Source organism: Occallatibacter gabretensis (assembly GCF_001449115.1).
Classification (GTDB): domain Bacteria; phylum Acidobacteriota; class Terriglobia; order Terriglobales; family Acidobacteriaceae; genus Telmatobacter; species Telmatobacter gabretensis.
Genome location: NZ_LAIJ01000012.1, coordinates 230,687 through 288,217, shown reverse-complemented (window position 1 = coordinate 288,217; position 57,531 = coordinate 230,687). Strand labels below are relative to the sequence as shown.

54 protein-coding genes, 1 other RNA gene and 1 pseudogene (2 of these 56 only partly in view) are annotated in these 57,531 nt (G+C 57.1%); 35 read left to right on the top strand and 21 right to left on the bottom strand.

Annotated features, from left to right (window positions below):
• From VO84_RS20400 to pheA, 5 genes are all read left to right on the top strand, one after another.
• Positions 1-702, top strand: the 3' portion of a protein-coding gene (locus VO84_RS20400) for a M24 family metallopeptidase (RefSeq protein ID WP_058189622.1). The gene continues 27 nt to the left of window position 1, outside the view; only the last 702 of its 729 coding nucleotides appear in the window; the start codon falls outside the window, past its left edge; it ends in the stop codon at positions 700-702.
• 166 nt (positions 703-868) lie between these two features.
• Positions 869-1,195, top strand: coding sequence for a GIY-YIG nuclease family protein (locus tag VO84_RS20395; RefSeq protein WP_058189621.1), 327 nt, complete (start codon positions 869-871; stop codon positions 1,193-1,195).
• Positions 1,196-1,362: 167 nt separating this feature from the next.
• The gene (locus VO84_RS20390; RefSeq protein ID WP_058189620.1) at positions 1,363-1,806 is read left to right on the top strand and encodes a hypothetical protein; all 444 of its coding nucleotides are present in this window, start codon (positions 1,363-1,365) and stop codon (positions 1,804-1,806) included.
• A 94-nt stretch (positions 1,807-1,900) separates the two neighbouring features.
• Entirely contained in the window at positions 1,901-2,767 is an 867-nt protein-coding gene (locus VO84_RS20385; RefSeq protein ID WP_058189619.1) for a UbiA-like polyprenyltransferase, read from the top strand.
• Between the two features lie 4 nt (positions 2,768-2,771).
• Positions 2,772-3,755: a prephenate dehydratase gene (pheA, locus tag VO84_RS20380; protein WP_231738117.1), complete on the top strand. Its 984-nt coding sequence runs from the start codon at positions 2,772-2,774 to the stop codon at positions 3,753-3,755.
• Positions 3,756-3,907: 152 nt separating this feature from the next.
• On the opposite strand, the gene VO84_RS20375 is transcribed toward pheA, so the two are convergent.
• Positions 3,908-4,525, bottom strand: coding sequence for an outer membrane beta-barrel protein (locus VO84_RS20375; RefSeq protein ID WP_058189618.1), 618 nt, complete (start codon positions 4,523-4,525; stop codon positions 3,908-3,910).
• Positions 4,526-4,727: 202 nt separating this feature from the next.
• The gene (locus VO84_RS20370; protein ID WP_058189617.1) at positions 4,728-5,651 is read right to left on the bottom strand and encodes a LysR family transcriptional regulator; all 924 of its coding nucleotides are present in this window, start codon (positions 5,649-5,651) and stop codon (positions 4,728-4,730) included.
• A 128-nt stretch (positions 5,652-5,779) separates the two neighbouring features.
• On the opposite strand from VO84_RS20370, the gene VO84_RS20365 reads away from it, so the two are divergent.
• The 13 genes and pseudogenes from VO84_RS20365 to VO84_RS20305 all read left to right on the top strand — a co-directional run bounded on the left by VO84_RS20365 (position 5,780) and on the right by VO84_RS20305 (position 19,354).
• Positions 5,780-6,967, top strand: a complete 1,188-nt coding sequence (locus VO84_RS20365; protein ID WP_058189616.1) for a 2-isopropylmalate synthase — start codon at positions 5,780-5,782, stop codon at positions 6,965-6,967.
• A gap of 84 nt (positions 6,968-7,051) precedes the next feature.
• Positions 7,052-8,098 (top strand): annotated as a pseudogene (leuB, locus tag VO84_RS20360) (3-isopropylmalate dehydrogenase).
• Between the two features lie 89 nt (positions 8,099-8,187).
• Positions 8,188-8,955 (top strand): class I SAM-dependent methyltransferase, encoded by a 768-nt coding sequence (locus tag VO84_RS20355; protein ID WP_058189915.1) that lies wholly within the window; start codon positions 8,188-8,190, stop codon positions 8,953-8,955.
• 11 nt (positions 8,956-8,966) lie between these two features.
• Positions 8,967-10,400, top strand: coding sequence for a 3-isopropylmalate dehydratase large subunit (gene leuC, locus VO84_RS20350; protein WP_058189615.1), 1,434 nt, complete (start codon positions 8,967-8,969; stop codon positions 10,398-10,400).
• Position 10,401: 1 nt separating this feature from the next.
• Positions 10,402-11,013 (top strand): 3-isopropylmalate dehydratase small subunit, encoded by a 612-nt coding sequence (gene leuD / locus VO84_RS20345; protein WP_058189614.1) that lies wholly within the window; start codon positions 10,402-10,404, stop codon positions 11,011-11,013.
• Between the two features lie 24 nt (positions 11,014-11,037).
• Positions 11,038-11,535 carry a hypothetical protein gene (locus tag VO84_RS20340; protein WP_157440029.1) on the top strand — a complete coding sequence of 166 codons (498 nt, stop codon included), beginning with the start codon at positions 11,038-11,040 and terminating at the stop codon, positions 11,533-11,535.
• Positions 11,532-13,205 (top strand): dihydroxy-acid dehydratase, encoded by a 1,674-nt coding sequence (gene ilvD, locus VO84_RS20335; protein ID WP_058189612.1) that lies wholly within the window; start codon positions 11,532-11,534, stop codon positions 13,203-13,205. Before VO84_RS20340 ends, ilvD begins: the two co-directional genes overlap by 4 nt.
• A 44-nt stretch (positions 13,206-13,249) precedes the next feature.
• Positions 13,250-15,019: a biosynthetic-type acetolactate synthase large subunit gene (ilvB, locus tag VO84_RS20330; protein WP_058189611.1), complete on the top strand. Its 1,770-nt coding sequence runs from the start codon at positions 13,250-13,252 to the stop codon at positions 15,017-15,019.
• 56 nt (positions 15,020-15,075) lie between these two features.
• A complete protein-coding gene (locus VO84_RS20325) occupies positions 15,076-15,447 on the top strand; it encodes a four helix bundle protein (protein ID WP_082662232.1) in 372 nt (123 codons plus the stop codon).
• A 52-nt stretch (positions 15,448-15,499) separates the two neighbouring features.
• On the top strand, positions 15,500-16,060 hold the full coding sequence (gene ilvN, locus VO84_RS20320) for an acetolactate synthase small subunit (protein ID WP_058189609.1): 561 nt from the start codon (positions 15,500-15,502) through the stop codon (positions 16,058-16,060).
• Positions 16,061-16,123: 63 nt separating this feature from the next.
• Positions 16,124-17,146, top strand: a complete 1,023-nt coding sequence (gene ilvC, locus VO84_RS20315) for a ketol-acid reductoisomerase (RefSeq protein ID WP_058189608.1) — start codon at positions 16,124-16,126, stop codon at positions 17,144-17,146.
• A gap of 236 nt (positions 17,147-17,382) precedes the next feature.
• A complete protein-coding gene (locus VO84_RS20310; RefSeq protein ID WP_058189607.1) occupies positions 17,383-18,825 on the top strand; it encodes a sensor histidine kinase in 1,443 nt (480 codons plus the stop codon).
• 130 nt (positions 18,826-18,955) lie between these two features.
• Entirely contained in the window at positions 18,956-19,354 is a 399-nt protein-coding gene (locus VO84_RS20305; RefSeq protein ID WP_058189606.1) for a VOC family protein, read from the top strand.
• 4 nt (positions 19,355-19,358) lie between these two features.
• Here the strand turns inward: VO84_RS20305 and VO84_RS20300 are convergent, their stop codons facing one another.
• From VO84_RS20300 to dprA, 9 genes are all read right to left on the bottom strand, one after another.
• Entirely contained in the window at positions 19,359-19,823 is a 465-nt protein-coding gene (locus VO84_RS20300) for a DUF3574 domain-containing protein (protein ID WP_058189605.1), read from the bottom strand.
• A gap of 11 nt (positions 19,824-19,834) precedes the next feature.
• Positions 19,835-20,119: a DUF427 domain-containing protein gene (locus VO84_RS20295; RefSeq protein ID WP_058189604.1), complete on the bottom strand. Its 285-nt coding sequence runs from the start codon at positions 20,117-20,119 to the stop codon at positions 19,835-19,837.
• Positions 20,120-20,237: 118 nt separating this feature from the next.
• Positions 20,238-20,558, bottom strand: coding sequence for a hypothetical protein (locus VO84_RS20290; protein ID WP_058189603.1), 321 nt, complete (start codon positions 20,556-20,558; stop codon positions 20,238-20,240).
• Positions 20,559-20,657: 99 nt separating this feature from the next.
• Entirely contained in the window at positions 20,658-21,146 is a 489-nt protein-coding gene (locus VO84_RS20285) for a DUF4760 domain-containing protein (protein ID WP_058189602.1), read from the bottom strand.
• 50 nt (positions 21,147-21,196) lie between these two features.
• Complete coding sequence (locus tag VO84_RS20280) at positions 21,197-22,699, bottom strand: class I SAM-dependent methyltransferase (protein ID WP_058189601.1); 1,503 nt, start codon at positions 22,697-22,699, stop codon at positions 21,197-21,199.
• Between the two features lie 46 nt (positions 22,700-22,745).
• Positions 22,746-22,931 carry a hypothetical protein gene (locus VO84_RS20275; RefSeq protein ID WP_058189600.1) on the bottom strand — a complete coding sequence of 62 codons (186 nt, stop codon included), beginning with the start codon at positions 22,929-22,931 and terminating at the stop codon, positions 22,746-22,748.
• Between the two features lie 422 nt (positions 22,932-23,353).
• Complete coding sequence (locus VO84_RS22675) at positions 23,354-23,506, bottom strand: hypothetical protein (RefSeq protein WP_157440028.1); 153 nt, start codon at positions 23,504-23,506, stop codon at positions 23,354-23,356.
• Positions 23,507-23,524: 18 nt separating this feature from the next.
• Positions 23,525-26,413, bottom strand: a complete 2,889-nt coding sequence (gene topA, locus VO84_RS20265; RefSeq protein ID WP_058189598.1) for a type I DNA topoisomerase — start codon at positions 26,411-26,413, stop codon at positions 23,525-23,527.
• Positions 26,414-26,719: 306 nt separating this feature from the next.
• The gene (gene dprA, locus VO84_RS20260; RefSeq protein ID WP_231738115.1) at positions 26,720-27,910 is read right to left on the bottom strand and encodes a DNA-processing protein DprA; all 1,191 of its coding nucleotides are present in this window, start codon (positions 27,908-27,910) and stop codon (positions 26,720-26,722) included.
• A gap of 152 nt (positions 27,911-28,062) precedes the next feature.
• Here dprA and VO84_RS20255 point away from each other — a divergent pair, with 152 nt between their 5' ends.
• The gene (locus VO84_RS20255; protein ID WP_231738113.1) at positions 28,063-28,929 is read left to right on the top strand and encodes a menaquinone biosynthetic enzyme MqnA/MqnD family protein; all 867 of its coding nucleotides are present in this window, start codon (positions 28,063-28,065) and stop codon (positions 28,927-28,929) included.
• A gap of 67 nt (positions 28,930-28,996) precedes the next feature.
• Here the strand turns inward: VO84_RS20255 and VO84_RS20250 are convergent, their stop codons facing one another.
• Both VO84_RS20250 and ffs read right to left on the bottom strand, forming a co-directional pair.
• The gene (locus tag VO84_RS20250; RefSeq protein WP_058189596.1) at positions 28,997-30,013 is read right to left on the bottom strand and encodes a beta-ketoacyl-ACP synthase III; all 1,017 of its coding nucleotides are present in this window, start codon (positions 30,011-30,013) and stop codon (positions 28,997-28,999) included.
• Between the two features lie 72 nt (positions 30,014-30,085).
• Positions 30,086-30,183, bottom strand: an RNA gene (gene ffs, locus VO84_RS22295) — signal recognition particle sRNA small type.
• A 215-nt stretch (positions 30,184-30,398) separates the two neighbouring features.
• On the opposite strand from ffs, the gene rimO reads away from it, so the two are divergent.
• Both rimO and VO84_RS20240 read left to right on the top strand, forming a co-directional pair.
• On the top strand, positions 30,399-31,874 hold the full coding sequence (gene rimO / locus VO84_RS20245) for a 30S ribosomal protein S12 methylthiotransferase RimO (RefSeq protein ID WP_408033319.1): 1,476 nt from the start codon (positions 30,399-30,401) through the stop codon (positions 31,872-31,874).
• 384 nt (positions 31,875-32,258) lie between these two features.
• Positions 32,259-33,128: a DUF535 family protein gene (locus VO84_RS20240; RefSeq protein ID WP_058189595.1), complete on the top strand. Its 870-nt coding sequence runs from the start codon at positions 32,259-32,261 to the stop codon at positions 33,126-33,128.
• A 21-nt stretch (positions 33,129-33,149) separates the two neighbouring features.
• On the opposite strand, the gene VO84_RS20235 is transcribed toward VO84_RS20240, so the two are convergent.
• On the bottom strand, positions 33,150-34,799 hold the full coding sequence (locus tag VO84_RS20235; protein ID WP_082662230.1) for a PA14 domain-containing protein: 1,650 nt from the start codon (positions 34,797-34,799) through the stop codon (positions 33,150-33,152).
• Positions 34,800-34,847: 48 nt separating this feature from the next.
• Between VO84_RS20235 and VO84_RS20230 the strand changes: the two genes are divergently transcribed.
• The 5 genes from VO84_RS20230 (at position 34,848) to VO84_RS20210 (ending at position 38,446) form a co-directional block, all read left to right on the top strand.
• A complete protein-coding gene (locus tag VO84_RS20230; protein ID WP_058189593.1) occupies positions 34,848-35,078 on the top strand; it encodes a DNA gyrase inhibitor YacG in 231 nt (76 codons plus the stop codon).
• Positions 35,068-35,481 (top strand): hypothetical protein, encoded by a 414-nt coding sequence (locus VO84_RS20225; RefSeq protein ID WP_157440027.1) that lies wholly within the window; start codon positions 35,068-35,070, stop codon positions 35,479-35,481. Before VO84_RS20230 ends, VO84_RS20225 begins: the two co-directional genes overlap by 11 nt.
• The gene (locus VO84_RS20220) at positions 35,465-35,977 is read left to right on the top strand and encodes a phosphatidylglycerophosphatase A family protein (protein ID WP_058189591.1); all 513 of its coding nucleotides are present in this window, start codon (positions 35,465-35,467) and stop codon (positions 35,975-35,977) included. The genes VO84_RS20225 and VO84_RS20220 overlap by 17 nt, the downstream gene beginning before the upstream one ends.
• A 17-nt stretch (positions 35,978-35,994) precedes the next feature.
• Positions 35,995-37,050, top strand: a complete 1,056-nt coding sequence (locus tag VO84_RS20215) for an SMP-30/gluconolactonase/LRE family protein (protein ID WP_058189590.1) — start codon at positions 35,995-35,997, stop codon at positions 37,048-37,050.
• Between the two features lie 127 nt (positions 37,051-37,177).
• The gene (locus tag VO84_RS20210) at positions 37,178-38,446 is read left to right on the top strand and encodes a competence/damage-inducible protein A (RefSeq protein ID WP_058189589.1); all 1,269 of its coding nucleotides are present in this window, start codon (positions 37,178-37,180) and stop codon (positions 38,444-38,446) included.
• 43 nt (positions 38,447-38,489) lie between these two features.
• Here VO84_RS20210 and VO84_RS20205 read toward each other — a convergent pair whose 3' ends face one another.
• A complete protein-coding gene (locus VO84_RS20205; protein ID WP_058189588.1) occupies positions 38,490-39,974 on the bottom strand; it encodes a serine hydrolase in 1,485 nt (494 codons plus the stop codon).
• 21 nt (positions 39,975-39,995) lie between these two features.
• A complete protein-coding gene (locus VO84_RS20200) occupies positions 39,996-40,895 on the bottom strand; it encodes a polysaccharide deacetylase family protein (protein WP_082662228.1) in 900 nt (299 codons plus the stop codon).
• 199 nt (positions 40,896-41,094) lie between these two features.
• On the opposite strand from VO84_RS20200, the gene VO84_RS20195 reads away from it, so the two are divergent.
• The 4 genes from VO84_RS20195 to VO84_RS20180 all read left to right on the top strand — a co-directional run bounded on the left by VO84_RS20195 (position 41,095) and on the right by VO84_RS20180 (position 45,401).
• A complete protein-coding gene (locus VO84_RS20195) occupies positions 41,095-41,817 on the top strand; it encodes a hypothetical protein (RefSeq protein WP_058189587.1) in 723 nt (240 codons plus the stop codon).
• Between the two features lie 56 nt (positions 41,818-41,873).
• Positions 41,874-42,506: a glycerol-3-phosphate 1-O-acyltransferase PlsY gene (gene plsY, locus VO84_RS20190; protein WP_058189586.1), complete on the top strand. Its 633-nt coding sequence runs from the start codon at positions 41,874-41,876 to the stop codon at positions 42,504-42,506.
• 9 nt (positions 42,507-42,515) lie between these two features.
• Entirely contained in the window at positions 42,516-43,562 is a 1,047-nt protein-coding gene (locus tag VO84_RS20185) for an NAD(P)H-dependent glycerol-3-phosphate dehydrogenase (RefSeq protein ID WP_058189585.1), read from the top strand.
• 240 nt (positions 43,563-43,802) lie between these two features.
• Positions 43,803-45,401 carry a hypothetical protein gene (locus VO84_RS20180; RefSeq protein ID WP_058189584.1) on the top strand — a complete coding sequence of 533 codons (1,599 nt, stop codon included), beginning with the start codon at positions 43,803-43,805 and terminating at the stop codon, positions 45,399-45,401.
• A gap of 291 nt (positions 45,402-45,692) precedes the next feature.
• Here the strand turns inward: VO84_RS20180 and VO84_RS20175 are convergent, their stop codons facing one another.
• The gene (locus VO84_RS20175) at positions 45,693-46,574 is read right to left on the bottom strand and encodes an alpha/beta fold hydrolase (RefSeq protein WP_197414139.1); all 882 of its coding nucleotides are present in this window, start codon (positions 46,572-46,574) and stop codon (positions 45,693-45,695) included.
• Between the two features lie 420 nt (positions 46,575-46,994).
• Between VO84_RS20175 and VO84_RS20170 the strand changes: the two genes are divergently transcribed.
• Positions 46,995-48,515, top strand: coding sequence for a GGDEF domain-containing protein (locus VO84_RS20170; RefSeq protein ID WP_058189582.1), 1,521 nt, complete (start codon positions 46,995-46,997; stop codon positions 48,513-48,515).
• 496 nt (positions 48,516-49,011) lie between these two features.
• Here VO84_RS20170 and VO84_RS20165 read toward each other — a convergent pair whose 3' ends face one another.
• The gene (locus VO84_RS20165) at positions 49,012-50,268 is read right to left on the bottom strand and encodes a magnesium transporter MgtE N-terminal domain-containing protein (protein ID WP_058189581.1); all 1,257 of its coding nucleotides are present in this window, start codon (positions 50,266-50,268) and stop codon (positions 49,012-49,014) included.
• Between the two features lie 165 nt (positions 50,269-50,433).
• On the opposite strand from VO84_RS20165, the gene VO84_RS20160 reads away from it, so the two are divergent.
• Positions 50,434-50,874: an ATP-binding protein gene (locus VO84_RS20160; protein ID WP_231738109.1), complete on the top strand. Its 441-nt coding sequence runs from the start codon at positions 50,434-50,436 to the stop codon at positions 50,872-50,874.
• Between the two features lie 89 nt (positions 50,875-50,963).
• A complete protein-coding gene (locus VO84_RS20155; RefSeq protein ID WP_058189580.1) occupies positions 50,964-51,308 on the top strand; it encodes an STAS domain-containing protein in 345 nt (114 codons plus the stop codon).
• A gap of 73 nt (positions 51,309-51,381) precedes the next feature.
• On the opposite strand, the gene VO84_RS20150 is transcribed toward VO84_RS20155, so the two are convergent.
• Together VO84_RS20150 and VO84_RS20145 are read right to left on the bottom strand one after the other, a co-directional pair.
• A complete protein-coding gene (locus tag VO84_RS20150; RefSeq protein WP_058189579.1) occupies positions 51,382-51,963 on the bottom strand; it encodes a LemA family protein in 582 nt (193 codons plus the stop codon).
• 124 nt (positions 51,964-52,087) lie between these two features.
• Positions 52,088-52,954 (bottom strand): TPM domain-containing protein, encoded by an 867-nt coding sequence (locus VO84_RS20145; protein ID WP_058189578.1) that lies wholly within the window; start codon positions 52,952-52,954, stop codon positions 52,088-52,090.
• An 80-nt stretch (positions 52,955-53,034) separates the two neighbouring features.
• Here VO84_RS20145 and VO84_RS20140 point away from each other — a divergent pair, with 80 nt between their 5' ends.
• Complete coding sequence (locus VO84_RS20140) at positions 53,035-55,119, top strand: S9 family peptidase (RefSeq protein WP_058189577.1); 2,085 nt, start codon at positions 53,035-53,037, stop codon at positions 55,117-55,119.
• A gap of 172 nt (positions 55,120-55,291) precedes the next feature.
• On the opposite strand, the gene VO84_RS20135 is transcribed toward VO84_RS20140, so the two are convergent.
• Positions 55,292-56,488 carry a 2-isopropylmalate synthase gene (locus VO84_RS20135; protein WP_058189576.1) on the bottom strand — a complete coding sequence of 399 codons (1,197 nt, stop codon included), beginning with the start codon at positions 56,486-56,488 and terminating at the stop codon, positions 55,292-55,294.
• A 457-nt stretch (positions 56,489-56,945) separates the two neighbouring features.
• Here VO84_RS20135 and VO84_RS20130 point away from each other — a divergent pair, with 457 nt between their 5' ends.
• Positions 56,946-57,531, top strand: partial view of a non-ribosomal peptide synthetase gene (locus tag VO84_RS20130; protein WP_058189575.1) — the start only. Its footprint extends 5,378 nt past the window's final position; 586 of the gene's 5,964 nt are visible here — the first part of the coding sequence; its start codon is at positions 56,946-56,948; the stop codon falls past the right edge of the window.

The following is a 57,531-nucleotide window of genomic DNA, read 5'->3' as shown; positions in this document are numbered from 1 at the left end:
GTTGAGCTTCTGGGCTCTACCGAAGAGCAGCGAATTGCCGAGCTTCGCTCAGCACAAGACAAAGCAGTCCAGCTCTTCCATCAAGTCGAAGCGCGCGGCCTCATTCGCGCCGGCATTACGGAAGGCCAGCTCAACCAGGAGATCTACGACCTGGCGAAAGAGCTCTTCGGCATCTCGACCTACTGGCACAAACGCATCGTCCGCGCCGGAGCCAACACCCTTCAGCCTTACGATGAGAACCCGCCCGACCAAACTCTTCGCGAAGATGAGATTCTCTTCCTCGATCTCGGCCCTGTCTTCGAAGAATATGAAGCAGACTTCGGGCGCACCTTCGTCATCGGCTCCGATCCCGCAAAGCTGAAGATGCGCGACGACGTGGCCCAAGCATTTGCCGATGGAAAGCGCTACTTCCACGAGCATCCGGAGATCACGTCAGATGAGTTTTTTGCCTATGCCGCATCTCTTGCCGAAAAGTACGGCTGGGAGTGGGGCGGACCCATCGCCGGACACCTCATCGGCCACTTTCCCCACGAGCGAATTCCTCAGGACAAGGTCACGCTCTACGTCCACCCCAAGAGCAACCTGCTCATGCGCTCCAAGAACGAAAAGGGCCAAAATCGCCACTGGATTTTAGAAATCCACTTCGTAGACCGCGAACGACAGATCGGCGGCTTTTTTGAAGAGCTGCTGACGGTGGATTGAGCGGTTCGCGCGAGACAGCAGGAAGGACCTCGCCATCTAACATTGTCATCCTGAGCGGAGCCGTTTTCTTCAGGCGAAGTGAAGGATCTGCGGTTGCTTTTGTTATTGCAGACCTATCCAAAAACCTGATTGCCGAAGTCAATCTTGCCGCCTACCATGAAGTGCAATGCTCGAACGTACATACTTCACTTACATTATGGCCAGCCGCAGCCATACGCTCTATATTGGCATGACCAATAATCTGCGCCATCGAGTCTTCCAGCACAAATGGCGCGAGCAGGATGGATTCACTGCACGCTACAACTGTGACCGCCTGGTCTGGTTCCAATCCTTCAGCGATGTATCGCTAGCTATCCAGCGCGAAAAAGAATTGAAAGGTTGGCGTCGAGAAAAGAAAATTGCCCTTATCGAGCAAACCAACCCCACTTGGCAGGACCTGAGCCGTGAGTGGTACGAAATAGAGCCTGTGGACCTCAAACGAGCTCTTGGCTAAATGGATGTCCGCGAAGAGCAACCACAGATCCTTCACTTCGCCTGAAGAAAACGGCTCCATTCAGGATGACAACAGGCAGTCGAGCCGAAGAATGAAAGGCAGTTGCATCAGGAGAAAACCTTCAATCCCATCCTGCTTCCTCTCTGCTTTAAACTAAGTAGCTGACCATGCAGAAACTCTGGAACAAGACGCGCAGTACGCTCGAAATGATCAAGTGGGGACGCTCGATCTTCGGACTCACTCTCATCTCCTGCGCTTCATTGCTGGTTTGCGCCCAAAGCAGCCAGAAGACTAAGACCGACGCAACGCACCCGCTCACAGTGCACGTCTCCGCATCTCGCATTCAATACAATTGCCCCATTGCGTCCGGCGGCTGCAGCTCTAGCGACCTCTACGCGGAAGTCACTGTGAATGGAAAGAAACTGGAACTGATGGGTCCGACGCAGATTGTGCGCAAAGTTCCGGCGAGTGTGCTGCTCCCAGGAGACTATCCGGCCAGGATAGTGAGTGACACCCACGCTGCCGGTGGATCGCTGGGCCGCCAGGAATACGAACTGGTTCTCGCAGACGGCACGCTCTGGCGCGCCCAGGTGACTGGCATCACAGAGTAGTCTCCTGCAGCCACCAAATTGCATTTAGTAGGGCCGTTGGAGAACAGGTTTCTTCGTCATCCACCCTGCTCTCACGTAAACTACGTAGTTGGCCATGCAGAAGCTCTGGGACAAAACGCGCACTACGCTCGAAATGATCAAGTGGGAGCACTCGATCTTTGCGCTTCCCTTTGCGCTGACAGCAACTCTGCTGGCTGCACGCGGGCTGCCGAGCTTGCGCACACTGCTTTTGATTCTGCTCGCCATGGTCTCAGCGCGATCCTGCGCGATGGCCTTTAATCGCTGGGCTGACGCAGACCTGGACGGAGCAAATCCGCGCACGAAGATGCGGGCCATTCCCGCCGGGCTGTTGTCACGGCAGTTTGTGCTGGGATTTACGCTGCTGGCCGCGCTGATCTTCATCCTGGCCGCCGCGGCGCTGAATCGGCTCACGCTGTACCTGGCTCCGGTGGCGCTGGCGGTGCTGCTGGGCTATAGCTACATGAAACGCGTGACACGCTGGTCGCACCTGGTGTTGGGCCTCGCGCTGGGCATTGCGCCCTCGGCGGCGTGGATTGCCGTGCGCGGATCGCTGGACCCGCGAATCATTGTGCTGACCGCAGCAGTGATGCTCTGGGTGGGCGGATTCGACGTACTCTATGCCTGCCAGGACTTCGAGCACGATCGGCAGGCGGGGCTGCACAGCATTCCGCAGGCGATGGGCGTGAATGCAGCCTTTTGGACGGCGCGGCTGATGCATGCCACGATGCTGGGCTTACTGGTATGGTTCGGGCGGCTCTTTCAGTTTCATACTGCGGGATGGATTGGCGTGGCTGCCGTGGGATTGCTGCTGGGCTATGAGCATGCCATCGTCTCACCACGCGATATGCGACGGTTGAATGCCGCTTTCTTTACAATGAATGGCGTTATCGCTATGGTTTTTCTGGCCTTTGTGGCCACCGATCTGCTGCTGTGGAGCTGATGGAATGCCGTACGGAAAGACTCCTGCCGAAGATCGCGAAGGTAACGCAAACTGCGGTGACAATGAATCTGCGCTGAAGCTGTGGTATGGTGCGAGAAAGCAGTCCACGCAATCTGGCCCCCTTCGGCCAGGCCCGAACGAAAACTCAGGAGAGACACAGGCAGGCATGCAAATCGCCATCCAGGGAGAACCCGGCTCTTTCAGTCACGAGGCTGCACTGAAGCTCGTGTCCGATGCTGTGATTGTGCCCTTTGCGCTTTCCGCTGAGGTATTTGCGGCACTCAGCAGGGGCGACGTGGAAGCAGCCGTAGTGCCGATTGAAAACAGCATTGCGGGATCAGTCTCAGAGCACTTTGACCTGCTTCTGGCGCATGATGTGCAGGTGGAGCGCGAGACGCTGTTGCTGATTCGGCACAACCTGATTGGCATCTCCGGGTCGGCGTTAGATCACATTGACCGCGTTTTTTCGCATCCAGTGGCGCTGGCGCAGTGCCGGCGCTTTCTGGCGGCGCATCCCCGAATGGAATCGTTTGCGTTTTATGACACGGCAGGCAGCGTGAAGCAGCTTGTGCACTTACGCGATCGGCATGCGGCGGCCATTGCCAGCGAGGCCGCAGCCTACTACTACGGCGCGCAGATTCTGGTGGCGAATATTGAGGACAATCCGGAGAATTACACGCGCTTCTTCCTGGTGCGGCGCGCCTCGAAGGTGGTGTGTCCGCCGGATGCGAACAAGATCAGCCTGGCTTTCTCAGTCGAAAATCGCCCCGGATCGCTGGTGTCCGCGCTCAATGAGCTGGCCAGCCTGAGCACAAATCTGACCAAGATTGAGTCGCGGCCCGTGCAGGGCAAGCCGTGGGAGTACATCTTTTACGTGGATTGCCAGATACTGCACCCCGAAGAGGGCGAACGCGCGATTAAGGCGCTCAAGCCGCACTGCGCCATGGTGAAGTCTCTGGGATGCTACAAGGAAGCGGAAAAGCCGTAAAGAAAAGGGACGTAGGGAATAGGGACATAGAAACCAGGCGCTGCAACGTTGCCGTGCAAAATACGCAATTTCTAAAACTGTGGCGCAATTCGCAAACGCGGATTGCGCCACAGTTTTTCTAGTCCCTAGTTACTACGTCCCTGCTCCCGCACTTAGAAGTGGTACGCGACGCCGATGGTGGGCACGTAAATGTTGAACCACTTGTTGGTGGTGGTGTTCTCAGTGGCGTTGCCGCCCAGGCCGAAGGTGGGCACCTTGGTGACGTAAGCACGATATTCGGCGCGAATGTCGAAGCTGGGGCTGATCTCATACGCAACGCCGCCGCCGTAGAGCACGCCAATTCCGGTCTGCTGCTTGGCATCCACGTCCGTGCCGAGGTTACGAATGGGAATGAAGATGAGGGCAGTCGGACCGGCTTCAAGAAATGGATTGAACTTCTTGAAAGTGAAGCTGCGGACAAAGGCCCCGGAGATCTCCATGGTCCGAGTCTGGATCGGAACCCGAAGCTTGTTGCTGATCAGGTAGGTGTATTGGTTCTGGTAAGTGACGCCGTAGTTGGCTTCAATAGCACTGTTCGGTGTAAGCATGAACCGATAGCTGGCAAGAACGCCATAAGCCGTGGTGGAGTGAACCTGAACGTCAGTAGAGCTGGCAACAAACGGCGGAATGAGACCGATGCCACTAATGCTGACATCCTGCCGGCTCTCCTGAGCGCGACCCGCGGCCGCAAAACCGGCCAGCAGGAAAAGTACGAGTACGATCTTCTTCATTCGAACCTGATCCTCATGACTGCCCAACCATCCCGGCTGGCAACAAACTTTTTAGGAAATTTTTCGGCCCGGCACACACTCCAGACCCGCTCTCAGCATTGTAAATGGCCGGGGCGGACCGGGAAGCAAAACCAGACATGCTCACGCGTCTTGAGCTTTAGACGCGGCAACAACAAATCGGTAGGCCGCCGGAAATGCGGATTCAACCGGCCTTTTCCACGTGGTAATAAAAGGGCGGTCCCTGCTGGCGGGCAAGATCGCGCACCGTGCGCAGAAAGGCATGCGCAGCGTGGGAGAGCGTGCCGTGGCGGCGATGCGTCAGACGCAGGATCCGCTTGATGTCGAGCTCGGCAACCGGAATCGCGGCCAGCTCGCCGGTTTCAAGCTCATGCGCAACGGTGAGATGCGGAACCAGCGCAACGCCATTGCCCATGGCGACAAAACGCTTGATGGCCTCGATTGTGGGAAGCTCGATGCCCATGTTCAGCGGTGTGCGATAGCGCTGAAATGCCTCAATGACCCGGCGGCGCAGCGGCGACATGACGTTATGCGCAATGAAAGTTTCCTTGCCCAGGTCTGCAATGGAGACATTTTGCGCCTTTGCAAGCGGGTGGCTGGGGCTGGCCACGAGCACGAGGCTGTCGCTGTAGACGGCAATGGTGCGGAACTGCGCCGGATCGGGCCGGAAGGAGACCATGCCGAGCTCGAAGGTATGCAGGTTCAGCTCATCAGGAATGTGAGAGGCCAGCATACGATGCACCGTCACGCTGATCTGCGGGTGGGCGCGGCGAAAGGCGTCCATGGCCGGCAGTAGATACGCGCAGGTGTATTCATTGGCGGCCAGCTGCAGGCGGCCGCGTTCCAGGTTTTTGAGCTCATCCAGCGCACTGGTCGCTTCGCGGCGCAGAGCCATCAGGCGCAGGGCGTAGTCGCGTAGCAGGGCCCCGGCAGCTGTGAGTGAACCGTCACGGGCTGCGCGGTCAAAGAGAACTTCGCCCACGGCGTCTTCAAGCTTGCGGATCACCTGGCTGATGGCAGGCTGCGTACGGTGCATTCGTATGGCGGCCCGGGAAAAACTGCGCTCTTCCGCAACGGCGAGAAAGGTTTCAAGCTGGCCCAGATCCATTGCATCTCCTTCGCAATTAGAATAAGCAATAATAATAGACTCTCTAAGAATAATAACTTTGCGTTATACGCGCCCTCTGCGAGAAACTGTTACCAGTCGGAAGAAGGAATTCCGCAACAGGCAGCGCTATGACCCAGAATCACATAGTTTTTTTCGACACCACATTACGCGACGGCGAGCAATCTCCCGGCTGCAGCATGACAACGCAGGAAAAGCTGACCATGGCTCATGCCCTTGAAGATCTGGGCGTTGACGTTCTCGAGGCCGGCTTTGCAGTGGCTTCTGAAGGCGACTTTGCAGCAATCTCGACCATCGCCCAGGCCATTCGCAAGCCGAAGATCGCTTCCCTTGCCCGCGCCAAGCAGGAAGACATTGAGCTGGCAGGGCGTTCGGTGGAACATGCCGACAGGCCGCGCATTCACGTCTTCCTCGCCTCAAGCGATCTGCACCTCGAATACAAGCTGAAGATCAGCCGGCAGGAGGCGCTGGATCGCACTGCGGAGTCCATCCGCTTGGCACGCTCATTTGTGGAGGATGTGGAGTTCTCGCCGGAAGATGCCACGCGCTCGGATCGCAATTTTCTTGTGGAGATGGTGCGCGTGGCAATCGAAGCTGGCGCAACCACAATTAACATGCCGGACACCGTGGGCTACACCACGCCCGACGAATACGCCAGAATGTTCCGCGAAGTACGCGAGCGGATTCCCGCCGTCGACGCCGAGAACATCATTCTCTCCGCCCACTGCCATGACGACCTGGGCCTTGCTGTCGCCAACTCCCTTGCGGCTATTCAGGCAGGCGCGCGACAGGTAGAGTGCGCCATCAACGGCATCGGCGAGCGAGCGGGCAATGCGGCTCTTGAAGAGCTTGCCGCTGCCCTCTACGTTCGCAAGGATTATTACGGCGTGGATACGAGCATCAAGCTCGAAAAGCTCTACCCAACCAGCGAAGTGCTGGGCCAGATCATCACCTTTAAGCCCTCCCCAAACAAGGCAATCGTCGGTACGAATGCCTTCGCACACGAGTCAGGAATTCACCAGCATGGAATGCTGGCAAACCCGCTCTGCTACGAGATCATGACGCCTGCCTCAGTCGGTGTAGCGAAGACGAATCTCGTGCTAGGCAAGCACTCAGGCCGCGCGGCTCTTCGCGATCGCCTCGAAAAGCTCGGCTTTACACTCGACCGCGATGAGCTGCAGCAGACTTACTACCGCTTCGTAGCCCTGGCCGACCGCAAGAAGAACATCTACGACCAGGATCTGATCAAGATTCTGCCGGATGCAATTCGCGAACGACGCGGAGAGCCGGTGGTATAGCTCGATCGGCTTCTCATTGGCAAATTGGCAAAAAAGTGGCATATCCGCCAACAAAAGTACCTACATCAAGAGAAAAGAAAACACATGAAGCTGAAGATTCTAGTTACGGCGGGCGACGGTATTGGCCCGGAGGTTACAAAGGAAGCAGTTGCAGTGCTGAAAGACGTGGCCGCGGCTGGTGGACATGATTTTTCCTTCGATGAAAAGCGCATCGGCGGCGTAGCCATTGAGCAGGACGGCACTCCGCTGCCCGAGGAAACACTCAATGCCGCGCTTGCCAGCGATGCCGTGCTGCTTGGCGCAGTTGGAGCAAACAAATTCAATTCCCTGCCTCCGGAAAAGCGGCCGGAAGTAGGTCTCTTGAAGATCCGCACAGAGCTGGGTGGCTTTGCGAATCTGCGGCCCGCTTTCGCGTTCAAAGAGCTGGCGGAGAACAGTCCACTGCGGCCGGAAATTGTCGATGGAGCCGACATTCTCTTTGTCCGCGAACTGCTCGGAGGCCTCTACTTCGGCACACCACGCGAGTGGAACCGCATGACCCGCGAGAGCTGGAACACGATGCGCTATTCGTACGATGAAGTGGCGCGCGTTGCCCGCGTAGCTTTCAAGCTGGCGCAGGGCCGCCGCAAGAAACTGACCAGCGTGGACAAGGCGAATGTGCTGGAAGTTTCGCAACTGTGGCGCGCGACTGTGACGGAGATTGCAGAAGAGTTTCCCGACGTCGAACTCGAACATCAACTTGTCGATTCAATGGCGATGCACCTGATGAACCAGCCGCGCAATTAATCCGCAGTCATCACTGGATCGCTCGGCATGTTGCCTTCGGCCACCATTGGCGGCAAGGTCAACCTGTACGAGCCGGTCCACGGCTCCGCCCCGGACATTGCCGGCAAGGGGCTCGCGAATCCTCTGGGCGCAATTCTGACCGGCGCACTGATTCTGCGCTACTCGGCTGGCCTGGAAGCAGAGGCTGCCACGATTGAGTCCACAGTTCGCAAGGTGTTGGAGCAAGGCTTCCGCACGCCGGATTTGGTGCGCGCGAACTCTCAAGGCTTTACGGTGCTCTCCACAACAGAGATGGGCGCCAAGGTACGCGAAACGCTTGCAAAGCAATTTTCCACGGTTAGCTAGGCACGAGAAGGCTGCAAACTTTTTATTGCATCTCCGGAGATCCGGAAGACGGGGTTTGACACGTGTTGCATACGAACTTAGCCACGACTATGAATTCAGCGGCGCACAATGAGTTGATTCTGGATCAATTCAACCGTCAGGCCGCGACCTTTGCAGAGCGCCATGCGCACACCGATCCGCTTGATCTGTTGCTGCGGACAGCAGGCGTGACGGCAAGTGACACCGTGCTCGATCTTGGTTGCGGTCCCGGAATTGTGGCATGCGCTTTTGCTGCTAAAGCGGCACACGTGACTGGTTTCGATCTTGCTCCGGCAATGCTGGAAAAAGCCAAGACTCGGCAAGTGGAGCTTTCCCTTGCAAATATGACATGGCTCTGCGGCGATGTTTCCGCGCTCCCATTTGCAGACAACAGTTTCTCCATGGTGGTGACCCGCTACACGTTTCACCATTTTCTTTCGCCTGCCGCTGTGCTCGCTGAAATGGTTCGCGTATGCCGCCCCGGAGGCCGCATCGTGGTGGCTGATGTTACGCCCGCAGTGGAACAACTCATTGCATACGACCACTTTGAAACACTGCGTGACCCATCGCACGCGCATGCACTCTCACCGGATGGCTTGAAGGGTCTGTTTACATCGGCAAAGCTGCACGGCATCCAGACGGCTCACTACGGACTGGAGATGGACTTCGAAGATCTGATGTCCGGATCGTTTCCGAACCCGCAAGATGTGCCGACAATCTGGCAGTTGCTGCGCGATGACCTGAGCAACGACAGTACCGGCCTTGGCGCGCAACTGAAAGATGGCAAGTACATCATTACGTTTCCAACAACCATTGTTGCGGCAAACAAAGCTGCATAAGAAGGAACACTATGAGCAACACGCCAAAAACATTGTTTGAGAAGGTATGGGAGCAGCACGTCGTTGTCGAGCCGAAGGGCGAGCCAACGATTCTCTACATCGACCTACAGCTTGTGCATGAAGTCACTTCGCCGCAGGCATTTGAAGGGCTGCGGCTCGCGGGCCGTCCGGTTCGCCGCCCGGACCGCACGATTGCCACGATAGACCACAATGTGCCGACCACGATTGAAGGCCGACTGCACATCTTGGATCAGATTGCCGCGAAGCAGATTGCCACGCTACGCCAGAACTGCGCGGACTTCGGCGTGGAGCTGTACGACGTGGACTCGCCCAACCAGGGCATTGTGCACGTCATTGGACCGGAGCTGGGCATTACCAAGCCGGGCATGACGATTGTCTGCGGCGACTCGCATACCTCGACACACGGCGCATTTGGCGCGCTGGCGTTCGGCATCGGCACCAGTGAGGTGGAGCATGTGATGGCCACGCAGACGCTGCCGCAGTCGAAGCCGAAGACCTTCCGCATCGCTGTCGAAGGCGAGCTGCCGTTAGGCGTAACGGCGAAGGACATTATTCTCGCCATCATCGGCAAGATCGGTACTGACGGCGCAACGGGCTACGTGATCGAATACGCAGGCTCTGCCATTCGCTCGCTCTCGATCGAAGGCCGCATGACGGTCTGCAACATGAGCATTGAGGCAGGCGCGCGCGCAGGCATGATCGCTCCCGATGAGAAGACCTTTGCGTATCTCAAAGGCAGACGCTTTGCTCCGCAGGGCGCAGCCTGGGACAAAGCTGTTGAAGAGTGGAACAAGCTGCCTACGGATGAAGGCGCTAAGTTCGACCGCGAAATGGTCATTGATGCGGCACAGTTGGTTCCGTACGTGAGCTGGGGAACCAACCCAGGTATGGTCGCGCCGGTGACAGCAACCATTCCCGACCCCGCAAAAACAGACAATGAGCTTGATCGCAAATCTCTTGAGCGCGCGCTTGAGTACATGGACATTCATGCAGGCACGCCGCTGACCGAGATTGCAATTGACCGCGTCTTTATTGGCTCCTGCACCAACGGGCGCATTGAAGATCTGCGCGCCGCTGCAAAGATTGTCGCAGGGCACAAGGTCTCATCGCATGTGAGTGCAATGGTGGTGCCAGGCTCGCAACTTGTAAAAGAACAGGCCGAGCAGGAAGGCCTCGACACCATCTTCAAGGATGCGGGCTTTGACTGGCGCGAGCCTGGTTGCTCGATGTGCCTGGGCATGAACCCGGACATTCTTTCGCCGGGCGAGCGCTGCGCTTCCACCAGCAACCGCAACTTTGAAGGACGTCAGGGACGCGGCGGACGCACACACCTGGTTTCGCCGGAGATGGCCGCGGCAGCCGCAATTGCCGGGCACTTTGTCGACATTCGTACCTGGGAAGTGAACGAGGAGGTAACCGCCTAGTATGCAACCTTTCAAGACACTCACCTCACTTGCAGCTCCGCTCGACCGCACCAACGTCGATACGGATCAGATTATTCCCAAGCAGTTTTTGAAGCGCATTGAGCGCACCGGCTACGGAGATTTTCTCTTCTTTGACTGGCGGCAAACGCCCGATGGCAAGCCTGTCGCGGATTTCGTTCTCAATGACCCGCGTTATGCAGGCGCACACATCCTCATCGCCGGCAAAAACTTCGGTTGCGGATCGAGCCGTGAGCACGCCGCGTGGGCGCTCAGCGATTTCGGCTTCCGCTGCGTGATTGCGCCAACTTTTGCGGACATCTTCTTCTCGAATGCGGGCAAGAACGGAATCCTGCTGGTGAAGCTGGGCGAAGAAGAAGTGGGGATTCTGTTGAGCAACGCACAGACAATTCCCGGATACAAGCTCACGGTTTCTCTTGAAGACCAGACGCTGACCGACGGACAGGGATTCTCGGCGAAGTTTGAAGTGGATCCTTTCCGCAAGTTTTGCCTACTGGAAGGACTCGACGACATTGGGCTCACACTGCGTCACGCGACAGAGCTTGATACGTATGAAGCGCAGCACGATGAAGCTGTGTGGCTGAAAGCAAAGTAGAAGGACTGAGGCTGCTTGAACAACATGAATAAATTGGAAGAACTGCGCCAAAGCTTTCGTCCCGAACGCATCACGACTCTGTTCGTGGGTGAGTCGGCGCCGAATAGTGGCAGGTTCTTCTATAGCGGCGATAGCAGCCTCTTCCGCGCAATGAAGAAAGCTTTTGGCAACCATGAGAGCTTTCTTCAGGATTTTCAACACAGGGGTTTCTATCTCGATGACTTGGTGCTGACGCCGGTCAACAAGCTGCAGAATAGCGAGCGTTCCAGGTTACGGAAAGAAGCTATTCCGCAGTTCGCAAAACGGTTGATTGATTACAGGCCGACAGCAATCGTGATTGTCATGCGGGGAATCCAGTCCGTAGTTCGAGATGCCATGCGCATCGCTAGCGTAATGTATGAACCGTTTTGCGTACCGCATCCAGCATTTGGAAACTCCATTCGCTTTCACATTGCAATGACAGAGATCATCGAAAGCCTGCCCGTTACAGACGGCTCGAAATCAAAAGGATTGAACAGATGACCATCGAAGGTAAGCGCCAGAGCATTCCGTTAACTGAAGGGCCAAGCCGAGCAGCAGCGCGGTCCTATCTGCGCGGCGCGGGATTCAAGAAGGACGATCTGCATAAGCCGATCATCGGCATTGCGAATACATGGACGGAGATTGGCACCTGCAATGTGCATCTGCGCGAGGTGGCCGAAGCACTGAAGGAAGGCATTCGCGAAGCGGGCGGCACGCCAATGGAGTTCAACACCATCACCATCTCCGATGGCATTACGATGGGCACACAGGGGATGAAGGCCTCGCTGGTTTCGCGCGAGGTCATCGCGGACTCCATCGAGCTTGTTGCACGCGGGAATTTGTTTGACGGCCTCGTCGGCATCGGCGGCTGCGATAAGAATATGCCGGGCATCATCATGGCTCTGTGTCGGCTCGACATCCCGGGCATGATGCTCTACGGCGGCTCCATCATGCCGGGCAAGCTGAACGGTATCGACATCACAATTCAAAATGTCTTTGAAGGTATCGGCTCACACGCCGCGGGACGCATCGACGATGCAGCCCTTGAGGCGCTAGAAGCCAGTGCCTGCCCCGGCGCAGGCGCGTGTGGCGGACAGTTCACCGCGAACACGATGGCTATGTCCGGCGAAATTCTCGGCATCTCGCCAATTCAGCTCTCCGGTGTACCGGCGACGGACAGCGACAAGTATTCTGCGACGCGCGAGGCCGGTCGCATCCTGATGGATGCTGTGCGCTCGAACCTCAAGCCCTCGCAGATCATCACGCGCAAGTCGCTTGAAAATACGATTGCCAGCGTGGCAGCGAGCGGCGGCTCGACAAATGCTGTGCTGCATCTGCTGGCGATTGCCAAGGAGATGGACATCGAGTTATCTATCGATGATTTCGATGCCATCAGCAAGCGCACGCCATTCATTTGCGATCTCACGCCAGCGGGCAAATACGTTGCGAAGGATTACCAGGCTGCGGGCGGATCACGTCTGCTGGCGAAGCGCCTCATTGAGGCAGGCCATGCCGATGGATCAACGCTGACCATCAGCGGCAAGACGCTGGCGGAAGAAGCGGCGCAGGCTGTCGAGACCCCAGGGCAAGTTGTCATTCACACCTTCGACGAGCCGATCAAGCCAACAGGCGGCCTTGTGATTCTCAAGGGCAATCTCGCGCCTGAGGGCTCTGTCATGAAGATCGCAGCGGCAAACCGCGTGGAGCACCGCGGACCTGCGCGGGTCTTCGATTGCGAGGACGATTGCTTTGCAGCGGTGCAGTCGGGCAAGATCAAGCCAAATGATGTTCTCGTCATTCGCTATGAAGGCCCCAAGGGCGGGCCCGGCATGCGCGAGATGCTGCAAGTGACTGCTGCCATCAGCGGCATTCCTGAACTCAGCTCGACGGTTGCGCTGCTCACCGATGGACGCTTCAGCGGAGCAACACGCGGCTTTACAGCAGGGCACGTTGCACCGGAGGCATTTGTCGGCGGCCCAATTGCCGCAGTTCGCGAGGGCGACACAATTTACTTCGACATTGCGAACCGCAAGCTGACACTCGAAGTTAGCGATGAAGAGATTGCAGCGCGGTTGAAGGGCTTTACGCCTCCGGCGCTGCGCTGGCCCAAGGGCGTGTTTCGCAAATATGTGGATCGCGTCACCTCGGCATCGGTGGGAGCAACAACTTAGTACCAGATTCGTAGTACCAGTTTCAATCTTGCAAAGGAGAGCCAATGGACACGCATACCAATTCGTCTTCTGCAACAACGCCAACCATGTTGACCGGATCTGAAATTATCTGGGCCACGCTTGTAGGCGAAGGTGTCGTAGAAGTCTTTGGCTATCCCGGCGGAGCAATTCTGCCTGCCTATGACGCGCTGCGCAAGTTTCCCATCCGGCACATCCTGGTGCGGCATGAGCAGGGCGCGGCGCACATGGCCGATGGCTACGCACGCGCTTCCGGCAAGGTGGGTGTGGCCATTGCGACGAGCGGCCCCGGCGCAACGAATCTCGTAACCGGCATTGCCACAGCGATGCTCGATTCGATTCCGATGGTGTGCATCACGGGCAACGTTTCAAGCAAGGTGCTGGGCACTGATGCTTTTCAGGAAGTCGACATCACAGGCGTCACACTGCCCATCACCAAGCACAGCTTCCTTGTCACGCGTCCGGAAGAGATTGCTCCAGCGTTGCGGCATGCCTTCCAGATTGCGCAGTCTGGCCGTCCAGGTCCCGTGCTGGTGGACATTACAAAGGATGCGCAGCAGGCAACGGCGTTATTTGATTTTGAAGCGGCAAAGCCAAAGCCATACCGTCCGCACCCAATGCTGAAAGTTGAAACGAATGAGCTTGCGAAGGCCGCAGAATTGATTCGCAATGCAAAGAAGCCGGTGATTCTCGCGGGCCACGGCATTCAGCAGTCCGGAGCTATGGAGCAGGTGCGCGCACTGTCAGAACGGGCGCAGATTCCTGTGGCCATGACGCTGCTCGGCATCGGCGGCTTCCCTGCCTCGCATCCGCTGAACATGGGCATGATGGGCATGCACGGCGAATCGTGGGTGAATGACGCGATTCAAAATGCCGACCTGCTGATTGCTTGCGGCATGCGCTTTGACGATCGCGTCATCGGCACGCCTGGCACATACGCCGTGAAAGCGAAAAAGATCCACATCGATATCGACCCGGCGGAGATCAATAAGAACATTAAGGTCGATATTGCACTGCTCGGTGATCTGAAGGATGTGCTGGAGCAGCTTTTGCCCCGCATCAGTTCCGGAAAAGCGGGACAACACAACGGGTCGTCATGGATTAAAGCGATAGAAGCAAGCAAGGGCGCGGTCTCCGTGCGCGACATCAAGAACATCCCCGATTCGGGGCATCTCTACGCTGCGCATGTCATGCATGATCTCTGGCGCATGACGGGCGGCAACGCAATTGTGGCAACAGATGTCGGCCAGCATCAGATGTGGGAGGCGCAATACTTCCATCATGAGCATCCGCGGTCGCTTGTCACCTCCGGCGGTCTCGGTACAATGGGCTTCGCGCTGCCCGCTGCGATTGGCGCAAAGGTGGCCTGCCCCGATAAGGAAGTCTGGGTCATCGCCGGCGATGGTGGTTTCCAGATGACGGCTGCGGAGCTGGCAACCATCAAGCAGGAGAACCTGAAAATCAACATTGCGATTATCAACAACGGCTACCTGGGCATGGTCCGGCAGTGGCAGGAGTTTTTCTACGATCGCAACTACGAGTCCACACCACTGGTGAGCCCGGATTTCGTGAAGCTTGCCGACGCGCATGGGATTGCAGGGCTCGCAGTGACGACTCGCGGCGAAGTGGAAGCCGCCGTAAACCAAGCACGCAAGCACGATGGCCCTTTCCTGCTGAACTTTTTCGTCGAGCAGGAAGACTCCGTCTACCCGATGATTCCTGCCGGCAAAGCACTGCATGAGATGATTCGCAGGCCGGGACACAATCCGTTGGTTGAAACGCCTGAAGACCTATGAAAAGAGATCAGCAGTCAGAGATCAGAGATCAGAAAGACCTGTGAGGATAGATATTCTTGGCAAATTCGTTTCGTGATTTGGTTGTATGGCAGAAATCAATGCGGCTGACTGTAACTGTCTATCGCCTAACACGAGATTTTCCACGAGAAGAACTATATGGCCTTACATCTCAAATCAGGCGTGCAGCTGTTTCGTTGCCAAGCAACATTGCTGAAGGTCACGGAAGATTAAACACTGGCGAATTTCGACAATTTCTCGGCGTCGCCCGGGCTTCAAATTTTGAACTGCAAACGCAACTTGAACTTGCACGACTACTTGAGATTGGGAACCCTAAGCTGATTGACGAAGCCGACGGCCTGTCTCACGAAATTGGGAAAATGCTGTACGCAATACTGGAATCGATCAGGACTCAGGCTCACGAGAACTGATCTCTGACCCCTGATCTCTGATCTCTGATCTCTGATCTCTTGAAGGAACGTGATGCTGCACACATTTGTGTCATACGTGGAAGACAAACCTGGTGTATTGACGCGAGTCGCGTCGCTATTCCGGCGGTTAAACATCAATATCATCTCGCTCACGGTAGGCCGCAGTGAGCGCTCAGGCCTCTCGCGGTTGACGCTTGTGTGTGAGGCTTCGGCAGAGGCCGGCAACAGAATTCGCGCAAGCCTCTACAAGCTCGACAACGTCCTGGATGTGGATGACATTGCAGGCGCTCCCTCTGTAACGCGAGAGCTGGCGCTCATCAAGGTGTCGGCTACGCGACACACGCGTTCAGCAATATTTGAGTTGGCGGAAGTTTTTCGAGCGCGGATCGTCGATCTCACGGCGGAGTCGTTGATGATTGAGATGACGGGCGTCGAGAGCAAGATCGAGGGCCTGATCCAGGTGCTGATTGAGAGCGAGCACGACATTCTGGAGATATGCCGCAGCGGCAAGATGACCATGCGCCGCGGACACCACACCAGTCGCGTACTCAAGGCGCTTGGGTCGGATGATACCGAGCAGGATAGTGAACAACTAACAGCGGACAGTGAGTAATCCACAATCTGGCCGAGACAAAGACTTTAATCTGTAATTGCAAAGGAAAACGAGAGAGATATCATGGCAAAGACCTATTACGATCACGATGCAGACCTTACCCTTATTCAGGCCAAAAAGGTGGCCATCATCGGCTACGGCTCACAGGGCCATGCGCACGCGCTGAACCTGAAGGACTCGGGCGTTCAGGTGAAGGTTGGCCTGGCGGCTAACTCAAAGTCGATTTCGAAGGCGCAGAAGGCTGGCCTCGAAGTGGCCACCGTGGCAGAAGCCACAAAGTGGGCCGATGTTGTCATGATTCTCACGCCCGACCAGTCGCAGGCCAAGCTGTACACGGATGAGATCGCGCCGAACCTGACAGCGGGCAAGCTGCTGCTCTTTGCACATGGCTTCAACATCCACTTCAAGACGATTTCTCCCGCAGCGGATATTGATGTGGCGCTTGCTGCTCCAAAGGCTCCGGGACACCGCGTGCGCGAAGTATTCACCGAAGGCGGCGGCGTACCTGGACTCATCGCGGTGCACCAGGACCCGACGGGAACTGCGCATGCGCTCACGCTCAGCTATCTCAAAGGCATTGGCTGCACGCGCGCCGGAGTTCTCGAAACCACCTTCAAGGAAGAGACCGAGACAGATCTCTTCGGCGAGCAGGCGGTACTGTGCGGCGGCGTGAGCGCGCTCATCAAGGCGGGCTATGAGACGCTGACCGAAGCAGGCTACCAGCCCGAAAGCGCGTACTTTGAGGTTCTGCATGAGCTGAAGTTGATTGTGGACCTGATCTATCGCGGCGGCCTCGAATACATGCGCTACTCCATCAGCGATACGGCGGAGTGGGGCGACTACGTAAGCGGCCCCCGCGTCATTAACGACGAGAGCAAGAAAGCGATGAAGGCGATTCTGACCGAGATTCAGAACGGCGAATTTGCCAAGCGCTTTCTTGCCGATCAAAACTCGGGCCGCAAGGAGTTTACTGCCTTCCGCGAGGCCGAAGCGAAGCATCCGGTCGAGATTGTCGGTAAGAAGCTGCGTGCTTCCATGCCGTTCCTCGATCCGGTAACAGTGGAGGAAGTTTCAAAGACGCGATAAGCGGCTTCGGATGGAGTCAACCGGGCCGGGGAACGAAGTTCTTCGGCCCAACGTATTTATATCTCAGCCCATTCCACGACCGAAAATAAGGGCCTGCACGTCCAGTAAAAGACGGCTTCATTCCAGAAATCTCGCTGCGGTCTTTATAGAATTGCTTTCCCAGGCGTCTCACGTATTTAACCCGGAACGGCGCGAATTACGCTATGATTCTGTCTCCGGGATCGGAGTGATTTAAGATGCTATCGCTCACAGCAAACCCGCCTGCCTGTCCCACGCCTGTCGAAGATATCGCCGCGGCGCTGGGGAAGCTTGCGCCTCTGCAGGGACTCACGCTGGAAGAACGGCTGTGGCTGGCAGAGCACGGCGAAGAACTGGTCGCGGAGCCGGGCGAAGTGCTGTTTGAAGAAGGCTCGCCGGCCGATCGCATGGTGTTCATGCTGAAAGGCGACATCCACGTGTACCGGCAACGGGGCGGCCCGATGGGACTGTTTATTGGCCGCACGCAGCCGCTTACGGGGCTGCTCCCCTTCTCAAGGATGAAGACGTACGGCGGTCAGGGCGTCGCGGTCACTCGCATGTGGGCGCTGCTGATTGACAAACAGTTGTTTCCGGCCATGCTGGAAGCGATTCCGTCCATGGGGCAAAGAACTGTCTCTGTGATGATGGATCGCGTACGCGAGGTGACGCGCATTGAGCAGCAGACGGAGAAGCTGTCAGCGCTTGGCAAGCTCGCGGGAAATCTGGCGCACGAGCTGAACAATCCGGCCTCGGCGGCACAGCGGGCGGCCTCAGGCCTGATGGGCGAGTTGCAGGCCAATCGCGCGAACAGGCACCGGATGGTGAACCTGTGCCTGACCCAGGAGCAGGTGCAGTTGTTGGAGGAGTGGGAAGCGCGCATGATGACGCGCCAGCCCGTCCACGGCGAAACTGCGACGGAAGCGCTTGCACATGAAGAGGATCTGCGCGAATGGCTGATCGCACTGCCCTGCGATACCGCGTGGGAGGTAGCTCCTCCACTCGCCGACCATGGCGTGACGGTAAAGGATCTCCAGGATCTGAACAAGGACCTGAGTGCGGAAGCAACTTGCGTGACTCTGCAGTATTTTGTGCGATATCTGCGGGCGCGCCTCAGCGTGGATACGCTGGTAAACGCTACGGCGCGAATCTTTGACCTGATCAGCGCGATCAAGGACTACTCCAACATGGACCGCGCGGCGCTGCAGGAAGTGGATGTGTCCGCGGGGCTGGATGCAACGATACAAATGCTCCATAGCCGGCTGGAGGGAGTCACAGTCGTGCGCGAGTATGAGCCTAATTTGCCGTGCATCAGCGCGTACAGCGGCGAATTGAACCTGGTCTGGATGGCGCTGATTGAAAATGCGCTGGAGGCAATGGATGGAGCCACAGAGCCGGGCAAGCTAAGGCTGATTTGCCGCATGGAGGGCGATCTGCTGCTGGTAGAGATGCATGACAATGGGCGCGGAATTCCATCGGACTTGAAGGACCGCATCTTTGAGCCGTTCTTTACCACCAAGCCACCTGGCAAGGGCCTTGGGCTGGGACTGGATACTGCGATGCGGATCATTCATATGCATCGCGGAATGTTGGCTGTGAAATCCGAGCCGGGCGATACTTCCTTCAAAGTAAGGCTGCCGGTGGATCAGTTCCAGGCGTACTAGGGGATTAGCCGTCCGGGCAACTGCGCCTGCGGCGCAATTGGTGATAACGCGAACCATTCTTGTCATTCCGTCGTTGCGCCAGAAAAGCTGCAAGGACGCAGGGATAGTGTGCGAAACACTGGAGGAGCAAATGAGCGAGACAGTGGAGACATCGGTAGCGCCGCTCCTGAATGTTCGGCGGGGTAAAGCAGCCATCGAGTTCTATAAGACGGTCTTCGGCGCGAAAGTGATTTTCCAGACCGACAGCCCTGACGGCGAGATTGTGGCGCAGTTGCAGGTGGGAACTTCGAACTTCTGGGTAGCGGATGAGTCACCCGTACACGGCAATAGCAGCCCGGAAACTCTGGGCGCCAGCACATTTCGGATGGTGCTGATAGTGGACGAACCAGACGCCGTGTTTGCGCAGGCGCTGGCTGCCGGGGCACAATCTGTCTGGCCCGTTGCGGACCAGAGCTACGGCTGGCGCGTGGGCCGCGTAGTGGATCCCTTTGGGCACCACTGGGAAATTGGAAAGCCGCTGGAAAAGTAGGCGTTTAGAAAGAAACGTCGGCGGGCACGGTGACGCGCATGACAGACTGGTCGCCGGTGATCTTCTTCCACGCAGCGCGGATAGCCTCGATCTTGTCGCGGTTGGGCTGGGTGTCCGGGTAGTCGATCACAAGGCACTTGGTGTGGAGACGCTCGGGCGAGCTCTGGGTTTTGCCCTGCCACTGTCCATAGATGTCGAGGACACTCAGGCCGTCCGGGAACCGGGGTGTTACCTCGCGATCGAGGAACTCCCGCCAGCGCGCTTCGCTGATGCCCTGCTCGGGGTGGTCTGCCAGACCAAGACCAAAGTAAAGCTTTGTATCCACCCAACCCTGGGTCACGCCCGGGTGCGCAGGGTCTCCCGCAAGGGTAGGAGCCGCTGCGGGAGCAGATGCTGCAGGCTTATGGCCCGAGCAGCCGGCAAGCAGAATTGTCAGGCAAAGGGCTGCGAAAGGTGGGACTGTGCGCATGGTCAAAAAACCTACTGCTCTACCTCAACTCCGCGCCAGAAAGCTATGAATCCTTTGATTTTACGGGCAGCAGGTTTAGGGTCAGGGTAGTACCATGCAGCGTCAGGATTCTCCTGGCCATCCACCACGAGGCTCATATAACGAGCCTGCCCCTTCCACGGGCACGTAGAAGTACTGCTGGAGGCGCGGAAGTACTCGCGATTGATGCTGGATTCCGGGAAATAGACATTCCCTTCAACAGTTTCGGTGCCATCGCTCTCGGCAATGACCTTTCCATTCCAGATTGCTTTTGCCATCAGTTTATCCAATATCAAGGAACTATTTGCCGGTGACCGCAGGTGCGGTCACCGGCAGAGTCCATACGACATTAGCAGAAGTAGCCCGATGGGTCGAGTGCCAATCCCGGAAGAGAACCTACTTTGCTTCTTCTATCGAGCTGATGTGGACGGACTTCTTGTCGTCGCTCGTCGAGGCAGAAACGTCTACCTTGGCGCCCCAGAAGGCCTTCACGGCATCCGGATTGTCAATCTTGTAGACGGTCTTGCTGGCGGAATCGACAAAGACGGGTGAGTCGCCGCCGTCCATGCACTTTTTGACGCAGGCAGCACCGGTGCCCATGTGCTTGGCAGCGCACATGGAATCCGAAATGTAGCCGGTGAGCTTGCCGTCAGCCGCAAAAGCAGAGACAGAAGCAAGGGACAGAACAGCAGCGGCAAGGGCGAATGTGCGTTTCACTTTGTAGCCTCCGGAAAATGCTTACTTTGAAGTTCGAATATCATGATGCGCCCGGCGGACTGGTTTGGGCAAGTAGACCTTGTCACGGAATCGTAAATTCTACGATTTTGTAGCCGGATAGGCATACTGCGGAGATGCGGTGGACGCAGCCTGCTGGCGGGCGGCCACCATATTCCCTACGTTCTTGCGGGCGACCTCGTAGCGGGCGGCGGCGGCTGGATACTGCTTCACCAACTCACAGGTTTTGGACATGAAGTGAGGGTTGCGCTTGTGCATATCCTCAAGGAACGACGAATATTTGGCCAGCAGAAAAAAGCCCTCCTGGTTGCAATCCACAAAGAGATCGGCCGAGACAGCCCCGTGCAGTACAAAGGCTGCCGCCATCTCCCAGTAAGTGTTGACCTGCCGCACGTATGGGTTCTGCGGGTGAGCGGAGTTGGACGCGACAGCTAAATACTCTTCGACGGTGGTGGGCCAGAACTCTCCCAAAACCCATTTGCGGGCCTCGCGTAAGACGGCTTCGCGGCGCAGATCATAGAGCTTGAGAATAATCTCGGCATCAGCCGGGCTGGCAAGAACACTTTCCATGAGAACCCTCCGCGGATGATGGTAACGGATGAGACGGCGAGTGGTGAAAATCACGCTTCGAGCAGACCGGTACGAGCAAGAAACTGGAGGTCGGATTCAATTTCCTCTACAAGCTCATGGCGCGGCTCATCCGGAAAGACAGCTTGGAGAGCGTCAGCCAGGGCGTTGCGGTCCCGCGTGCCGTCCAGCAGGTCCAGCAGCGGGCGGAGGCGCGGCTTATCCAGCATGACTGTCGTGTGGAGGAGACTCGATGTCCGAGCGCGCCTGCGGGCTTCCTGCCGTGCAGAGGCGGAAGCCCGCGGCTGGGTGGAGATCACACGAACCGCGGGCGCATTCCAGGCGCGGAGTTCGACAAGTTGTGAAATAACGAGCCGCAGGATGAGGCGAAGTCCAGTCTCGTCCGAGGCGAAGCCAGAACCTGCGGTTTGCTGGCAGAGTTCGTCGAGGCTCAGTGCGAGCGGCCATGCCGCCTCCAGAGCGCGGAGGACAGCAACAGCGGCAGGATGGTTGATGTCTGTATGTGCGCCAGTAGAAAGCGTGAAGCGGGTGGAATGGGGGGCCGCGCCGGGCGACGAAGTGGCGACTGAAGCAAAAAGCAAATGAGGCAGATACGCCGGATTGGGATCGAGGATCCGTTCGGAACCGGAATCAGTCACGGCATGCGTGAGAAGGGTTTCACGAAAGATGCGAGCGCGGACGTAGTCGAGCGCCTGCTCCTGGCGCAGAGGATCAGGGCCTGCGGTCTCTTCAAGAGCAGCCTGGACTTCGGAACGGTATCCCGGATCGTCAGGCGGCGGCAGGGCCGCCTCGCAGAGGTAATCGAGTCCCTGGGAGCGGGCGTGGCCGACAAATTCGAGAAAAGTAACAGGATGGTAAAACTCACCAAGCTCATCATGGATGGTGGCGTGCGGCTCGCGCTCGCTTAGGTAATCGTACTGGCCAAGCAAAAGTTTGGAATAGGCGTCGTCAACGCCCCGAGCCTTATGAAGGAACTGTAGAAATTCGACGCCGATAGCAACGCGCTCCTCCGCATCGGCAATGCCTTCCGTACGAAACAACATGGCATCGCGAGCAATACGGCGCATATGACAGCCGGGCAGTGCGTTGTAACTGAAAAACGCAACGCCATTGGGAGCCAGCAGTTCTGCGCAGAGCGCCATCAGGCGGTTGCGGACTGGTTCCGGAACCCAGGCATAAATGCCATGGGCAATGATGTAATCGAACTGCCCAAGTTCAGGCCCGACGTTGAGCCCCACATTGAGAATGTCAGCCTCAAAAAGGCGAAGGTTCGTGAGGCCCAGCTCATCAATGCGCTGCTGTCCGCGCTCAATCGGCAGGCGCGCAAGATCGAATCCCGTGAATCGGCCTCCGGGAATGGCGTATGCCATGGGAATGAGGTTAGCGCCCTCGCCGCAGCCAATTTCGAGCACCCGGCAGTTCTCGACCGGTTCAGGATTATGGCCGTGGAGAATAGCCATCGCGGCCAGGTTGCCGGGGTGCGTGCGAGGAAATGCAAAGCCGGGATAAGCGACTGCGTCGTAAGAGGTGGTCATTGTCCGTTATGCCATCCTAGACGCTGGACCGGCAAAAGTAGGAATTTTATGCGGCCGAAGCTTTGGATTTCTGGGCGGTTTTGTCAGCAGCAAGGGCTGCGCGCTGCGCTTCGAGTTCCTCATCACTGTAGAAGCGTCCAGACTGGTCGAGAGTGCCGTCAGCAAAATCACGGCGAACCTCCGAGAGCGATTCATCGAACAAGCTCAGAAGTTGGCGGGATGTCTGGTTCATGATGTAAGTTCCTCAATTCTGCGCCAACGCTCGGAATCCACGATCCTGAGCGGCTTGCCGGATTCCTTTTCGGTGATTAAAATCTGCTCCCTGCCGCTATTATCGTAGATTGCCGCTGTATCTGCCAGAGGCAAATACAAATGACGCATATTCCAGAGCCCAGGAATAAACCTGCGTTGAATGTCTTCCCTCGGAATGAAATGCCCGCCTTCGCGCACACGATTTGCAACACGAGCTACTGAGTTCTCTGGCGATGGAAGCCAGAGGTAATAGAAGATTATTCTCCATCCATTCTTCAGGCATTGCTTGAGAACCGGAACGTATGACTTGCCTGAACACGTTGTTTCAAGAGCAAAGCTTGTTTCGCTCTGAACGAATTCATTGAGTTGACGAAGAAGTTGCCTTCCAGCGGCGAAAGCCGCCTATTCGGGATCCTCCGGAGCGATTTGCCGTGCAATCTCATCGGCATTCAGAAATGCGCGCATGCGAATGACATGAGGCAGAAACCGCTTTGCCGCAGTAGTCTTCCCTGCCCCGTTCGGTCCGCCGATGATGATGATCTCTTTCGCGCCCATGATTGTCTTATCGACGGATTATGCGGGCTGCAACTCTTCCTTCTCCGTCACCGGCCCATGCGTCTTCGCCGTCGGCGGAGGCGGCGCATCGCCGATGCGCTTGGCATAGTGATAGCCAGCTACGCCGGTTGGCTCCGGCTCAGAAGCCTTCTTGCCGCGCTTCTTTGTGGCAGTGGCTTTGGCCGCTGGAGCTTCCTTTTCCTCAGTCTTGTCGCCACGATTCGGGCAGACAAGGTAAACGCCATCCTTGAACGTTCGCTCCACAAGATACGAGTTGCCGCAGTCGGGACATTTCTCCGCCACAGGCTTGTAGTTCGAAGTGAAATCGCACTTGGGATAGTTCGTGCAGCCCCAGAAGAGATTGCCTCTGCGAGCCTTGCGTTCGGCAATGTCGCCTGTGCCACACTTCGGGCACTTCAGCCCTTCGATAAGGTTCTGCTTCACATACTTGCACTTCGGATAACCGGAGCAGGAGACGAATTCGCCATAAGCTCCCTGCCGCAGCACAAGCGGCTTGCCGCACGCCGGGCAGTCTTCGCCCGTAGGCTGCGGAGCAGACTGCTTCTGCTGCTGCTTCTGGCTTAGCTTGCGGAAGGTCTTGCACGGCGGATCAGCGTTGTAGTCCGGGCACGCAAGGAACATGCCGAAAGGCCCGCGGCGCATGATCATCACCTTGCCGCAGTTCTCGCAATACTCGTCCTGCTCAGCGGCTTCCTGCGCTTCAGGCGTATTCAGGTCGGGCTTGTTGGCCGTGTTCTCCTTGGTAAACGTGCAGGATGTGGGATCTTTTTTGTTATAAGCCGAGCAGGCGTAGAAGCTGCCAAACTTGCCCCACTTGAGCACGAGCGGCGAACCACACAACTCGCACTTCTCGTCCGTCATCTGCTCCATCCGCTTGATGCTTTCCATGTGCTTCTCAGCGGCTTTGAGCTCGTCCTCAAAGTGGTCATAGAAGCCCGTCAGCAGATCGGTCCACTTCTCCTTGCCGTCTTCAATATCATCCAGCTCTTCTTCCAGCTTCGCCGTGTACTGCGTGTCGAAGATATACGGAAAGTTCTTCACCAGCAGGTCGCAAACCACCACGCCAATCTCCGTCGGATAGAAACGATTGGCAATCTTCGTCACATACTCGCGATCCTGGATCGTATTGATGATCGAGGCGTACGTCGATGGCCTGCCTATGCCGCGCTCTTCCAGCACCTTCACCAGCGAGGCTTCATTGAACCGCGGCGGCGGCTCGGTAAATTTCTGCACCGTGTCCACTGCTGCGGGCCGCACAGCAAGCGCAGTCTCCGGCTCAACAAAATCCGGGATAGCCTCAGGCTCCGCACCATCCGGCGCGCGCTCATTTCGCGCCTCAATCCGGGCTGTGTCTGCCGCGTACTTTTTGTGAGCACGCTCCAGCTTCTCAGCCTTATCCTGCTCGGCAAGTTTCTTCAGCTGCGCCGCAGTCGCAAGCGAGAGCCTGGCGCCATTCGGAATCTCCGGCAGAATCTCTTCTTCATCATCTTCCACCTGATACACGCGCAGGAATCCGTCAAACTTCAGCACCGAACCGGAGACACGGAAGTTATATGTCTTGCCATGCACCGCATCAATTTCCACGGTGGTCACGTCATAGACAGCCGGCGTCATCTGCGAAGCCGTAAACCGCTGCCAGATGAGCTGGTAGAGCTTGAACTGCTCGCCTGAAAGAAAACGCCTCACGCTCTCAGGGTGACGCGATGGGTCCGTTGGACGAACTGCTTCGTGCGCATCCTGCGCGTCTTTCTTCGACTTGAAAGTATTGGGTTGAGCGGGCACATATGCTCCGCCAAACTCCTTGCCCACATACTCACGCACTCCCGCAATCGCCTCAGGAGAAACACGCGTTGAATCCGAGCGCATGTAGGTGATAAGGCCAGTCGTGCCTTCGGGGCCAAGGTCCACGCCCTCATAAAGACGCTGCGCCACGCCCATGGTGCGGCGAACATTAAAGCCCAGCCTGGAGGACGCCTGCTGCTGCAGCGTGCTCGTGGTGAACGGAGGCGCACTGAATTTTCTGCGCTCTTTCTTCTCTACCGAGCGAACGGTCCACTGCGCCTGCATTGCCGCATCCACAACGGCGCGCGCAGTCGCTTCATCGGCCACGGCGTTGGAAAGAAACTGATCCTTACCGTCCTTATCTTTTCCGTTAGCCACGCGGGCCGTCTCGCCATCCATGCCGACGAAGCGTGCCGTAAAGGTCTCCGGCTGCGATGCCTTCGATGCCGATTCCGGCGATTGCAGAATCGCATCGATGTTCCAGTACTCCACCGGCTTGAATGCCCCAATTTCGCGCTCACGCTCCACAATCAGGCGCACGGCAACGGTCTGCACGCGGCCCGCTGAAAGTCCGCGCCGCACCTTGTCCCACAGCAGCGGCGAAATCTGGTAGCCCACAAGCCGGTCGAGAACACGGCGCGTCTGCTGCGCATCCACCAGGTTCTGATCCACATCGCGGGCGTGTTCAAATGCCTCCTGCACGGCCTTCTTCGTGATCTCGTTGAAGGTGATGCGGCGAATCTTTTTCTTGTCGGCTGCGGTCTTCCCCAGCTGCAGCGCAAGATGGTACGCAATCGCCTCGCCTTCGCGATCCGGGTCAGGCGCCAGGAAGATCTGGTCGGCCTTGGCCGCGGCCTTCTTGAGCTGCGCAACAACCTTCTCCTTGCCGGGAGAAACCTCGAGCGTCGGCTCAAAGGTGCGATTCTTCAGCTCCACGCCGAGATCACTTTTAGGCAGGTCCATAATATGGCCCACCGAGGCAAGAACCTCAAAGCCCTTGCCAAGATACTTTTCAATCGTCTTGGCCTTTGCGGGCGATTCGACGATCACGAGAGATTTGATATTTGCGCTCGTTATGTTTTTTGCTGCGTTCTTAATTGCCATTCAATACTCGGTTTCTTTCTTGCTAACCCCACTCGGAGCCATTGGACTCGGAGCGGGAGGTTCCGTCATGAGTAAAACTTTCACAGTCTGCGCGCGGCAGTGCCATCTCCGCGCCGGAGTTCTGATGGCTCTTCAAAATTGGACGCGAAAATTGGAAGCTATCACGGATGGCAACCCGGTTTCCACTCCGGTGGATGCAAATTCTCCCGCATCCCGATGCCAACACCCTACACGCAAAAGGGTTTTTGCGTAAGAAAACTCACACAAAATAATCCCCGGCCTTGTGCAGATTGGGAAAACTCGTCCTTAAAGAACTCGCACATAGTTCTTGCCCGGCAGGGAGCGAATCCGGCCTGCCATTTCCAGCTCGAAAAGGGCCGTAAACACTTCTGAGGAAGTCAGTTGAGTATCCAGCAGATCCAGAATTTCATCGATCTGCAACGACTCATCAGCCCGTATTACCTCCAGCACCAAAGCCTCTTCGGGCCTCAGTACCGGGTCAGGCAATAAAGATGCAGCCACTTCCGGTTTGGATGCAGAATGCGCCAGGGACTCAAGTTCGATACGGACCTGCGAGGGTAAATCTTCCCAGACGTCCTCCCAGGTAGCCACCAGCTTAGCTCCCTGCCGAATAAGCATGTTCGGGGTCCAAGCGCCCTTGTTCGTCACGTTGCCGGGAACGGCAAAGAGATCCCGGTTCTGCTCAGAGGCGCAGCGGGCAGTGATGCGCGTGCCGGAATTCTCCGATGCTTCCACCACCAGAACGCCGATGCTGAGACCGCTGAGAATGCGGTTCCGGCGAGGGAAGTTTTGCGGCGCGGGAAACGTACCCAGCGGCACCTCGCTGACAATCGCTCCGCCGCCCGCAAGAATATCCTCCGCCAGCTTCTTGTTCTCCTTCGGGTAGATCACATCAATGCCCGTTCCCCAGACAGAAAGCGTAGGCATGCGTGCAGCCAGCGCGCCCTTGTGCGCAAAGGTATCGATTCCGCGAGCCATGCCACTCGAAATAAGAATGCGGCGCGCCGCAAGATCGCGTGAGAGAAGCTCCGCCATGCCCGAGCCGTACGGCGATGGCTGCCGGGTGCCAACAACAGCAATCGAGTGGCGTGGAAGCAGGCCGGCATCGCCGCGCACCCACAGCACCGCCGGCGGATCGTAGATCTCCTTCAGCCGCTCAGGGTAAGCTGCGCACTCAAACGTAACGATCTGCGCTCCCAGTGCCGCAACAGCAGACCACTCCTCTTCCGCCGCGCGGCGCGCCTTTCCGTCAAAGATGAACTGGGCGGATTCAGCAGGAAACCGCAGCCCTTCAAGCTCCGTCAGCGTCATGCGGAAGATGCGACTCGCCGCATCCAGTACGCGCATGCCTTCCAGAATTCGCCGCGGGCCAAGGCCGGGCGTAAGCGTGAGCGCAAGCCACGCAAGCCGGTCATCGTCTGGAGCAGCAGGCACAGCGACAGCAGCAAGTTCAGGCGTAACGGAGGAGAAAGACAAACGGAAGCCCTCGCGCAACGCGTCTCTGGAAGAAAAGTACAGCAGGGTCTTGCTTAAAACTTTTTAAGGAATTTGATGTGAAGGTAAGGTGCAGGGGCCGCCAAAGTCAAGAGATAGGGCCCCAGGTGAGCAACGAGATTTAGACTGGAGACGTGCCGCAAGTAGCCGACAGTCGCCTTCGTATCGCCGCAATCCGTTTTTTGAATCCCGCACCTCTGATGTGGGATTTCGAACATCCCCCATTCAATGACGAATTGTCGAAGCGCTATCGCATCGACATGATGCTGCCGTCAGAGTGCGCCGACCGGCTGGAGAGCGGCGCGGCTGACATTGGACTGGTGCCCATTGCGGCGCTCGCAAGAAATCCGAATCTGCGCGTGCTGCCCGGCTGCACCATCGCATCCAAGGGGCGCGTACGTTCCCTGCTGCTGGTGCGGCGAGCCAGGCAGAAGCTGAGCGAAATTCGCACCGTAGCCGCGGACAGGGCCAGCCGGACAACGATTGCCTATACGCGCATCCTCCTTCAAAAGTGGGGAAATACCGCCGCAGAGTTCATGCAGATGACCGCGGACCTCGATGCGATGCTGGAGCAGACAGACGCAGCTGTGGTCATTGGCGACCCGGCATTGATGGCTCTGGAGGAGCAGGCCAACCGCTACGAGCGAACCGGCGAGGAGCTTGTCTATCACGACCTTGCCTTGGAGTGGAAGACGATGACCGGCCTCCCATACATCTCCGCGATCTGGGCCGCGCACAGCGGCGTGGACACCGCCGTAGCAGAGGATTTCATTCGCTCCCGCGACCACGGCCTCGCAAATATCGACACGCTGGTGCGCGAGTGGACACGAAAGATACCGCTCCCCGCCGAGACAATCTGCACATACCTCACCGAGAACATCCATTACGTTCTTGACGAAGAATGCATTGAAGGCATGCGCGGATTCTTCCGAATGGCCGCCGAAGCGGGCGTATTGCCACAATATAACTTTGCGCTACCAGCGCAAGCCGTTAGCCAATAAGCAAAACAAAAGCCCTGCATCTCAAGATGCAGGGCTTTAACGAACCACGAAACACTAACAACTGCCTTTAAATCTCCCAGCGCAACAACGCCGCGCCAACCGTAAATCCCGCACCAGCCGCGGCAAGCAGAACCAGATCGCCCTTTTTCAACTTGCCCTCCTGCACAGCGGTCTCCATCGCCAGCGGAATCGTCCCCGCTGAAGTATTGCCATAGCGGTCAATGTTCACGATCACGCGATCAGCTTCAATGCCGAGCCGCTCCGCAGTGGAATTGATGATGCGAAGATTGGCCTGGTGCGAGATAAAGACTCCAAGCTCAGGTCCGGTCACGCCGTTGCGCTCCAGCACCTTCAGCGTTGCCTCAGCCATCTTGCGTACGGCAAACTTGTAGACCGTCGGCCCATCCTGATGGATGAAGTGCATCTTCTTATCAATCGTCTCGTGGCTCGATGGATTCAGGCTTCCACCCGCAGGCATATTCAGCGCCGGACCACCAGACCCATCAATCTCATGCACAAAATCAATCATGCCAATCTCGCCCTCTTCACAAGGCTCAATCAGCACCGCGCCCGCCCCGTCACCAAAAAGGATGCAGGTAGTGCGGTCCGTGTAGTCAACCATGCGCGTGTTGGCGTCCGCGCCGCAGACCAGAACTTTGGAGTGCGCGCCGCTTTCAACCAGCTTCACACCGGCCTGCAACGCGTACACAAAGCCCGAGCACCCAGCCGAAACATCAAAGCCCCACGCGCCCGCCGCTCCAATCTTGGTCTGTACCAGGCACGCGGTCGAAGGAAACAGCATGTCCGGCGTCACCGTGCCCACGATGATAGCTTCCACGTCCCTGGCTTCTAGGCCGCGCGCTGCAAGACATTTCTTCGCAGCTTCTACGCACATGTCGCTCGTGCCCAGGCCCTTGGCCAGAACGTGGCGCTCGCGGATGCCGGTGCGACTGAAGATCCACTCATCGCTGGTCTCGACCATCTTTTCCAGGTCTTGATTGGTCAGCACTTGCGGGGGGACATAGGTTCCGAGCGCCGTAATCTTGGCGCGACGGCCCACCACGGGACGCACAGCGAGGGTCAAAGCATTTCTCCTGACATCTGAAACATCTGGGGACAAGAATAAAGGCGCTTGCGCGCCTGCATAAAAACCAAAAAGTACCGGGTGACCTACTGCGCCCGTACTAGCCCGTTACCGTTGCTTCCTTCCGGACCTGGCGGGTTTGGCGGGATTACGTCGCGTAGGACCCGGCACTGATTGATTTTACCACCTTTGGCGTGGGAAACTGCGCTCCGTGCCATTCGCTCAGGAGTAAGCCTTTGCACCTGTGAGCGGCGTCACAACATCAGCGCGGAATCTCACTTCCCGGTACAATAAGAAAGTGAGCATCGTTGCAGAATTAGAAGTAGAAAAACAGCAGAGTGCTGTTCAGAAATCCGGTCTGAAAACCGCGCCCGTCGTAGGTTTTATCTCGCTCGGCTGCCCCAAGAACCTCGTCGACTCTGAAGTCATGATGGGTCTGCTGGATCACGCCGGAGCACGCCTCACGGCGAACCCCGAAGAAGCCGAAATTCTCGTCGTCAACACCTGCAGCTTCATCGACACCGCCAAGCAGGAGTCCATAGACACAATCCTCGAAATGGTGCGCCACAAAACCGAGGGCCGCGCAAAGAAACTCATCGTCGCCGGCTGCCTCGTCGAGCGCTATCGCGACGAAATCCGCAAAAGCATTCCAGAAGTCGATGCCGTAGTCGGCACCGGCGAGCTCGAAGCAATTCTTGAAGCTGCCGGACTGGAGCGCAAGCCGATCACTGCTTCGCCATTCACCATTCTCACCGGCAATGCGACAGTTCACGCAGGTAAAGAAGCCCTAGCCGGGACTCACTTCAGGGCCGAAGGCGACCACCGCGAATCCCAGGGCCGTTTCGACCGCGAAGAATGGCAAGGCGCTTCGCATCTGCTGCCAACGTATCTGTACGACGAAACGACACCCCGGCTGCTTTCGACCGGCAAGACTTCCGCCTACATCAAGATCGCCGAAGGCTGCGATCATCCCTGCACCTTCTGCGTGATCCCAAACCTCCGCGGCAAGTTCCGCTCGCGCCGTTTCGAGTCCGTAGTAGCCGAAGCCCGCCAGCTCGTCTCACGCGGCGTGCAGGAAATCACGCTTATCGGCCAGGACACCACCTGCTACGGCGAAGACCTCGGCCTCAAAGACGGCCTCGCCACACTGCTCGATGAGCTGGCCCAGATCCCTGGCCTGCGCTGGCTGCGATTCCTCTACGCATATCCCAATCGCATTACCGGCAAGCTGCTTGACACCATCGCCAAGCATGACAACATCTGCAAGTATCTCGACGTGCCCCTGCAACATGCTTCGCCCTCTGTGCTCAAGACTATGAAGCGCGGAGCCGGCGCCGAGATCTTCCTCAAAACAATCGAAAAGGTGCGGAAAGCCGTTCCCGGCATTGTTCTCCGCACCTCATTCATCGTCGGCTTTCCCGGCGAAACCGCCGAAGACATCACCATCCTTGAGGATTTTGTCCAGGAAGCGAAATTCGACTGGCTTGGCGTCTTCAACTACTCGGACGAAGAAGGCTCCAAGGCCCACGCCCTCGACGCGAAAGTACCCAAACGCACCATCGAGGCCCGTAAGCGCCGGCTGATGAAGCTGCAGCAAGGCATCAGCAAGCGCGCCCGGCAGGAGTGGGTAGGCCGCGAAGTCGTAGTGCTCGTTGAAGGCGAAAGCGAGGAGACTCCCCTGCTTTGGGAAGGCCGCACCCAGTTCCATGCTCCAGAGATTGACGGCAAGGTATATATCAACGACTTCGGCCATCTCGAAGCCCTGGAGGCCGGCAAGTTCTATAGGGCCGAAATTACAGATGCGCATGAATATGATGTAGTGGCGAGGATCATTTCAGGACCACTTCCAGCAAACCCTTAGGCCAAAAGCCGCATCTTTACTATTTGGCAAAATATAGACGCACGTAACCGACCATAGGCATATTCTAAAGTAACTAAATAGAGGTTACTACTTTATATATTCTTTATAACTTTATTGGGATAGTCTAGATGCTCTAGCAGAGTAAGAATCACTTGGTAGTTAGTTCCTGCGTGAGGGCATGCAAGTTTGCGCATCGCACAACTTCAAACAAATAGAAGCCAACATTTCTGACCCGAGGGCTGGCAATTCTGTTGTGAGGGTCATGGATCACTCATGTCTTGGAATTACGCCTTACCAGTTGAACAAAGCGACAATACCGGGGGAAGCATCGCGAAGAGCGTCGGAGTTCTTTGGAAATCACTGAGGGCCCTGAGCAACCCGCCCATGCTCCGATCGACGCGCATGATGGCCGGCCTCTTGTCGCGCATGGCGATCAGCCTTTCCACGCAGCGTAAAATTGCTGGGCTCTTCAAGGATCCTGTGCTCATTGAGACCGCACAGCTCTATCCAAGGCTTCCGTACAAGCACCTCACCTGTCGGTATCTCTTGCGCGACTTCCCCATCTCAGCCTGCGCCGAGTGCTTCTTCCATCACTACGATCGCCTGCGCACCGTGCTCCCCATCTGGCTTCTGCGCCGCACATTGCTGGATAAGGTCACTCTCTTCGAGCTGGAAGAAAATGGCGCCCGCCTGGCCATTACCATGTGCCACTCCATGCCCTTTGATACCGAAGGCGAACTGTCCCTGAATCTGGAGATGGGGGACAAAATCATCTACATCATGGGATTTTCCATCATCCCCGGCCGGATCGTGCAGTCGGACGCAAAAGATGTTTTCCTCATCACGCGTCTTCAGGGCACCAAAGGCGTCCATAAGGAACTGTCGCAGGCCACCAAAAGCTTTGGGGATGTCGGTCCCATAGCGCTCCTCTTTGCCGCGCTGCAGGGCATTGGGAACATATTCGAAATCGACACGGCGGTCTGCATCAGCGGCATCATGCAGATCTCCTACGATGCGACGTATGCCTCATCCTTCCAGCGTTCCTACGATGACTTCTTCCTCCAGCGCGGAATTCAGCCCAATAGCGCCGGCTTTTTCATCACGCCGTTACCGCTCGAAGAAAAGTCCATGGATGACATCAAGAAGGGCCACAAAATCCGCACGCGGGAAAAGCGTGCACTACGGCGAGAAGTACAACAGGCCTGCGTGGATTTCTTCGTCAGCAACGGCCTTACCGACACTAGCGCAGCGTAATCTTCAGCATTGCTGATCCCATCACTGAGCAGCAGTAGCTCCGCCGGATTTCTCATCCGGCGGAGCAAACTCGCGCAGATCGAAGATCCTGAAATTCTTTTCTCCAGGCGGTCTGATGGCAACTACGAGTCCAACATCTGTTGGCGGTCCCTGGATATATGGCACGTGCATGGAGTGCTCACCCTCGCTCAGGACAATTCTTCCGCTGCTCATTCGGCCTGAGTTCACCCCGTCCATTTCGATCACTTTTCGATCGTCTATCCAGAGGATTGCGCCGTCATCCACCAGCAGACGAAACTCGTATTCGCCGGCATCTTTTACCCAGAACATTGCATGGTAATCAATGCCAATCCATGCCGTATTGGGTGTGATTCCCGCAATCCCTCCACTATTGTCGAAAGTCTGATGCGGCACATCCAGCGACGGCGTATAGAGGCTGCCAATGGAGCTGAGATTCCAGTACACTGGCAGACTCACAGTGTTCTTCGGAAGGTCATACACATCGCCGCAAAAGCTATTCGGCCTTGAAATTATGGACCCGAAAGAGCCTATGGGACCAGGTGGAGGACGAAACCACGGGGCAGGTACAGAAGCGCCCGTATTTGTTGTCGAAGGATGATAACGGTCACGAAGTTCCATCTGCTCCAGCGCGATCTTCCGCACCATTTGCTCGTCATGAGTTCTATCCACGGAAGCCTTCTGAACAGTTGCAGCCGCCTGCGCCAGAGGAATCGTGGTTGTTCCTACATTCCCCGTCGTCCGGTCTCGCACCACAACCCGCATCAATACCGCCTCATCCACGCGCGGAAACTCAAGCAGATTCGGAAAGCCATGTACAATGGCCTGCGCATACTCAGACGAGCTCAGCATCCGGTCAGCCGCGGAGCTGAAGTACCGAATCGGCCTTCCCTGTGCATTGAATATGCAGGCACCATAATCAAGCTGCACACGCTGACTGCCGAACGAGACAGAGATGAATTTCAGCGAGTCTGCATCGACGGTGACAAAGTAACGCAGCACGTCTTTGAGCCCGGTTGAAACAGAACGCGCAGAAAGCCCGATCGATGGCGGCACGTCCGCGTGGTAGCAAGCCGCCGCCTGTAACGTCGTGGCCTCTTCCGCACGCGAGGGCAAAACAGCAAGCGCATCTTTTGCGCCCACATAGTAGCGATTGTGATACGCAAGCTTCACTCCCTTTCGTGTCGTTCGTACCTCAATCTCGTGATAACCGCTCTGCCATCCTTCCTCATTCGGATGGAAGGAAATCTCGTAGTGAAAAGTGGCGCGCGCAGCGCAGTCCCCGCCGAGCGACACCCGGAAGCCTCCGGATTGCGGCGCTGGCTGGGCGTTATCAAGAGCGGCATCTGTAGGACGAAAAGATGCGATTCCGGTGGCCACTTTTTGCCCGCCTGCCTTCAACTCCACAATCTCGATCTCCTGCGCGGTCAAATCACGGATTGGACGGTTGCGATCATCCGTAGCGACCACATCGACAAGCACTTCACGTGTCGTGATTCGCAGCACCGCAGGCGCGGATTCGCCTTCCGGACTCTGTGCGGCGGCGCCGGGCGACTGTTGCGCACGTCCCCCAACCGCCGCAGCCGCAACAAAGCATAGAGACAAAACAAGAACGCTTCTGCGAACCACACGCGCGCTGAGCACGATTCTCATTCGCCTAGTACCATAAATTTAAGAGTTGCTTTGAGCAACGCATACGTTATGCCTGCAAAGAAAAAATCCGACAAAATATTGCGCTGCCCCTCATGTGGAATGCTCGTACAGCCAAAAGACGAGGACTTCCCTTTCTGCAGCGATCGCTGCCGCAAAATCGACCTGGGCAAGTGGGCCACGGGCGTCTACAAGATCAGCTCGCCGGTGCTGGACCCCGATGTGCTCGAAGACCTCGACGGGCTTGGGAGCGGAACCCGCAGGGACTCCGATGAGTACTAAATTAGTGCTCCGCTTTAGCGCTTTGGTTGTTGGGGGCGTAGTCAGTGCGTTTCTTTCATTTTTGGGATTATTCGCAATTGCATGGGGAGGAATGCCAAAGCCCGTTGATCTTCCAATGTGGTTGATGTTCGATCTCCCCTGCTTGTTGTCGTTTCCGCTCTTTGTTTTGTCGCTTGGCATTTCTAGAACTGGAGTTTTCGGTTTGTGGGCGGCTTGCCTGGGAAATCTTTCCTTCATGTTGTTCATGCACTGGAATTTCACGGAAATATATCCGTATAAGAGTTTCTGTCTCTTTGTTGCACAGGCCATCCTTGTCTATTTTGGTGCAGCGCTGTTCCGGAGTTTCTTGATCGATAATTTTCTGATTCGTAAGTTCGGAGCCAAGCGTGACGCTACCAGCTAATTCAGGCCAAGCCCGCCAGAGATCGACCAAAACATTCTGGGCCTGGACCATAGCCACTTTCTTTGGCGCTGGGCTCGGCAAGCCCGGTCCCGGTACCTGGGGCTCCATTGCAGCAGCCTTGCTGTGGGCGCTGGCGGCCTGGACGCTCCACCCAGCCGCAAACGTGATGATCTGGATGCTCTGCGCGGGAATTGTGCTCTCCATAGCGGCGGGCGTTCCGGCTGCAACCATCGCTGCGCGGGAAAGCGGCCGCAAAGATCCCGGCTTCGTCGTCATCGATGAAGTTGCCGGGCAATGGATTGCGCTACTGGGTGCGCCGCTGGACTGGAAGCACGGGCTGATTGCGCTGGTCCTCTTCCGGATCTTCGACATTCTCAAGCCCTTTCCGGCACGGCAGTTGGAAAGCCTGCCTGAGGGATGGGGAATCGTCTTCGACGACGTGGCTGCCGGGTTGTATGCTTGGGGTATCGGCGCCCTCATCCGCATCTGGATTTAAGGCTCCGGAGGCAATCCATGCCACGCGCACGCACCCAATCCGTATCCCAGTCTCCTGACGCACTCACTCCCCGCATTGATGATGTCTTGCCCGCAGCCGCATTGCCGGGTGGCGATGTGGAGCTGACCGGCGCAAATCTGGGCCCCATCAGCTTTGCGCTGCCTGAGGTGTTCATCGGGGGTGAATCAGCGCAGGTCTTGCTAAGCCGCCCGACCCGGCTGATCTTCCGTGTGCCTGATCCCGCAGCAACAGGGCTGGTGGAAGTTCGTACAGTCAACGGCGCTACGCATTCAGTACCGCTTCGCGTGGCCCGCGAGTTGAGTGCTGGGCTGCATCCAGTCACAAGCCCGGCGGTAAGCCGGTCGGGAATGATCTATGCCACAATCTCCGGCCCAAGAGGAAAATCGACTCCGGTCTCCGTCGTGCGCATCAGTCCGGATGGCCGCGGAACGCCCTTTGTAACAGGCATTCTGAATGCCACCGGCCTGGCCTTTAATCCCGATGGCGACCTCTTCGTAACCTCGCGCGCCGAAGGAATCGTCTATCGCGTCGACGCCGCAGGCGAGTACACGGTCTACGCCGAAGGTATGGGCATTGCCACCGGCGCTGCATTTGACGCCGACGGCAACCTCTACGTAGGCGACCGCAGCGGCACCATCTTCAAGATCAATCCGCAGCAGCAGATCTTCGTCCACGCCACGCTGGAGCCAAGCGCCGCTGCCTATCACCTGGCGGTAAATGCCGCAGGCACACTGTACGTAACCGGCCCCACGCTTGGATCGAACGATGCAATCTACGAAATTGATCCGCATGGCGATGCCCGCGACTGGTATCGCGGTCTGGGCCGTCCACAGGGGCTCGCAGTCGCACAGGACGGCAGCATTTTCGTTGCCGCATGCCTTCGCGGACACCGCGGCATCGTGCGCGTGACAGCCAAAGGCGAAGCACAACTCGCGCTTTCCGGATCCAACCTGGTAGGCGTTGCCTTTTCTCCGCTAGGCACAGCCGTGCTGGCCACGCAACAAGCCGTTTATGATGTGGATCTGGGTGTCGAAGGACAAAATCTGTTTTAGCTTTAGCGATTAGCAACTGGCCCGTATATAGTCCAGCTACTTTCCAGAAAAATCTGGCACGGAAGAAGCATTGCGTTCTTCCGCATCCATGCTGGAAGCTAAAAGCTAGGAGCTGGTAGCTGTTTTTATGAGATCGGAAATCATTGCAGTTGGCTCTGAGATGCTTACGCCGCACCGGCAGGACACCAACTCCCTCTTTCTAACTGAAAAACTGAATGAGCTCGGCGTCACCGTCGCCTTTAAAACCATCGTCGGCGACCGCCGCAAGGACCTCGTCAACGCCTTCCGCACCGCACTCGGACGCGTCGACATTGTCGTGGTCATGGGCGGCCTCGGCCCCACGGAAGACGACCTCACGCGCGAAGCCGTCGCCGAAACCCTCGGCCTCAAGCTGCGCCGCGACGGAACGCAGGTAGCCGCCCTCGCCGCGCGCGCCGCCACCTGGCGCATGCCCATGCCGGACAACAATCTCAAGCAGGCCGATGTAATTGAAGGCGCAACGGTGATCCCCAACGCCAACGGCAGCGCGCCCGGCCAATGGCTCGACACGACGCACGAAGGCTTCCGCAAGCTCATCATGCTTGTACCCGGCCCTCCCAGCGAGTGCAAGCCGCTCTTTGAATCGGAAGTCATGCCGCGCCTGCGCGAAGTTGTGCCAATCCGCTATCTCGCCAAGCGCACACTGAAGGCCGCCATGATTCCAGAATCACAGGCCGACAAGCTCCTCGCGCCCACCTACACCACATACACAGACGTCGAGACAACCATCCTCGCCCATAACGGCGACATCCAGCTCGAGCTCCACTGCGTCAAAAAAGACCAGGAGCAGGCGCAGAAGCGCGTTGATGAGCTCGCTAGCAAGTTAGAGGAACTTCTCGAAGACTGGCTCTACTCCTCTGACGGCGAAACCCTCGAACAGATCGTCCTCTACTACCTCGGCCTGCGCCAGGCCACACTCGCCGTCGCGGAGAGCTGCACGGGCGGCCTCGTCGCAGAGCGCATCACCGGAGTACCCGGCAGCTCACGTTCCTTCCTCGGCGGCGCAGTCGTCTACTCCAACGCCCTCAAAACGCACTTCGCCGATGTTCCCGCGGAACTCATCGAGCATCACGGCGCAGTCAGTGAAGAAGTCGCACGAGCACTCGCTGAAGGCATCCGCAAGCGCACTGGCGCAACCATCGGCCTCTCAGTGACAGGCATCGCCGGCCCCACCGGCGCAACCGAAACCAAGCCCGTCGGCCTCGTCTACATTGCCGTCAGCGACGCGCAGAAAACCGACGTCCTGGAGCGCACCTTCCGCGGTCCCCGCGCCCGCGTCCGCGAGTGGACCGCACAGCAAGCGCTCGATCTAGTCCGCCGCCGCCTAATGCAGCTGGAAACCGTCCACATCTCGTAAGAGATTCCACAGAACTCATTGGGCACAGCACAAAAGCCAGCCGTCAGGGCTCCGGACTTTTGTCCAGATGATGATGTCCAATTGGCGTGATGAACTCCAATCCTGTGACATTCTGCTGAGAGTCGAGAAGAAAAGACAGCTCCTGCGGTCCATCCAGTTTGAAGAATTGCGTAGGCGATTCCGGATAAAGTCGGGCGGCGGGCGATCCGGACGGAATCTCCGCCGTAAGATGGTCGCCCTCCAGAGCCACCTTGATGTAAGCATAGGTGCCGACGTAACCGCGCAGAGTTGATACCGGAACCTCTACAACCGAGTGTTCAATTGGCTTGAAATCAGGAAAGTCATATACCGTTCCTGCACTGCGAATGACTTCGTCTGCGAGTTCTCCGCCTCCACCACCGCTGGTCATCACAACAATGCCATTGCCATTGAGATATTCCACCATATCGTCCTGAAAGAATGCTGAGCCCTCGTGGCGGATATATGGATTTTCAGGGCTGCCGCCTACTTCGAAGCCAAGTCCATAGCGCCTGGGTGAGGAAATTGCCTTGTCCAACGAAACCATCATGCGTATGGTCTGCTGGTGAAGGACCTTGTGCGATTTTCCGTCATATTCGCGCTGAACTTCCAGAAGAAGCCTCGCCAAATCCGTAGGTGTGGACCAGAGCCCACCGGCAGCGAGGTTCGGTTCCACGAACTTGGATGGAGTGATTGACCATTTTCCATCGGATCCATACGCCGTGGCCGCACAAGCTGCCCATTCCGGCGAAAGCGGCGCATCAAAGGTGCTGTGCTTCATCGCGATAGGGTCAAGCACCGATTGTTTCATGTACGCGGCGAAGGGTTGTCCCGTAACATCCTCGATCAGCAGCGAGAGCACAAGATAGCCACCATTGGAATAGGCAAACTTCGCGCCTGGGATACTCTCCACACGAACCGGCGGCGTTCTCGCAGGCTTCTCACCTTCCAGAAGCTGAAGCAGTGTGGGAATGGGTGAACCTGGATCATAAATTTCGCCGTTATGCGTCCCTATGCCCGAAGTGTGATTCAGAAGCTCGCGAACCGTGACCTTCTGCTTCGCAGTGAACTCATTGTCCGGAATCTTCCACCTTTTCAGGTAATGATTGGCATTCGCATCCAGATCGATTTTGCCCTCTTCCACAAGTTTGAGAACTCCAAGGGCCGTAACAGGTTTCGAAATGGAAGCCGCTCCAAACAACGTCTCTATCGATAGAGCCGCGCCCTCTGTCGACGAAACTCCATAGGCTCGTGCCCAATCGATCTTGCCATTTCGGATAGCTGCGATACTCACCGCCGGAACGCCGAACGCCTTCATCTGTGAGTCCAGGTTCATCTCGTCATTCTTGCTGCCGCGAATGATGGCGTACCGGGAGAGGTGGCTTTGCACGGCCTGCATACGCTGCTGAGCGGACTGAGCCATCTGGCTGTGAATCGGTAGCGCCAGCAATGCGCAGAGATAACCGGATAAATACGCATGAACCAAATTCTTATCCTTGAAGATATTCATCGGCATCCTACTTCTGTACCGCTACTTACACACCGCATTCACATCAAAATCCGGCTTTGGCTGCGGCGGCACCGGCGCATTCCGCACCCACGCCGGCGCCGGCAGTGACAAATCCACATCCGCCGCATAAGCCGGATCTTTCTCCGCATCCTGCAGAGTCACAAACGTAAACCCGCGCTTCTTATAAAGCTCAATCAGCTTCGGCAGCATCTCCGCATCCATCGCGCCCACATGCATCAGCAGCACATACGGAATGTCGTTCCCCCACACAGCCTTGGCAACGGCACGCGAATGGTCCACCTCCGCATCCGCCACCTTCAAATAGCTCTCTTCCAGCTTCGCAATCCCCGCAGCATCATTCTTAGCCACGCACCGCGCATACGGCTCGTTGTACATGTAGTCGCCAAAGCTCATCGTCACGTCGGCAACCTTGTACCCATGCGCCAGCAGAAACTTCCTCGCACCCGCACTCTTCTCCGCTGTATTGCCTTCGGCCAGATACGGATACCGCATCCAGTGCCAGTCAGAACCAGCTGCATACTTCTGCAGCACCGGCTCATTCTTCAGCACATCCGCCTCCCAGTCCTCCAGCGATCGCTGATTCAAATTCATGTGCGTATAAGCATGGTTCCCCAGCGGAAACCCCGCAGCGCGCCAGTCCCGCAGCATCGGCTCAGAGAGCGGCTCATGCTCCAGCTGCACTCCATTCACAAATCCATAAGCAGGCGGAAGACCCCCAGCTTTCATCGCGGCAAGTATCTTCTTCCCAATCTCCACCCTCGTCGTATTCGCAGGCAGCGCGGAATGCGCCGGCAGATCATCCCACGTAAACGCAATCTGCGGCCCCTGCGCCAAAGCCCCCGCCGCCCATCCCAGCACAATCCCTGCAAAAACAATTTCGCTCAAAATCCGCACACGCATCTCGACTCAATCCTCTCCGCCACCCAGCATACATGTGGGTGCGGGTGCCCCATTCATGCGCGGCTTTTTTCGCGCATGGGTGGGATTCCACAAAAGCCGGGTGCCGGGTGCCCCAGGTCTCCTGCATTTAGAGACCTGGGATACCACTACTGCTGCCTTCATCTTTCACCCCCGCACCTCACTTCGATAGAATTTCCCCATGCGTTATACAGGCCGTGTGGAGTACGCAGATGAACGTAAAATTCGTCCGCGCAACAAACGTTATTACCGGGTCTTGCACTGGCCTCTCTGGATCTGGGTCTTCTTCCTCGCGCCCGGCCCACTGACCTTCAGCCTCTTCGCGCACGGCTTCAACCGCGCCAACTCCATCTGGCTCGGCATCGTGCTCCTCGGCACCGGCATCGCACTCATCTTCGGCCAGGCCCCCGGCTGCGAGCCAAAGCCCTACATCCTGCGCTTCGACGAAGACCGCCCCAACCCGCTCTACCGGCGCGTCTGCTACACCTTCGCCTGGAACGCCGTACTGAACTTCGCCCTGCTCAACCTCGCCGGCCTCATCTACGCCACCATCACCGGCGTCTGGGTCATGAAGCAGCTATACCAGTACGTCTACCTGCCGCTCTGCATCCTCATCCTGCTCCTCGGTGCACTCGGCCTGTTGCCACGCGTAGGCCGCTCCACCAAGCATGAAGGCACGGAGCGCCGCTACTTCTACGGCTCCGTCTGGGCCGCCGTCATCGCCCAAACAGTCCTGCTCATCCTCTGGAAAGCCATGCCGGCATCACTCGCCAGCACGCAAACCGGCTCAGCCATCAAGCTCGCCATCTATGCAGCCACACTCTTCGCCGTAGGCTACGCAGCCTGGAGCGGCAAGCTGCCCCGCACGCGCCCCATCATGCCCGGCGAACTCATGATGGACTAGACGGCGGCCTCAGTCCCTTTAGTCCCTCAGTCCCCCGTTCAGTTACACTCAAATCGATGTCCGCTGCAAGCCTGCTCATCATTGCCTTCTCCTACCTCCTCGGCTCCATTCCGGTGGGCTATCTGCTGGTCCGCCTTTTCAAAAAGCAAGACATCCGCACCGTAGGCAGCGGAAACATCGGCGCCACCAACGTCCTGCGTTCCGGCAGCAAAGGTCTCGGCGCTGCCACCTTCGTGCTGGACGTAGCCAAGGGCGCGCTCGCCGCGGCCATCGGCGCATGGCTTGCAGCATGGCTCTTACCCGCCTGGCCCATACGCAACGTCGAAGCACTGGCAGCATTGGCCGCCGTGCTCGGCCACATGTTTCCCGTCTGGCTCGGCTTCAAAGGCGGCAAAGGCGTGGCCACCGGCTTCGGAGTCTTTCTCTTCATCGCGCCGTGGGCGGCACTCGCGGCCATCGGAGTCTTCGGGATCATCGTTGCCCTCACCCGCTATGTTTCGCTCGCGTCCATCCTCGGCGCAGCCAGCTTTCCCATCTTCGCCTGGTACTTCGTTCACGGCGATAAACCGGCCTTCTTCATTGCCGCTGAAATCATTGTGTCGGGACTGATCATTGTGAAGCATCATGCCAACATCGGCCGGCTGCTCAGCGGCACAGAAAACCGCTTCGGAACGCCCAAGGCCGCATAAACACTCCCCATGACAATCCTCCCCATAGCCCCGCGCATCGTTGTACTCGGCTCCGGCTCCTGGGGCACAGCCATCGCCTCTTCGCTGGCCCGCAACGGACGTCCCGTCACGCTCTGGTCGCACTCGCATGAGGCTGCTCGCGCCATCGCCACTGCGCGCGAAAATCGCAAATACCTTCCCGGCTTCCGCCTGCCGGACTCGATCACCGTCACCGGCGACGACGCAGCCATCGCGCATGCTGACATCCTCGTCTCCGTCGTGCCAAGCGACTTTCTCCGCCCCGTCATGGCCCGGCTTCGGGGCCACATGCGCGCTGGCCACATTCTGCTCAGCGCCACAAAAGGCCTTGCGGCAGGCCCAGCATCGAGCCCGGAAAAAGACTCCTTCCTGCGCATCTCGCAGGTCCTCGCCGCCTCGCTTGCTGAAGTGGAGCTAACACTTCCCATCGGCTCCCTCAGCGGCCCCAGCTTCGCGCAAGAGGTAGCCGCAGGCCAGCCCACAGCCATCACAGTAGCCTTTGATGACCACGCCATCGCCGCCCTCGTCCAGCGCGAATTCGCCTCGGAGTCCCTCCGCCTCTACACCTCTTCGGATCTGATCGGCGTAGAACTCGGCGGCGCTCTCAAAAACGTCATTGCCATCGCCGCCGGCATTACCGCAGGCATGGGCCTCGGGTCAAACTCCATGGCCGGCCTCATCACGCGCGGCATCGCGGAGATGACGCGCCTCGCCGTCTCCTGCGGCGGCCGCCGCGAAACACTAGCCGGCCTTGCCGGCCTCGGCGATCTCGTCCTCACCTGCACCGGAACCCTCAGCCGCAACCGCACCGTAGGCGTCGAACTCGGCAAAGGCCGCAAGCTCCCGGAAATCCTCGCCTCACTCGGCGGCAAAGTAGCCGAAGGCGTCCACACCACCCGCGCCGCACTCGGCCTCGCCCGCCAGCAGCGCGTGGAAATGCCCATCACCGAGCAGATGGAACTGATCCTCGACCATAGCAAAAATCCCCGCGAAGCCATCAAAGACCTGATGCTCCGCCCCGGCAAACATGAGCACTAATTGACCGCGGAATGCAGCACCAGGTAAGCCAGCCAGATAAGCGAGCCGGCGATGACAAAGGCTTTTCAAATCTTTGCCTCAGCCATCAAGCTGCTTCTGCGCCTCAAACACTTATAAAAAGATTACGAATAAGCGCCTATACTCCTCGGCGGCTAAGTTCCTCATCTCCAACACTCCCCCAAGTGTCCCCAGCTCCGAATCTCAAATCAAAAAATCGATATCACACCATAGGAGGTTGAAATGGGAGTTCTGCAAGGGTTGACAGCCAGCGGCTCGCACCTCTACGCCGCATGGAAGGGCGAACCGGATGACGATCGTATTTTCTATTCCGCCTGGAGCGGCACTGGCAGTTGGAGTGCCCAGGCGTTAATCCCCGGCAATACCAGCGCCGGTCCCGCCTTAGGCGAGTACAGTGGATCGCTGTATGCCGCATGGAAAGGCGAATGGAGCGACCCGAGACTCTTTTATTCCAAGTTCAGCGGCTCCAGTTGGGATGCCCAGAAACAAATCCCCAACGCTTACAGCGATACCGGCCCATCCCTCTGTCCACTCAGCGGAAAGCTGGTTGCCGCGTGGAAGAGCGTCTTCGATCAGAGCATGTATTACGCCACCTTCGACGGCACAAACTGGACCGCGCCTAAGCAAATCCCCGGCGTCGGGAGCAGCGTAGGCCCCACCCTCGCGCTTTACGGCGGCAAGATGTATGCCGTCTGGAAGGGCGAAGGTACCGACCAGCGTCTCTGGTATGCCACCTATGACGGAACCAGTTGGTCGGGCCAGAACACCATTCCCGGCGTCGGAACAAGTGTGGGAGCCTCCATAGCTGGCGTCAGCGGCAAGCTCTACGCAGTCTGGAAAGGCGAAGGCACCGACCAGAGCATCTGGTACGCCACCTTCGACGGAACCAGTTGGTCCGCACAAACGCAGATTCCCGGCGACACCAGTCAAGGCGTTGCAATCGCCGAATTCAATGGAAATCTATATGCCATGTGCAAAGGCCAGAATTCGGACGTCAGTCTCTACAACTCCGAATTCACCGTCAGCAGCGGCAAATGGTCTTCGTGGTCCAAAGACATCCCCGGAAATACCGGTCCCGATACCTTTACGACCCTCCTGCCCACACCCACTTCAGGCAATCGCAATTACGTGTTCAAGAACTCAAGCGGCGGCTCTGTAACCGGTGCCACAGTCGTCATCACCGTCGTGGAGGACATCATCCCCGACAGCACCGGGAACTATTCATTCCAGGTCAACTGCTTCGGCCCTCCGCAGGCCTCTGGGTCAGCGCCCTTCGTCTGGCAGCAATACGGCTATCGCATCGCCGCCAACGAACTGTTCTTCTGGGTCAACGATTTCCGCCAGCAGGATCTACCCGGCAGCCCCTACATCAATTGGGATTCCCGCTCCATGCCCAACAACACAGGCGTGGTCGCCGTATCGAACAATGTCCTGCCCGCTGGCTGGCAGCTCACCACCAGAATCGACACCGATTCCGCTGGTACCGTCACCGGCTTCTCCTTCAGCGTCGCCCAGCCCAACGGCACTGTTCTCAACCCGCCTGCATTGACGTTGCAGGGCATCCGATCCTTTGTAACGCTCAGCAACCTCGCGCCGATCAATAATTACCAGGTCATCATGGTCGGCGAGAACGGCGGCCTCACCACCGACTTCGCCTCCGGCCAGGGTATCTTCCAATGCTTCGCCGACGGAAGCATCACAGCCACAGCTTTCGCCGATGAATCGGGTGAAGGGAGCAACGTCCTTTACTCACCGCTGCCCGCCTCATACCCCAACGGCGAGTTCTACCAACAGTTCGGAATCGGGCTCGCGCCCGCGTAATCCACTGCACCCACAATCCGCTCCGGGGCGAGTGGCCCTGGTTTTTAGGAAGCCGGTCCACCACAAAAGCCGGGTGCCCCATCCGTCGCGCGCTTTTGCGCGACGGGTGGAACAGCACTCCCGCTCCACCACCAACGAGGTGTCATCCTGAATGTAGCCGTTTTCAGGCGGAGTGAAGGATCTGCGTTTGCCATTGCTTTTGCACTTCGTCCGTCCACCACCACACTTGCGCGCCCAGGTCCCTGATGTTAGGACCTGGGGCACCACTGAATCATCGCTTCTCGTTCTGCCTCACTTCTCCCGCTGATCCAAAAACCCCTTCACCGCCGTAATCGTGAATGGCCCCTTACAATCCAGCACCACATGCCCACAGCCCGGAATCACAGCCAGTTCTCCCTTGGGCAATAACTGAAACAGCTCCACAAATTTTGGAATCTGATTATACGGATCGTGATCTCCGGCAACAATCAGAGTCGGAATCTTGATCGACTCAATCTGAGCATCGGTCACGTACACCGGACCCGCCCACATCGCAGCAAGCCTCTCGTTAAACTCCACCCACCTCTCCGGCTGCGGCATCAGTTTTTTTCGTTCCGCCACAAATTGCGGCGAGTCGCGCTCCACATCCGTTGGCTTCGTATTTCTGAACTCAGCCTGTGCGTTCGGAGTCCAGTCAGCAAGCTTCCTCGGCCCGCCAATCGCCACTAGCCGCCGTACCAGCTCTGGATGCGCGCTCGCAAACGTGTAAGAAGTGACCGCCCCATCACTGAACCCCAGCACGTCCACCTTGCCGCTGGTTTCATGACGGATCACAGCCAATGCATCGTCAGCAAACAGCGCATAGGAAAAAGGCTTCGTTCCAATGTCCGATCTTCCATGGCCTCGCGTCGCAATCGCAATCACGCGGCGATCTTTGCTCAGTTCGCCAATCAGATCGCCGAACTCTTCAATGTATCCATACAATCCGCCATGCAGCAGCACCAGCGGAGTTCCGCCGCTTCCGTATGTCTCGTAATAGATCTTCGCGTCATCTACCTGCAGAAAATGCCCAGCCTCCGAATTGGCCCCGTATGGAACGCTGGCCGGCTTGTTTTGTGCTCGCGCACAGTTAAAAAACAGAACGGCTACAAACAGTGTGTACAGGCTCATCCTTACCTTGCGATATTGGCTCACAAAATTCTCCCTTGGACGCAATAGCGTCCTGCAGTCTCTCAACGTGCGGGAAGGATTGAGCAGCTTTCCTGACTGGAATGGGAGTAGGACTGGGTAGCTTTGGACGGAGCCATCCCCCAAAACGGCTAGGGATGCTCGCATCAACCATCGCTCTGGAAACGCACCTGTTATTGCCAGGCCCCTGCGTCCAGCGCTACCCGAGTTGACGCTCTCAGGTTAGAGCAGCGCCAATTCACTGTCAACGAAAAGTTGATCGTCCGTTGGCAATGGATGACACCGGCAATTCGTGGCAAATCTTGTCGCCTTCAGCGGAGGACTGGTTTCCATGAGTCCTGTATCGTCTGCGCTACACTAACGTTCCCGGTGTAGAGAAATCATCTACCCAAGGGGTTGCGGCAAAATTTACGGTCGGAGACCGAGATGGAACAGCCTGACGAAGTTATGCCCGCCGCTGGGGCCTCGTCCCGGTTGTATTGGGGCTACGCCGCCAGCTATCTCTTGATCGGCATAGCGCACCTGATTGCATTGACGCGTCAGTCGGATGCGGGGAATGTTGCCAGTGATGTCATTGTCGGCGTGGCCCAATGGCTGACGCTGGCGGCACTCATTTGGCGCTGGCGCCGCTCAAGTTTTCCTGACACCTTCCGCTGGGGAGCGACAATCGCAGCATTGGCCTTCATCAACCTCGCCAATGACAATGATCTCGTAATCCACGTCGGAGGAAACTACCCGCATGCGCCCGGCGCGTCGATCTTCTGCGACGCCATTTATGTCGCCCTCGTGCTTCTATCCTGTTCCACCACTTTTCGTGGCCGCACCATGAGGGCGACAAACCTTGTGGATGCCGCTATGGTCGTCGCGCTAACCGGATTCTTCTTCGTTCGAACCTTCTCCCTCGTTTCGATCTCCGGCCCGGATGACGCCAACAACGTTCTGTTCATCATTCGGATGTTCAACATCCTTGGCATCTTCCTTACGCTGTGCGCCGCGGTGCGCCTGCTTGGGGCAGAGAGAACACGACAAAGGCATTTCTTCTTCGTGCTGACAGCGTACCTGTTGACGAGCACAGCTTTTGCCGCAGTACGCAACCCGCTGACGATCAAACCTAACGGCATGGAATTCGATTTCCTGCTGCTGCCGCAGTTTATCGTTCTCGGTTTGCTTTGCCTGCGCGGATCGCCACGCTGGCTTGAGAGTTATCAACCGAGGTCTTCTCTGGTGGACGCCGCGGAAAGCCTGAGTCCGCTTTTCCTGGGCCTCGGACTATTGGGAGTGAGCCTGAGTATTTTCAGCAGCCACCCGGTTCTAGGCGTAGTGGGTGCTTCCATCGCCGTGATCGGTTACGGCATACGCAATGTGATCACTCAAAGCGAACAGATGGCGACAGAACGTTCGCTGATGCTTCTGCAAGGAGAGTTGCAAACCCTCGCCGTAACCGATCCACTTACCGGGATCACGAACCGTCGTGGCTTCGATGCCAGCCTCGGGCGAATGTGGAAACGGGTTGAGACGTCTGACATGCATCTATCGGTTCTGATCATCGACATTGATCACTTCAAACTCTTCAACGATAGTTACGGACACGACCTGGGAGATCTATGTTTGATTGCGGTGGCAAATTGTCTCAGGGATATCCTCACCCCTCTCGGCTGCTCCGTGGCTCGCAATGGGGGAGAAGAATTTGCAGCACTTTTGCCTGCTGCAACATTTCAGCAAGCGATGGAGATCGGCGAAACCATTCGGCAATCGATCTCTGAAGTCCGGGTGTCTCATGGAAATGAACCGCTGCTTATAACAGTAAGCATAGGGGTGGCAAACTCGGCGCAAAGTCAGGCTTCGAGCGCAAAGGCCCTGCTGCTTATCGCCGATAAGGCGCTCTATGACGCAAAGAGCGCCGGCCGCAATCGGGTGGTATATCGCGACTCAATCGATGCAAGCTAAAGTTTTGCGTTTGCCTCGAAGGGATAATCGATACCACAAACGCCGGCCCATTTTTTCGTCACTCGTCTCTCGTCCTTACATTACTTTCGTCCATTGTCCTTTCGTACCGTCTCCCGCCATCAGATAGTTTGCATAAAATTAGCCCCGTTTGTGCTTTACTCATAATCAGCAGGAAAAAGAAGGCCCGAATCCATCCTGGATTCGGGCCTTCACAGTTTCAGGGTAGATACACCCCTCCCCCACCTTTTTCGAGGTCAGGTAACCATGCATATTGCACAAAGAGTAAACACCGGTTTCCATCTCCATGGCTCATATCCCGGTCTGCCTGGCATACATGCAGAGACACTGTACAGGTTGCACAGTGTCGGAATGAAGATCGCATAAAGATTTCTCCAGAAACTGTGCAGTCGTCGGCAAGTAGCACAAATAAAAACGACTTCGCAAGCACAGCAGCACAGGATAACTCAAACAATGTCCGCTTCCGAACACCAGAAACTTACAGTCTCTCCCGCAAAAAGCTGATCACATGATCCGCATGAACCACACCAACCATCCTGCCTATATTGTCGAGAACCGGCAGCGAATGCAGATTGTACTTGTCGAAGATCTCCGCCAGCTCATTCTGCCGCCGGTCAAACGAGCACGACAAAACACGCGACTCAGCCAGCACGCTAAGACGTGTCTCCGGCTGCGCCATCACCACCCGCGCCAGCGAAACCGATCCACGCAGCACGCGTCGCTCACTCAGCAGATAAATTTCAGTAACGGATTCCGGATCGCCGTCAAAGTTTTTAAGAGCCAGCACAGCCTGCGCAACAGTAGCCTCATACGCCACAGCCACAAACTCTGATGTCATCGCACCCGCAGCGGAATCCTCGTCAAATTCGAGAAGTTCCTCAACCTCCTGCCGCTCCTCCGGCTCCATCTCTTCCAGGATGGCGTCAGATTGCTCCTCCGAAAGCTCAGCCAGCAGATCAGCAGCAGCAGCCGGATCCATCTCCTCAACGATGTCAGCGATCTTCTCATCGTCCAGCTTTTCAAGCAGAGCCTTCTGCAGCTTGGGATCAGCCTCTTCGAGAGCCTCAGCCGCAACCTCTTCGTCAAGCGCGATAAAGACAGCCTCACGCTCGGCAGGCGGCAAGTCTTCCAGGATTTCAGCCAGATCGGAGGGATGTATCTCGTTCAACCTCTCGTGCTCAATCCGCAGCTTGACCCGGCGCGCCGGATCGACCTCGATGACATCGACAAACTGCCAGGGAATGCCATTGGCCGCAAACCGGCGCGAGAAAGTTTCAAGCGTAGCGCGCGGCAACAGCCCCTTGAAGATGCGCCTGACAGCTCCCCGCAGCCCGACTTCAACCTCCGCGACGCGGAGCAAATGCGCCGCGCCACGACCGAGCCATTCAAGGTCCACATCATTCACGCGGACCACCTTGCGGCCATGCACATCGATGATCTGACGGTCGATCAGGTCCTGCTGAAGATAGAGATAGCTGCCCTGGTCTTTCAGCGGTACAAGCGCGCCGGAAGTACGTAGCTCAAGCGTACCCGCCGGAGTCTCCATGACCTCCTCTGAGGGAACAATGGCCAGCCCGGACCGCGTTTTAAGCACAAGGCCAGCCACGCGGCCCGCATCCGCGCCGGTAGCCACAGCAATATCCTTAAGCTTGCCGCGGAGCGTTCCCTGCGCGTCTGTAACAGGCGTGCCAAGCAGCGCAGTGAGGCTGACGCGGGTTGTCGCGCGGAGTTGCATGTTGAGAGTGTAGACTGAGCACGCGCATTTCGCGCCCGAAGAAACTTATAAGGAACTCGAAGCAATCGTACTGCTATCCTTGACACAATTCCTCTCAACCATCAAACTTCCGTCAGGCGGTTACAGCCTGCACGATCTACTCAAACGAAAAGGGCCCATACCGATTTGAGCGAACCAACCGCAGGCCGCCTGACCCTCCAGCTCGCTTCCACAATGGAGAGCGTCTCTGAAATTGAATCCGCGGCGGAGAAGATGGCCAGCGCGGCCGGCTTCGACGAGGATGAGACCTTCCACATCACGATGGCCGTGCGCGAGGCTGCAGTGAACGCCGTGCTGCATGGAAATGAATATGACCCGGCGAAGAAGGTAACGGCCATATTTGAGGACGACGGCACTTCACTCGTATTTAAAGTCAGCGATGAAGGCAAGGGGCTCGACCCCGATTCCCTGCCCGACCCGCTAGCCGCGGAAAACCTGTTGCGCGGCACGGGACGGGGCATCTTTCTCATCCGTTCCTTCATGGATGAGGTAAACTTTCGACAACTGCATCCCGGCACTGAACTGACGCTGGTTAAGCATCGGCCGCAGACGGGGGCCTCGGCCTGAACCCGGCGCCGGGCGCCGCAACTGTTTTCCAACAAGGAAAGCCCCGCGCGGATGCTATAACTTATGTACAGAATTAAGGAGGAGTTTCCGTGGCACTAACGATTGCTTCCCGTGAAGTAGATGGCGTAACAGTCCTGGATCTCGGTGGTCGTATCACCCTCGGTGAAGGCAGCGTGCAGTTGCGCGAAGCTATCCGCGATCTGATCAGCAAGGGTTCCAAGAGCATTCTGTTGAACCTGAGCGACGTAAACTACATTGACAGCTCGGGCCTGGGCGAGTTGGTGAGTGCGTTCACAACATCCAAAAATCAGGGTGCGAGCCTGAAGTTGCTTGGCTTGACCAAGAAGGTAAAAGATGTGTTGCAGCTGACCAAGCTGTACACCGTCTTCGATATCTACGACGACGAAGCCAGCGCCATCGCCTCCTACAAGTAGCAACAACTCTGTATTTAAAAGGCCATCCTGACGGATGGCCTTTTTGTGCTTCCCTGGTCTTTCGCCGCAGGTTTTAGAACTTGACCTGAGGCGCATTGCGAGATGCTGCATTTGCCTCGAAGTAAGCATCCTCTTTCGGCGCAAAGCCGAGCATTCCGGCCCAGATGCTATTGGGGAAGGAACGCACGTATGTGTTGTAATCGCGCAGTACGGTGTTATAGCGCGTACGCGAGACCTTGATGCGATTTTCCGTTCCGGCAATCTCGTCCTGCAAGCGCATAAACTGCTCGTTGGACTTGAGCTGTGGATAGTTTTCCGTAAGCGCCAGCAGACGGCCAAAAGCTCCGTCCAGCGTATTGTTGGCGGCAATCTTCTCCTGCGGCGTATGCGAGTTGAGCAGGCCGGCGCGAGCGTTGGCAATGTCGCCAAAGACCGTCGTCTCCTGCTTGGCGTAACCTTTGACGGTTTCCACCAGGTTAGGAATCAGATCGGCACGCCGCTGCAGATCCGCGTCCACATTGGACCAGGCATTTTTGACTGCCTCGTCTTTTTGCACCAGTTGATTTTGTGCGCCTTTGAAGCTGAAGAAAACAAACAGCCCCGCAAGCAGTAATGCTCCAACCACTCCAAGAGATACCAGACATCCCTTGCCCATACAGTTGTATTCTCCTTCCGCCCATTAAGGGCGAACTACAAAAATCCAAATGTGACCAACCAGTTCTTCCCTGGAACCGCATGCAGGCCGCAATTACCTGAGTGGCCAGTCCTCTGTGGGGCGCTTACCAGCTACCGCCGGCTCCACCGCCGTCAAACCCGCCGCCGTCACTACCACCGCCGCCAAAGCCGCCAAAACCTGATCCGCCCCCGCCGCCGTCACCACCTCCACCGAATCCGCCTCCTCCGCCCCAGCCGCCGCCTCCGCGATTACGCGGTCCGCCCAGCCCCGAGAAAAGGAGTCCCCACCCCAGCCAACCCAGAATGCCACGCCCAGCGCCAAAAACGCCGAAGAGAATCAGTAAAAAGAGGACGAAGAGAATCCCGCCCCACCCCGAGCTGTGGTGCACCCGGCGTCCCGGCTGCACGGCAAGCTGGCCATTGTCGGCATCCTGCAGCGTAACGTTGGCATCCTTGGCAATAATCTCGCCAACACGGCCCACCGCGCCCACCAGTGCCGAATCATAATCGCCCGCCTTCAGGCTCACCCGCATCTCGCGGCCAATATCGCCCAGCAGCCCATCCGGCAAAATACCCTGCAAGCCGACTCCGGCGTCAATGCGATACTTACGATCGTTGACGGCCAGCAAAATCAGCACGCCTTTTCTGGCGTTGGCATCCGTGCCTTGCCTGCCCATCCCCCACTTGCTCTCAAGTTGAACCGCCCAATCGGCAGGATCCTCGCCGTCCAGAGTTTTTATCGTTACCACGGCAATCTGCGCGTTGGCCTGCGAGTGGTCTAACTGGCTGCAAATACGGTCGATGCGAGCGATAGCCTCGGGAGACAGAACGTGCGCGAAATCGCTGACATAATCTGTGGGCTTGGGAAGACTATCGACGCTCTCGGCATGAAGAACGAGGGCGGAAAAGATCAGAATGGCGGCTGCAAGCAGCCGGGCTCCCAACCTGAAGGAGCGCGAAAAAGCGTTCATCGCTCTCCATTGTACGTTGCGGCATGGCAGAAAGTTCCGTGAACCGATTCGCGCCGCGAAGACTCTAAACTAATACTGAAATGATCGAGAACTCGCTTTCTTCACCTCCCATCGCCCGCGTTGAACAAACGGAAACCACGGTCCACGGCGTTACGCTCACGGATGACTACGCCTGGTTGCGACAGAAAGAAAACCCTGAAGTCTCGGCGTATCTGGAAGCAGAAAATGCCTACGCGGAAGCAGTTACGGCTCCGCAGGAGGCATTACGCGGCGAACTATATAAGGAGATGCTGAGCCACATCCAGCAGACAGACGTTTCAGTTCCCCACCGCGACGGCGCATGGTGGTATTACACCCGCACAGAGGAAGGTTTGCAGTACGCCATCCACTGCCGCAAACGCAACGGCAAATCGGGACTGGATAAAAACGCGCCAGAAGAAGTGATTCTGGATGGCAATCTTTTGTCGAAAGGCCATGCGTTCTTTGCAATTGGCGCAACAGATATCTCTGACGATGGGCGCTGGCTGGCCTGGACCGCGGATACCACCGGCTTTCGGCAATACACTCTGCGAATCAGGGATCTTGAAACCGGCCATGATCTACCCGGTGAGGTGTTACGCGCAGGTTCCGTGGTGTGGGCGGCAGATAATATGACGCTCTTTTATACGGTAGAGGACCAGGAGCAAAAGCGACAGCATCAGTTATGGCGTCATCTGCGCGGAACTCCGTATGCCGCGGACGCACTGGTATATCAGGACGACGATGAGCGCTTTAACGTCGGCGCAGGTCGTACGCGCGACGGCAAGTTCCTTGTTTTGGAATCGCACAGCCACACCACCAGCGAGTGTCATGTTCTGGAAGCTGACGATTCAGATGGCAAGTTCCGCTTAATTGCACCGCGCGAGGATGAGCATGAGTATTTCGTTGAACACCGCAATGAGCAGTGGTTCATTCGTACAAATGACAAGGGGCGCAATTACCGGCTCGTAACAGCGCCTGTGGATGCGCCGCAACGGGAGAACTGGGTCGAACAAATCCCCCACCGAGCAGATACCATGCTCGAGGATGTGGACCTCTTCCGCGATTTCTTCATTGCTTGCGATCGCGAGAATGGGCTTTCGCGTCTGCGCGTTTATAAGTTTGCGGGGAAAGAACCGAAGGCTGCACCGGCAAGCGAAATCAGCTTTCCAGAGCCGGCGTACAGCGCCTATCCGCATGTGAACTGCATCTTTGATACAAAGGCGTTCCGTTACTCGTATCAGTCACTGGTCAGCCCGAGTTCAGTGTACGAATACGACCTTGCAACCGGTGCTTCGCAACTGTTGAAGCAAGTAGAGGTGCCGGGAGGATTTGACCGCACGCTCTATGCCAGCGAGCGCATTCATGCCACGGCAGAGGATGGCGTGCAGGTACCCATCTCCATTGTGTATCGAAAGGACAAGCGCAAGGCCGGTAGCAATCCTCTCTATGTGTACGGATACGGATCGTACGGCTATGCACTTCCATTGGGGTTCAATTCAAATCGGTTGAGCCTGTTGGACCGCGGCCTCGTAATGGCTTATGCGCACATTCGCGGTGGCGGCGACCTGGGCGAGACCTGGCATGACGCAGGCAAAATGTTGGTGAAGCGTAACACCTTTACAGACTTCATTGCCTGTGTGGATCATCTGACCGCTGAAGGGTATGGCGATCGGTCACGCGTGGCGATTGAAGGTGGCTCGGCAGGCGGACTGTTGATGGGTGCTGTTACAAATATGCAGCCTGAGAAATTCCGCGCCGTGCTCTCGCATGTACCGTTCGTGGACGTCATGAATACGATGCTGGACGCATCGCTTCCGCTGACCGTGCCCGAGTATGAGGAATGGGGCAATCCCGATGAGGAAACGTACTTTCAATATATGTTGAGCTACTCGCCTTACGATAACTTGAAGGCCGCCAGTTATCCGGCCATATTAGTTAAAACCAGCCTGCATGACAGCCAGGTAATGTACTGGGAGCCCGCGAAGTATGTCGCGAAATTGCGTACCTTTAAGCAGGATCCAAATCCACTACTGCTCGTAACGAACATGAAGGCCGGCCACGGCGGCGCAAGCGGGCGGTATGACTATTTGGAAGAAATCGCGTTCGATTACGCTTTCCTGCTTGGCCAACTGGGGCTTGCGTAACGGATTTGCGACTGATCGGATTAAGCCTGCAGTCTGCCACGACACGCGATACCAGCACTACGTAATGCTGGTATCGCTGTATGGAATCTATTTCAAGCAACTCACACAGTCACATGTGCAGCCGCCCATTCTGCACGAACGAAACAGCGAGCCACGGACAGTGATTTTCAAACTAGATGGCAACCGCGCTGGTCTCAGCTGCTTCCATCGTCTGCAACTGTTCTGCCGGTATCAATGCCAGTAGGTCCTGATCAAAAATCGACTTTCTCCGGTCTGCCAGAGCGCTGAAACGCCGGTAGGCTGCGTCCAGCTCAGAAGCTTCCAAAGTCACTCCCAGCTCTTTGAAGCGATGAGCCAGCGCACTTCTGCCCGAATGCTTACCCAGCACCATGCGGCGATGAGGCACGCCAAATTTGGCGGGATTCATGATTTCGTAAGTAAGTGGGTTGGCCATGACCCCGTGTTGATGAATTCCAGCTTCATGCGCAAATGCATTCTTTCCCACAACAGCCTTGTTCGGTGCTGGTGCAAATCGAATAATTTCTGAAAGCATCTCGCTTATTGGAAACAGGCGGTCCAATACAAGAGAATGCGTACACGGATACTGATCCCTGCGCACATGCATTGCAGCCGCAACCTCTTCCAATGCGGCGTTGCCCGCTCGCTCACCGATGCCATTGATGGTGCATTCCACTTGCTGTACGCCGGCGGAGATCGCAGCCAGAGTATTAGCGACTGCCAGACCGAGATCATTGTGGCAGTGCGACGACAGCGTTACTCCTGATACTTCCGGAAGGCGCGCGCGAAGCATGGAAAAGATCCCCGCATACTCGTGCGGCACCGAATAGCCTACGGTATCCGGAATATTAATGATGGTCGCTCCGGCAGCGATCACAGTGGCAACCATCTGGCAGAGGAAATCCGGATCACTGCGCGTTGAATCTTCCGGCGAAAACTCAACCTCGTCGATCATGCTGCAGCCAAGTCTTACCGCAAAATCAGCTTGTTCGAGCGCTTGGCTGCGCGTGATCTTCAATTTGTATTCGAGATGAATATCTGAACTCGAAAGCACAATGTGGACCCTGGAGCGGCGCGCCTTTTCGAGCGCCCGTGCGGCAGCCTCAATATCTTCCCTTCGTGCTCGCGCAAGGGAGCCTATATTTGTACCTCGCACCTCGTGGCTGATTGCCTGAATTGCCTGAAAGTCTCCTGCCGATGCAGCAGCAAAGCCTGCCTCGATCACATCGACGCCGAGCTCTTCCAGCGCATGAGCCATCCGCAATTTCTCGTCCGGGTTCATGCTGCAGCCAGGGGCTTGCTCCCCATCGCGCAGAGTTGTATCCAGAAACCGAAGGCGATTTGAAGACATGGGTCTCCTCACTAAGTCGGCGCCCTTGAAGCGACACCAGAAAACTCAATCTCAACTGCGACGAGAACCGCAACCCGGCTCGTTATCGAGCTCTAACAGCGGCAAAACATTTACTACTTGACCCAAGCCTGCATAGCAGGCGCTTAGCAGAGACGTGTCAGTATAGCGCGCAACTTGGCGTTTCTGTAGCTCACATATAGTGTTAGCGCCAGCACGAAAGGTGGGAGAGGATAGCCAACTCGTAACACAAATTACATTACTGGCGACTTAGTTAATCGCTGTTACCTGTGTACTGTATTGAGATACTTTATGTTTTGATACTATCGCATCAGAAACTAGCCTTGGTTCCCCGTTCGACCGTCTTTCGCTTTCCCGGGTTTCGCCAGAATAAGCCCGAGATTTTTTGCACTCTTGCTCTCGTGGGCCCTTATTCGTAAACCTTGAGGAGAATACTTCCATGGATCTCTGCGGAAGCGCTCTCAGCGTCCGCGCGGCGCTGGATGCGGTAACTGCGCTGCAACCCGATGCTGCATTTCTTATCAGCTCTGATTCCGGAGTGTCGGTAACATTCCGGGAGCTTCGGGATCATTCGCTTTTGCTTTCAAAACTCCTCGCGCATTCCGGGATTCAGTCCGGCGACAAAGTCGCATTCCTCATGGACAATGGCCTGCTCCCTGCCCAGCTCTTCCTGGGAGCCATGTACGGCGGATTTGTTGCGGTCCCGTTAAATGTCCGTGCTGGCGCCATGCAGCTTGCCTACATGATGGACCACTGCGACGCCAAAGTTGTGTTCGTTCAATCTGAGTACCGAGAGCTATTGGGCGAGGCTCTGGCTGGCGTTCGCCGCGATATACGCATCATCGAAGCCAGCGTGGACGGTCGCTTAGCTATCGAAGATGAAGCACTCAACACTGAGATTCCATCGCTTCTAACGCCGGCACCGGCCCCCGACGACATCGCGATGCTGATGTACAGCTCTGGCAGCACGGGTAAGCCGAAAGGCGCGCTTCATACCCACAGTTCGATTCTGGCTCATGGACGAA

Excerpts from the sequence above, each read along its gene's own strand:
- plsY (WP_058189586.1), top strand. The coding sequence starts at position 41,874 with ATGTCCGCTGCAAGCCTGCTCATCATTGCCTTCTCCTACCTCCTCGGC.
- VO84_RS20140 (WP_058189577.1), top strand. The coding sequence starts at position 53,035 with ATGATCGAGAACTCGCTTTCTTCACCTCCCATCGCCCGCGTTGAACAA.
- VO84_RS20150 (WP_058189579.1), bottom strand. The coding sequence starts at position 51,963 with ATGGGCAAGGGATGTCTGGTATCTCTTGGAGTGGTTGGAGCATTACTG.
- VO84_RS20390 (WP_058189620.1), top strand. The coding sequence starts at position 1,363 with ATGCAGAAACTCTGGAACAAGACGCGCAGTACGCTCGAAATGATCAAG.
- VO84_RS20385 (WP_058189619.1), top strand. The coding sequence starts at position 1,901 with ATGCAGAAGCTCTGGGACAAAACGCGCACTACGCTCGAAATGATCAAG.
- VO84_RS20285 (WP_058189602.1), bottom strand. The coding sequence starts at position 21,146 with ATGGAAAGTGTTCTTGCCAGCCCGGCTGATGCCGAGATTATTCTCAAG.
- VO84_RS20305 (WP_058189606.1), top strand. The coding sequence starts at position 18,956 with ATGAGCGAGACAGTGGAGACATCGGTAGCGCCGCTCCTGAATGTTCGG.
- ilvC (WP_058189608.1), top strand. The coding sequence starts at position 16,124 with ATGGCAAAGACCTATTACGATCACGATGCAGACCTTACCCTTATTCAG.
- VO84_RS22675 (WP_157440028.1), bottom strand. The coding sequence starts at position 23,506 with ATGGGCGCGAAAGAGATCATCATCATCGGCGGACCGAACGGGGCAGGG.
- VO84_RS20170 (WP_058189582.1), top strand. The coding sequence starts at position 46,995 with ATGGAACAGCCTGACGAAGTTATGCCCGCCGCTGGGGCCTCGTCCCGG.
- VO84_RS20375 (WP_058189618.1), bottom strand. The coding sequence starts at position 4,525 with ATGAAGAAGATCGTACTCGTACTTTTCCTGCTGGCCGGTTTTGCGGCC.
- VO84_RS20205 (WP_058189588.1), bottom strand. The coding sequence starts at position 39,974 with ATGAATATCTTCAAGGATAAGAATTTGGTTCATGCGTATTTATCCGGT.
- VO84_RS20275 (WP_058189600.1), bottom strand. The coding sequence starts at position 22,931 with ATGAACCAGACATCCCGCCAACTTCTGAGCTTGTTCGATGAATCGCTC.
- VO84_RS20370 (WP_058189617.1), bottom strand. The coding sequence starts at position 5,651 with ATGGATCTGGGCCAGCTTGAAACCTTTCTCGCCGTTGCGGAAGAGCGC.
- VO84_RS20200 (WP_082662228.1), bottom strand. The coding sequence starts at position 40,895 with ATGCGTGTGCGGATTTTGAGCGAAATTGTTTTTGCAGGGATTGTGCTG.
- VO84_RS20165 (WP_058189581.1), bottom strand. The coding sequence starts at position 50,268 with ATGCAACTCCGCGCGACAACCCGCGTCAGCCTCACTGCGCTGCTTGGC.
- VO84_RS20355 (WP_058189915.1), top strand. The coding sequence starts at position 8,188 with ATGAATTCAGCGGCGCACAATGAGTTGATTCTGGATCAATTCAACCGT.
- VO84_RS20295 (WP_058189604.1), bottom strand. The coding sequence starts at position 20,119 with ATGGCAAAAGCAATCTGGAATGGAAAGGTCATTGCCGAGAGCGATGGC.
- VO84_RS20280 (WP_058189601.1), bottom strand. The coding sequence starts at position 22,699 with ATGACCACCTCTTACGACGCAGTCGCTTATCCCGGCTTTGCATTTCCT.
- VO84_RS20180 (WP_058189584.1), top strand. The coding sequence starts at position 43,803 with ATGGGAGTTCTGCAAGGGTTGACAGCCAGCGGCTCGCACCTCTACGCC.
- VO84_RS20365 (WP_058189616.1), top strand. The coding sequence starts at position 5,780 with ATGACCCAGAATCACATAGTTTTTTTCGACACCACATTACGCGACGGC.
- VO84_RS20225 (WP_157440027.1), top strand. The coding sequence starts at position 35,068 with ATGAGTACTAAATTAGTGCTCCGCTTTAGCGCTTTGGTTGTTGGGGGC.
- VO84_RS20240 (WP_058189595.1), top strand. The coding sequence starts at position 32,259 with ATGCTCCGATCGACGCGCATGATGGCCGGCCTCTTGTCGCGCATGGCG.
- pheA (WP_231738117.1), top strand. The coding sequence starts at position 2,772 with ATGCCGTACGGAAAGACTCCTGCCGAAGATCGCGAAGGTAACGCAAAC.
- VO84_RS20215 (WP_058189590.1), top strand. The coding sequence starts at position 35,995 with ATGCCACGCGCACGCACCCAATCCGTATCCCAGTCTCCTGACGCACTC.
- VO84_RS20300 (WP_058189605.1), bottom strand. The coding sequence starts at position 19,823 with ATGCGCACAGTCCCACCTTTCGCAGCCCTTTGCCTGACAATTCTGCTT.
- ilvN (WP_058189609.1), top strand. The coding sequence starts at position 15,500 with ATGCTGCACACATTTGTGTCATACGTGGAAGACAAACCTGGTGTATTG.
- VO84_RS20395 (WP_058189621.1), top strand. The coding sequence starts at position 869 with ATGCTCGAACGTACATACTTCACTTACATTATGGCCAGCCGCAGCCAT.
- VO84_RS20135 (WP_058189576.1), bottom strand. The coding sequence starts at position 56,488 with ATGTCTTCAAATCGCCTTCGGTTTCTGGATACAACTCTGCGCGATGGG.
- VO84_RS20340 (WP_157440029.1), top strand. The coding sequence starts at position 11,038 with ATGAATAAATTGGAAGAACTGCGCCAAAGCTTTCGTCCCGAACGCATC.
- VO84_RS20195 (WP_058189587.1), top strand. The coding sequence starts at position 41,095 with ATGCGTTATACAGGCCGTGTGGAGTACGCAGATGAACGTAAAATTCGT.
- VO84_RS20235 (WP_082662230.1), bottom strand. The coding sequence starts at position 34,799 with ATGAGAATCGTGCTCAGCGCGCGTGTGGTTCGCAGAAGCGTTCTTGTT.
- ilvD (WP_058189612.1), top strand. The coding sequence starts at position 11,532 with ATGACCATCGAAGGTAAGCGCCAGAGCATTCCGTTAACTGAAGGGCCA.
- VO84_RS20310 (WP_058189607.1), top strand. The coding sequence starts at position 17,383 with ATGCTATCGCTCACAGCAAACCCGCCTGCCTGTCCCACGCCTGTCGAA.
- leuC (WP_058189615.1), top strand. The coding sequence starts at position 8,967 with ATGAGCAACACGCCAAAAACATTGTTTGAGAAGGTATGGGAGCAGCAC.
- topA (WP_058189598.1), bottom strand. The coding sequence starts at position 26,413 with ATGGCAATTAAGAACGCAGCAAAAAACATAACGAGCGCAAATATCAAA.
- VO84_RS20230 (WP_058189593.1), top strand. The coding sequence starts at position 34,848 with ATGCCTGCAAAGAAAAAATCCGACAAAATATTGCGCTGCCCCTCATGT.
- VO84_RS20145 (WP_058189578.1), bottom strand. The coding sequence starts at position 52,954 with ATGAACGCTTTTTCGCGCTCCTTCAGGTTGGGAGCCCGGCTGCTTGCA.
- VO84_RS20185 (WP_058189585.1), top strand. The coding sequence starts at position 42,516 with ATGACAATCCTCCCCATAGCCCCGCGCATCGTTGTACTCGGCTCCGGC.
- ilvB (WP_058189611.1), top strand. The coding sequence starts at position 13,250 with ATGGACACGCATACCAATTCGTCTTCTGCAACAACGCCAACCATGTTG.
- leuD (WP_058189614.1), top strand. The coding sequence starts at position 10,402 with ATGCAACCTTTCAAGACACTCACCTCACTTGCAGCTCCGCTCGACCGC.
- VO84_RS20210 (WP_058189589.1), top strand. The coding sequence starts at position 37,178 with ATGAGATCGGAAATCATTGCAGTTGGCTCTGAGATGCTTACGCCGCAC.